The organism is Streptomyces sp. GS7, from assembly GCF_009834125.1.
Taxonomy (GTDB): Bacteria; Actinomycetota; Actinomycetes; order Streptomycetales; family Streptomycetaceae; genus Streptomyces.
Genome location: NZ_CP047146.1, coordinates 6,233,879 through 6,291,549, shown reverse-complemented (window position 1 = coordinate 6,291,549; position 57,671 = coordinate 6,233,879). Strand labels below are relative to the sequence as shown.

41 protein-coding genes and 1 pseudogene (2 of these 42 running past the window's edge) are annotated in these 57,671 nt (G+C 69.9%); 21 read left to right on the top strand and 21 right to left on the bottom strand.

What is annotated here, in order from left to right; translation table 11 throughout:
- A protein-coding gene (locus tag GR130_RS27380) for an SAM-dependent methyltransferase (RefSeq protein WP_159510255.1) crosses the window boundary here: on the top strand, window positions 1-250 show its 3' portion. It extends 206 nt beyond the left edge of the window; the window shows 250 of its 456 coding nt (coding positions 207-456); the start codon falls outside the window, past its left edge; the stop codon is at window positions 248-250.
- A 447-nt stretch (window positions 251-697) separates the two neighbouring features.
- On the opposite strand, the gene GR130_RS27375 is transcribed toward GR130_RS27380, so the two are convergent.
- Together GR130_RS27375 and GR130_RS27370 are read right to left on the bottom strand one after the other, a co-directional pair.
- Complete coding sequence (locus tag GR130_RS27375; protein ID WP_159507180.1) at window positions 698-2,464, bottom strand: amino acid adenylation domain-containing protein; 1,767 nt, start codon at window positions 2,462-2,464, stop codon at window positions 698-700.
- A 295-nt stretch (window positions 2,465-2,759) separates the two neighbouring features.
- On the bottom strand, window positions 2,760-2,996 hold the full coding sequence (locus GR130_RS27370) for a hypothetical protein (RefSeq protein WP_159507179.1): 237 nt from the start codon (window positions 2,994-2,996) through the stop codon (window positions 2,760-2,762).
- A gap of 1,088 nt (window positions 2,997-4,084) precedes the next feature.
- Here GR130_RS27370 and GR130_RS27365 point away from each other — a divergent pair.
- The 4 genes from GR130_RS27365 to GR130_RS27350 all read left to right on the top strand — a co-directional run bounded on the left by GR130_RS27365 (window position 4,085) and on the right by GR130_RS27350 (window position 8,152).
- A complete protein-coding gene (locus GR130_RS27365) occupies window positions 4,085-5,644 on the top strand; it encodes an RHS repeat-associated core domain-containing protein (RefSeq protein WP_443043675.1) in 1,560 nt (519 codons plus the stop codon).
- A gap of 47 nt (window positions 5,645-5,691) precedes the next feature.
- A complete protein-coding gene (locus GR130_RS27360) occupies window positions 5,692-6,264 on the top strand; it encodes a hypothetical protein (protein ID WP_159507178.1) in 573 nt (190 codons plus the stop codon).
- Between the two features lie 754 nt (window positions 6,265-7,018).
- The gene (locus tag GR130_RS42055; protein WP_443043674.1) at window positions 7,019-7,789 is read left to right on the top strand and encodes an alcohol dehydrogenase catalytic domain-containing protein; all 771 of its coding nucleotides are present in this window, start codon (window positions 7,019-7,021) and stop codon (window positions 7,787-7,789) included.
- 108 nt (window positions 7,790-7,897) lie between these two features.
- Window positions 7,898-8,152 (top strand): hypothetical protein, encoded by a 255-nt coding sequence (locus tag GR130_RS27350; protein ID WP_159507176.1) that lies wholly within the window; start codon window positions 7,898-7,900, stop codon window positions 8,150-8,152.
- 34 nt (window positions 8,153-8,186) lie between these two features.
- Here the strand turns inward: GR130_RS27350 and GR130_RS27345 are convergent, their stop codons facing one another.
- Window positions 8,187-8,876 (bottom strand): TetR/AcrR family transcriptional regulator C-terminal domain-containing protein, encoded by a 690-nt coding sequence (locus tag GR130_RS27345; RefSeq protein WP_236573535.1) that lies wholly within the window; start codon window positions 8,874-8,876, stop codon window positions 8,187-8,189.
- Window positions 8,877-8,993: 117 nt separating this feature from the next.
- Here GR130_RS27345 and GR130_RS27340 point away from each other — a divergent pair, with 117 nt between their 5' ends.
- Window positions 8,994-10,466 carry an FAD-dependent monooxygenase gene (locus GR130_RS27340; RefSeq protein WP_159507175.1) on the top strand — a complete coding sequence of 491 codons (1,473 nt, stop codon included), beginning with the start codon at window positions 8,994-8,996 and terminating at the stop codon, window positions 10,464-10,466.
- Between the two features lie 301 nt (window positions 10,467-10,767).
- Here GR130_RS27340 and GR130_RS27335 read toward each other — a convergent pair whose 3' ends face one another.
- Window positions 10,768-11,211 (bottom strand): MarR family winged helix-turn-helix transcriptional regulator, encoded by a 444-nt coding sequence (locus GR130_RS27335; RefSeq protein ID WP_159507174.1) that lies wholly within the window; start codon window positions 11,209-11,211, stop codon window positions 10,768-10,770.
- Window positions 11,212-11,315: 104 nt separating this feature from the next.
- Here GR130_RS27335 and GR130_RS27330 point away from each other — a divergent pair, with 104 nt between their 5' ends.
- The 3 genes from GR130_RS27330 (at window position 11,316) to GR130_RS27320 (ending at window position 14,014) form a co-directional block, all read left to right on the top strand.
- Window positions 11,316-11,708 carry a nuclear transport factor 2 family protein gene (locus GR130_RS27330; RefSeq protein ID WP_159507173.1) on the top strand — a complete coding sequence of 131 codons (393 nt, stop codon included), beginning with the start codon at window positions 11,316-11,318 and terminating at the stop codon, window positions 11,706-11,708.
- A gap of 514 nt (window positions 11,709-12,222) precedes the next feature.
- Complete coding sequence (locus GR130_RS27325) at window positions 12,223-12,882, top strand: MSMEG_1061 family FMN-dependent PPOX-type flavoprotein (protein WP_159507172.1); 660 nt, start codon at window positions 12,223-12,225, stop codon at window positions 12,880-12,882.
- Window positions 12,883-13,363: 481 nt separating this feature from the next.
- The gene (locus GR130_RS27320) at window positions 13,364-14,014 is read left to right on the top strand and encodes a hypothetical protein (RefSeq protein ID WP_159507171.1); all 651 of its coding nucleotides are present in this window, start codon (window positions 13,364-13,366) and stop codon (window positions 14,012-14,014) included.
- Between the two features lie 591 nt (window positions 14,015-14,605).
- On the opposite strand, the gene GR130_RS27315 is transcribed toward GR130_RS27320, so the two are convergent.
- The 6 genes from GR130_RS27315 to GR130_RS27290 form a co-directional block, all read right to left on the bottom strand.
- Window positions 14,606-18,097, bottom strand: coding sequence for a M48 family metalloprotease (locus GR130_RS27315; RefSeq protein WP_159507170.1), 3,492 nt, complete (start codon window positions 18,095-18,097; stop codon window positions 14,606-14,608).
- Entirely contained in the window at window positions 18,094-18,597 is a 504-nt protein-coding gene (locus GR130_RS27310; protein ID WP_159507169.1) for a hypothetical protein, read from the bottom strand. Before GR130_RS27310 ends, GR130_RS27315 begins: the two co-directional genes overlap by 4 nt.
- A gap of 288 nt (window positions 18,598-18,885) precedes the next feature.
- Window positions 18,886-19,545 (bottom strand): response regulator, encoded by a 660-nt coding sequence (locus tag GR130_RS27305; RefSeq protein WP_159507168.1) that lies wholly within the window; start codon window positions 19,543-19,545, stop codon window positions 18,886-18,888.
- 941 nt (window positions 19,546-20,486) lie between these two features.
- Window positions 20,487-21,359: an isocitrate lyase/PEP mutase family protein gene (locus GR130_RS27300; RefSeq protein WP_159507167.1), complete on the bottom strand. Its 873-nt coding sequence runs from the start codon at window positions 21,357-21,359 to the stop codon at window positions 20,487-20,489.
- A gap of 548 nt (window positions 21,360-21,907) precedes the next feature.
- Window positions 21,908-23,059 carry a bile acid:sodium symporter family protein gene (locus GR130_RS27295; RefSeq protein ID WP_236573533.1) on the bottom strand — a complete coding sequence of 384 codons (1,152 nt, stop codon included), beginning with the start codon at window positions 23,057-23,059 and terminating at the stop codon, window positions 21,908-21,910.
- 337 nt (window positions 23,060-23,396) lie between these two features.
- The gene (locus GR130_RS27290) at window positions 23,397-31,019 is read right to left on the bottom strand and encodes a LamG-like jellyroll fold domain-containing protein (protein ID WP_159507166.1); all 7,623 of its coding nucleotides are present in this window, start codon (window positions 31,017-31,019) and stop codon (window positions 23,397-23,399) included.
- 196 nt (window positions 31,020-31,215) lie between these two features.
- On the opposite strand from GR130_RS27290, the pseudogene GR130_RS27285 reads away from it, so the two are divergent.
- Both GR130_RS27285 and GR130_RS27280 read left to right on the top strand, forming a co-directional pair.
- Window positions 31,216-31,500, top strand: a pseudogene (locus tag GR130_RS27285) (agmatine deiminase family protein); the annotation flags it as partial.
- 72 nt (window positions 31,501-31,572) lie between these two features.
- Window positions 31,573-32,097: a MepB family protein gene (locus GR130_RS27280; RefSeq protein WP_159507165.1), complete on the top strand. Its 525-nt coding sequence runs from the start codon at window positions 31,573-31,575 to the stop codon at window positions 32,095-32,097.
- A gap of 186 nt (window positions 32,098-32,283) precedes the next feature.
- On the opposite strand, the gene GR130_RS27275 is transcribed toward GR130_RS27280, so the two are convergent.
- Entirely contained in the window at window positions 32,284-33,888 is a 1,605-nt protein-coding gene (locus GR130_RS27275) for a multicopper oxidase family protein (protein ID WP_159507164.1), read from the bottom strand.
- A gap of 1,192 nt (window positions 33,889-35,080) precedes the next feature.
- Between GR130_RS27275 and GR130_RS27270 the strand changes: the two genes are divergently transcribed.
- From GR130_RS27270 to GR130_RS27250, 5 genes are read left to right on the top strand one after another with little or no spacing between them, the layout of a single operon-like run.
- The gene (locus GR130_RS27270) at window positions 35,081-36,571 is read left to right on the top strand and encodes a sensor histidine kinase (RefSeq protein WP_201305014.1); all 1,491 of its coding nucleotides are present in this window, start codon (window positions 35,081-35,083) and stop codon (window positions 36,569-36,571) included.
- A gap of 25 nt (window positions 36,572-36,596) precedes the next feature.
- Window positions 36,597-36,983: a roadblock/LC7 domain-containing protein gene (locus tag GR130_RS27265; protein WP_159510254.1), complete on the top strand. Its 387-nt coding sequence runs from the start codon at window positions 36,597-36,599 to the stop codon at window positions 36,981-36,983.
- The gene (locus tag GR130_RS27260) at window positions 36,980-37,354 is read left to right on the top strand and encodes a DUF742 domain-containing protein (RefSeq protein ID WP_159507162.1); all 375 of its coding nucleotides are present in this window, start codon (window positions 36,980-36,982) and stop codon (window positions 37,352-37,354) included. The genes GR130_RS27265 and GR130_RS27260 overlap by 4 nt, the downstream gene beginning before the upstream one ends.
- Entirely contained in the window at window positions 37,335-37,958 is a 624-nt protein-coding gene (locus GR130_RS27255; RefSeq protein ID WP_159507161.1) for a GTP-binding protein, read from the top strand. Before GR130_RS27260 ends, GR130_RS27255 begins: the two co-directional genes overlap by 20 nt.
- The gene (locus tag GR130_RS27250) at window positions 37,955-39,400 is read left to right on the top strand and encodes a cytochrome P450 (RefSeq protein WP_159507160.1); all 1,446 of its coding nucleotides are present in this window, start codon (window positions 37,955-37,957) and stop codon (window positions 39,398-39,400) included. The genes GR130_RS27255 and GR130_RS27250 overlap by 4 nt, the downstream gene beginning before the upstream one ends.
- A gap of 466 nt (window positions 39,401-39,866) precedes the next feature.
- Here GR130_RS27250 and GR130_RS27245 read toward each other — a convergent pair whose 3' ends face one another.
- The 7 genes from GR130_RS27245 to GR130_RS27215 all read right to left on the bottom strand — a co-directional run bounded on the left by GR130_RS27245 (window position 39,867) and on the right by GR130_RS27215 (window position 48,261).
- Window positions 39,867-40,844 carry a terpene synthase family protein gene (locus GR130_RS27245; RefSeq protein ID WP_159507159.1) on the bottom strand — a complete coding sequence of 326 codons (978 nt, stop codon included), beginning with the start codon at window positions 40,842-40,844 and terminating at the stop codon, window positions 39,867-39,869.
- Between the two features lie 76 nt (window positions 40,845-40,920).
- Window positions 40,921-41,229, bottom strand: a complete 309-nt coding sequence (locus GR130_RS27240) for a hypothetical protein (protein WP_159507158.1) — start codon at window positions 41,227-41,229, stop codon at window positions 40,921-40,923.
- A gap of 323 nt (window positions 41,230-41,552) precedes the next feature.
- Window positions 41,553-42,482, bottom strand: a complete 930-nt coding sequence (locus GR130_RS27235) for a phytoene/squalene synthase family protein (RefSeq protein ID WP_159507157.1) — start codon at window positions 42,480-42,482, stop codon at window positions 41,553-41,555.
- A 98-nt stretch (window positions 42,483-42,580) separates the two neighbouring features.
- Window positions 42,581-43,873, bottom strand: a complete 1,293-nt coding sequence (locus GR130_RS27230; RefSeq protein WP_159507156.1) for a sugar ABC transporter permease — start codon at window positions 43,871-43,873, stop codon at window positions 42,581-42,583.
- Window positions 43,870-44,649, bottom strand: coding sequence for an ATP-binding cassette domain-containing protein (locus tag GR130_RS27225; RefSeq protein WP_159507155.1), 780 nt, complete (start codon window positions 44,647-44,649; stop codon window positions 43,870-43,872). The genes GR130_RS27230 and GR130_RS27225 overlap by 4 nt, the downstream gene beginning before the upstream one ends.
- A gap of 11 nt (window positions 44,650-44,660) precedes the next feature.
- Window positions 44,661-45,761 carry a sugar ABC transporter substrate-binding protein gene (locus GR130_RS27220; RefSeq protein WP_159507154.1) on the bottom strand — a complete coding sequence of 367 codons (1,101 nt, stop codon included), beginning with the start codon at window positions 45,759-45,761 and terminating at the stop codon, window positions 44,661-44,663.
- A 10-nt stretch (window positions 45,762-45,771) separates the two neighbouring features.
- Window positions 45,772-48,261: a SpoIIE family protein phosphatase gene (locus GR130_RS27215; RefSeq protein WP_201305013.1), complete on the bottom strand. Its 2,490-nt coding sequence runs from the start codon at window positions 48,259-48,261 to the stop codon at window positions 45,772-45,774.
- A 527-nt stretch (window positions 48,262-48,788) separates the two neighbouring features.
- Between GR130_RS27215 and GR130_RS27210 the strand changes: the two genes are divergently transcribed.
- Complete coding sequence (locus tag GR130_RS27210) at window positions 48,789-50,201, top strand: amino acid permease (protein WP_159507153.1); 1,413 nt, start codon at window positions 48,789-48,791, stop codon at window positions 50,199-50,201.
- A gap of 327 nt (window positions 50,202-50,528) precedes the next feature.
- Here the strand turns inward: GR130_RS27210 and GR130_RS27205 are convergent, their stop codons facing one another.
- Window positions 50,529-51,470, bottom strand: a complete 942-nt coding sequence (locus GR130_RS27205; protein WP_159507152.1) for an NAD-dependent epimerase/dehydratase family protein — start codon at window positions 51,468-51,470, stop codon at window positions 50,529-50,531.
- A 195-nt stretch (window positions 51,471-51,665) separates the two neighbouring features.
- On the bottom strand, window positions 51,666-51,905 hold the full coding sequence (locus GR130_RS27200; protein ID WP_159507151.1) for a hypothetical protein: 240 nt from the start codon (window positions 51,903-51,905) through the stop codon (window positions 51,666-51,668).
- A 1,514-nt stretch (window positions 51,906-53,419) separates the two neighbouring features.
- Between GR130_RS27200 and GR130_RS27195 the strand changes: the two genes are divergently transcribed.
- From GR130_RS27195 to GR130_RS27180, 4 genes are all read left to right on the top strand, one after another.
- Window positions 53,420-53,923 (top strand): hypothetical protein, encoded by a 504-nt coding sequence (locus tag GR130_RS27195; RefSeq protein WP_159507150.1) that lies wholly within the window; start codon window positions 53,420-53,422, stop codon window positions 53,921-53,923.
- Window positions 53,924-54,246: 323 nt separating this feature from the next.
- Entirely contained in the window at window positions 54,247-54,528 is a 282-nt protein-coding gene (locus GR130_RS27190) for a hypothetical protein (protein ID WP_159507149.1), read from the top strand.
- Window positions 54,529-55,357: 829 nt separating this feature from the next.
- A complete protein-coding gene (locus GR130_RS27185) occupies window positions 55,358-56,230 on the top strand; it encodes a hypothetical protein (RefSeq protein ID WP_159507148.1) in 873 nt (290 codons plus the stop codon).
- Between the two features lie 393 nt (window positions 56,231-56,623).
- Entirely contained in the window at window positions 56,624-56,899 is a 276-nt protein-coding gene (locus GR130_RS27180) for a hypothetical protein (RefSeq protein WP_159507147.1), read from the top strand.
- Window positions 56,900-57,338: 439 nt separating this feature from the next.
- Here GR130_RS27180 and GR130_RS27175 read toward each other — a convergent pair whose 3' ends face one another.
- On the bottom strand, window positions 57,339-57,671 hold the 3' portion of the coding sequence (locus GR130_RS27175) for a hypothetical protein (RefSeq protein WP_159507146.1). The gene runs 18 nt beyond the window's last position; 333 of the gene's 351 nt are visible here — the last part of the coding sequence; the start codon falls outside the window, past its right edge — the gene reads right to left on this strand; it ends in the stop codon at window positions 57,339-57,341.

Sequence of the window (57,671 nt, the reverse complement as noted above, 5' to 3'; positions counted from 1 at the left end):
CCCCCGCGGCAACACCGACTGGCCCCTGGCCGGCATCTTCGCCCAGCGCGGCAAGAACCGCCCCAACCGCCTTGGCGTCTCCCGCTGCCGCCTGCTCGACATCGACGGACTCGACCTCCACGTCCAGGGCCTGGACGCCATCGACGACACCCCCGTCCTCGACATCAAGCCCTACATGACCGAATTCAGCCCCCAAGGAACCGTCACCCAACCCGCCTGGGCCACCGAGATCATGCGCCACTACTACTGACCTACCGCAGCACGGCAGCCATGGGCAATCGCCTGTACGTGGGCGAAGAGCCGTGCCCGGAACCGCGGTGTCGCGCTGCGACCACCTGAGGGGCAGAGTGCTCGTCTTCGACAGCTGCCCGCCCCTCACCGGGATGCTGTCGGCGAATCCGACGGGCTTGCGTGACGGTGGCCTTGTGACCCCGATGGGGTTGTGCAGGTCGTGGTGTTCAGGAAGGTTCGGGGCCCCGCCTTCTGCAGCTGGGCCCCGAACCACTTCCCACTCGTTCATTCACGCACGCTGCGGAGCGAAGCCCATGCCCCGGCCGCTTCGGCCATCGCTCTGATCCATGGTGCGTCGGGATGGCGTTGAGCGAACGTCCGGTGCATACATGCGGTGGACGCCGAGAAGGCGTCGATCGCCCGAGTGTCCGCCTCGGCCCATGCTGTGCAGCGGGCAGCCCAGGATTCAGCGGCCTCGGCGGTATGCCCGGCCGCGATGAGTTGGACGACGAGGCATGCGGGGTCGATGAACGCCGCACCGCGGCGGATAGCCAGCTCGTGCCTTCCGTTGGCGGCAGCCGCAGTCCGCCAACTCGACGTCGGTGTTTGTGATGCTTGCGGCAAGCGGGCGCAGTCGTCGCCCCGTGAGAGTGACGGGCTGGGCCCAACACCCGGCAATATCCTTCAAGTTGGAGGGCTGGGTGTAACGGACGTTGGGGATGTCGAGTTTCGCCCGGTCCAACTCCAAGCATTCTGGGGCTGCTTGCAATTGCGTGGAAAGTTGTAATGTTGTGCGACAATTGGTACTGGGCTCTCGACCTCGGGCACTGTAGAGGTCTGGACCACGGCCGCCGCATGACCTCCGGGAGTCGACCTGTTCCCCGGCGTGGCGCCGCCGATGCTGACTTTGTGCTGACTTGTTGACCTTGAAATGCCCTCTGACCTGCGACGATACCTTGCCGTGCCTCTTCGGATTCAACTGGTCGTCCTGGCGGCCGAGATAGAGCAGCGTCCCCTCAGGAAGCACTTCGACCAGGTCCCCGGTCCGGTAGGCCCTGCCGCTGCCTCCCCCCAGATCGCGTTCGTCCATGAACCGCCCTGCGCCAGCAGGCTGTCCCAGATATCCCGCGGCCACCGAGCGGCCCGCGATCACCAGTTCCCCCGGCGTCCCGGCCGGCACGGGACGCAGTTGGTCGTCCACCACATATGCCCGGCTGTTCCAGGCCGGAGTCCCGATGGGCACGGTGGGCGTACGCAGCGGCTTCGTACTGTCGAACCGGTAGGCGCAACAGCCCACCGCCGTCTCCGTCGGACCGTAGTGATTGATCAGTCGTACGCCGTCGATGCGAGATCCCAACGAGCGGATGAGGGGCACGTCGAGGCCCTCGCCCCCGAACATCAGCGCCTGCGTGATCGAGGCATAGTCAGGTGGCTCTTCGAGCGCTTCGAAGAAGCGCGCGTGGGACGGGGTCAGTTTGATGAACGTGTGCCTGGTCCGCCGCGGGCCGAACAGGGTCTCCTGGTCCCACAGACCCTCGACCGTGACGACGCGGTGGCCATGAGCCAGCGGCACCCACATGGAGGTCATCGCAAGGTCGTAGCCGAGACTGGCGAACAACGGACTGCCGCTGCCCGACCGGCCGACGAGCCAACCGCACCAGGCCGGATAGTTGGCCAGCGACGCGTGCTCGACCTGAACTCCCTTGGGGGAACCTGTCGATCCCGAGGTGAAGATGACATAGGCGATGTCATCCGGCCGCGGCGGCTCGCGGTCTGGCGGCCCGGCGATGTCCTTCAGCTCGCTCACGTCCACGACAGGCACACCCACGTCGAGCAGGCCCGCCGTGGCGGACGCGTTGTCGTGCACCAGGGCGGCAGGGGACGCGCCGGAGAGGACGGCCGACACCCGCTCCTTGGGATGCGTCGGGTCGATCGGCACGTAGGACGCCCGCAACATCATGACGGCGAGCGCTGCCGCCAGCACCTCACCGGTGCGGTCGGCCCACAGGGCGACGCGATCGCCCGGCCCGACACCGGCCTCGTCCAACCCGGCCGCTATCACCAGGCTCCGATGCCATAACTGGCCATACGTCCGGAGCCGATCCGCCGACTCGACGGCGATGGCATGTGGCCGTGTCCTCGCGTGGTGCCGCACCATCCGTACCAGCGAATCCGCGGCGACTTCACGGACGGCACCGACAACCGGACCGGGATGTTCTCTGGGCACGGTCATTGAGGCTCCCGCTCGATTCCACGCGGTCCTCACGTACGAGGCAGCAGTAGTCCAGGGCGTCAAGCCGAACGGCTCGCCGCGCATGAAGCCGAGAGACGCGCCCTGGGGAATGCGCCCCGCTGGAGTTCCGCCGACATGCACAACTGCCGTACGGTTACCGTCGCGTACCGCCTCTGCGATCCCGGACCGCCCCCGACTCCGAGGCGACGGACAGGAGTCCAGGTTCGCCTCCCTGCCGGAACCACGTTCTTCAGCGACAGGCTAAATTCGCAGGCCCGCACCGAGCCCGTGGAAGTCAGCCGATATCCTGCAGCAGGCCCTCAATCGCCTTCATACGGTCGCTCAGCTCGGTGAGCCGGCCTTGGACGGCCTCCTGGTGGGCATGGACCTCCTCGGCCAGCTTCCGATATTCGGCCATGTCCTGCGCATCGGCACGATGCGTCTGCAGCCTGAAGTGCGAGACCACAACCGTGGTAATGCTTGCGGCAATGATGAAGATCACGAGGATGGGGATTAATGTGCCACCATTCATTCGGCATGCCTTTCCAATTGTGTGAGCCAGATTTCGGGTCGGCGTATGCGAGAGCGACCCCGCATCACCTCGGCGAAGGACGTTCGCCCGATCCTACGGATCAGTTGCCGCTCAGATCCGCCGTCACCAACAGTTCCGCCCGCGCCGGCCCATCGATCGTCCATCAACCGTGGCGCATGTAACGGAGTTGGTCACGGAGAGAAGTGCGGGAAGGCCGGCTCCCCATGGCGTCGAGTGCGGCATGGCGAGTGCCGAGTGGCGTGGGGAGCGTGGTCCAGCAGCGACGCGTCCAGAAGGAAGGCGGGTTCAGGTCTGTTCAGGTAGACCGGGCGGGCACCGCTCGCGGCGACGCGGCGGGGCTGTGCTGTCGGCGACCGGCACGGCGGCTCCGGCAACATCCGCCGGCCGACGACCCGGCACGGGGGGTCGAGGGGACGCGCAAGAGTCCTGGACCGGCACATCGGCCGTCGGCCCGGAGGGTCTCAGGGCGCGCCGCGGCGGAGCATCTGCGCCGTCAGATAAGCCAAGGGTGAGCGCGAGCATGACACCGACCCAGAGCATCACGTAGATCAGCACGGCGATCAGCCCGAAGCCGCCCAACGTGCTGGTGGTCGTCTTCCAGGGGACGTGGGCCGAGGGACTGCTCGATTTCCGACCCGCTGGGCCAAGTCACCACCTTCGAATACGGCCACTTCGACCAGCTCAAGGCACGCACCAACCCGGACGGCGCACGTCACGAGTTCGAGTACGACACCGAACTCAGGCTCACGCAGGTCACCAACCCACAGGGGCTGACCTGGCGATACGAATACGACGCGGCCGGGCGTCTGATCTCCGAGACGGATTTCGACAACCGCACCCAGGCCTACGCCCTCGACGCGGCGGGCCGTCTGACCTCACGCACCACACCACTCGGCCACACCATCCGCTTCACCCACGACGCACTGGGCCGTACCACCACGAAGCACGTCGACGGCGCGCTCACCACCTTCACCTACGACAACTCCGGGCGCCCGGCCCAGATCACCGGACCGCACTGCGAACTCACCTACACCCGCGATGAGCTCGGCCGAGTCGTCGCCGAAACGGTGAACGGCCGTACCACCACGTACACCTATGACACCCTGGGCCGCCGAATATCGCGCACCACTCCGACCGGCGCGGTGAGCACCTGGACCCGCAACGCGGCAGGACGCCGCACCGCACTTGACATCTCCGGCCGCACCCTGGCCTTTGCCCACGACGCACTCGGTCAGGAACTCTCCCGCACCCTCGGCGACCTCACCTTCGCCCACACCTACGACGCCCTCGGCCGCCTCACCGAGCAGCACGTCACCTCACCAACCGAATCCCTCCAGCGCCGCGCCTATACCTACCGCGCGGACGGTTACCTCACCGGCATCGACGACCACCTCAACGGCCCCCGCCGCTTCGAACTCGACGCCACCGGCCGGGTCACCACCCTCTCCGCCCGAAACTGGACTGAGACCTACGCCTACGACACCGCCGGCAACCAGACCCACGCCGCCTGGCCTGACCACCACCCCGTCTCCGAGGCGCGAGGTGAGCGCACCTACACAGGCACCCGCATCAACCGCGCCGGAGGCATCCGCTACGAATACGACGCAGCCGGCCGCACCATCCTCCGCCACAAGACGCGCCTCTCTCGCAAGCCCGACACCTGGCGCTACACCTGGGACGTCGAAGACCGCCTGATCGCCTGCACCACCCCGGACGGCACTACTTGGCGCTACACCTACGACCCCCTCGGCCGCCGCACCGCCAAACTACGTTTGACCGAAGACGGGCAAAACGTCACCGAACAGGTGGACTTCACCTGGGACGGCACCACACTCTGCGAGCAGACCACCCTCATCCACGGCCACTCCACTCAAGTCACCCTCACCTGGGACCACCAAGGCCTAGCGCCTCTGACGCAGCGCGAACGCCGCACCGCAGCCCAGGCCCCGCAACACGAGATCGATGAGCGCTTCTTCGCCATCGTCACCGACCTCGTCGGCACCCCCACCGAACTCCTCGACGAACAAGGCGCCATCGTCGCCCGAACGCGCACCACCCTGTGGGGCACCACCGCCTGGAACGCCAGCGCCACTGCCCACACCCCTTTCCGATTCCCCGGCCAATACTTCGACCCCGAAACCGAACTCCACTACAACTACTTCCGCACCTACGACCCCGAAACCGCCCGCTACCTCACCCCCGACCCCCTCGGGCTCGGCCCCGCCCCCAACCCGTCTGCCTACGTCCACAATCCCCAGACCTGGGCCGACCCCCTCGGACTCGCGCCATACAAATGGGATCCCGCGAAGGTTGACGAGCATTACGACAAACATGCGTACGGCGAGGGCGCGAGGGACGGAAAGCCGGACATGCCGGAGTACCAAGATCAGCACGATAGCGATGACGGGTTCGCTCGTTATGTAGCAGACTCCGAGGCTTTGTTCCGCGACCCGAAGCCCCCTGAGGGGGTTCGCGAAGTTGTACGCTCTCATGATCAAGCCGTGCTGCGTATGGACCCGGAGGGCAGATTGGCTATCGCGCACAATGGGAAGATCACGAGTTACTTCCGGCCCGGCAGTAGCATTGCGGAGGCGCATGAGTATATGGACAACGAGAGTCAGCGTTAATGTAAACTTCATCTGGCAAGTCTTTTGAGTTCTCGGAGGGTGTACCCATGGATCTATCGGAAAGACTCGCGCGCTGGCGCACCTTTGCGGAGGACTGCCTGGACGGCTATCCATGGGAGGTCGAGGAATTTCTCGTGGACGTGAATTCGCGGAGCACCCTACAAGAATTGATGCCTGCCTCTCGTGAGGATCGTCCTGGCGACTATCACCTGATCGCAGCGGAACTCGATGCGGTCGACGCATCGCTGAGGTCAATTTTCGATATCGAGGCGTTTCCCAAGATGTCGCCATCGGAGTGGTGGCTCCGGTACGTACCGTCTTATGCGGCACGCGACTTCTGTCGTGAGTTCAAGAGTGCCTACGGGATTTCTATCGCCGCCCGGTCGAAGTTCGATCTGGACGTCGATGCGATGACGCAACTCTCTGCCAGCGGTGTCGCGCCTGCCGATATCTGCCTGAAGGTGGCAGAGGAACAGTGGTATGTGGCCAAAAAGCCCGCACTGCTCTTCCTCGCCTGCCGCCGCTCACTCTCGATGGACCGGAGCGCTCGGCGTGCACTCTGGTCCTGGGCGACCGGAAAGGGTTCTGAGTCTGGCCTGCGGGCGGCGCTGGGAAAGTAGGAACCGCGGTGCAGGCTGCGCAGCGGCCCCGCTGGTCATCTGCCACCACAACCCCGGCCCCGGCTCTGAAGGCATAGGAGCCGGACTGCACCTGCAAGCCGCTGGACGAGGCGGAGAAACGGCGACGCGACGCCGGATGCACCACCCCCAGGCGCACGACGCATCGGCGGAGGACCGGAGCAGCTTGCCCTCTCTCCGGCCAGGCCGGAACCGGTAGTGACGCACGCACGGCCTGCCATTCCGCATCCGTCGTGTCGAAGGCGGAATACGGCGTGCGGTCCGGCCAGTCGAACACGCTGTTGATCCTGTTGCGGGGTATTCACGCACTGATCCGCGAGACGAGGAGGATCGAACGCCGATCACCGGCGAGCTGGTGCGCTCCGCTGCCAGCAGGGCGGCCCACATCGTGACGTCGTCAACGACGTTGAACGCAGGGACTGCACGACCGTCCGCGCGGGCGCCACCGAGGAGTTCCGCAAGGGTCCCCACGTGCTGCCTCCCAGCTTGTCCTTCCTACCTCGCCGCACGGGGCTCGCACGGCCGCACCCACTGATAGCGAAGGCGGCCCATCCCGGCCAGGGGCACCTGATCGTGACCGGTGTTGTTCAGCCATCCGCGCGGATCGGCTGCACAAGCGGGTGGCACGCCACCCGCGGTAGCCGTCACCGCTTGGGTCCGACGGCAGCCGGTCGTCACGCTCTGCCCGGGGCCGTGCCTCGTCCGCATCTCATCGGCGTCTTCCTGACGCCCTTTCATGGCACCTACCTGGATGACACGGTGGCAGTACGACGTCCAAGTTCCATGCCGCACAGGGGAGTTCGCCATGGCTGTGGACACCGGCCCGTCCCCCACTCTGCGCGTACCGCCCCGGTGTCCCCATGCGGGCGTCGCTGTGGGAGGGGCCGGGCAAGCCACTGCGCATCGTGGAGCAGCTGACGCCCATGGTGCGCCGGACCCGGATGTGGTGGTGCGCATGGAACGCTCCGTGTTCTCCGCCGCGTTGGTGCGTGCGGCCACCGTCGGACATCCCAGGGTGGCGCCGCCCGCCACGCTCGGCATCCTGCTTACCGGTGAGGTCGTCGCCGCGGGAGAAGGCGTCCGGCAGGTGCGGCCCGGGGACCGCGTCGTACTGGATCCCCATCCACCCTGCGGTCACTGCGCCATGTGTGCCGCCGGCCGCGGCAGGCTCTGCGGCCGGGGGGACATGCATCACACCAGGCGCCCTCGCGGAGTTCGCGCTGGTGACCGAGGAGACCGGAAGGGCGGTGCGCCCCATCCCGGCTTCCCTGCCCTTCGACGCCGAGGTGTTCACCGAATAGCTCGTCTGAGCGCTCGCCGCGGTCCGGGACGGCGGCGTGGGGCCGAGCGACCACGTCCTGGTGGTCGGCAGCGGCCCGATGGTGTTCCTGATCGCCCAGGCAGCCCGGCAGAGCAGTGCCGCATCCGTCACCTGCACGGTGAAGCACCCCTCCAGGAGGGCACTGATGCACGCGGCGGGCGCACGTACCGTGGCTGCCCCCGATGAAGGGGAGGTGCCGCACGCAGACGCCGGACCGTACTCCGTGGTGATCGAGGCGGTCGGACGCAAGGGGACCTACCGTACGGCCCTGGCCTGCGTCGCCCCGGGGGAACCGTGGTGGCCTTCGGCGGCTGCCCGCCCGGAACCTGGGTCGACCTGGATCCCAACGCCGTCCACTACCGCTGCATCCGCCTGGTGGGCTCGTACCGCTATCCCACGGAGTGCTTCGACCAGGCACTGGACCTGCTCGTGAACGGCGCGGTGGACACAACACCCCTACTGGGCCACGAGCTGCCACTCAAAAACATCGCCGCCGCTCCGCGGGAAGCCGCCCGAACAGACGTGCCCGCACTCTTGATCTCTGCCTGAACCCGCCTGCCCCGCTCGTTTGGCAGCCCCCCCCTCAGCCGGTCCCGCCAGGTCCGGACTGCGCATCGCGAGTGTCGTCGTCCGGTACGCCTGCTGGCGTGGAAGCAGGGCTTCGGCCGGCTGGTCCCTCGGTTCGGGGAAGGCCGGTGATGATCAGGTCGAGGGCGAATTCGAAGCGTTGGTCGAAGTTGTCGGGGCCGACGTGGGGCAGGACCGCGGCCAGGGCCGGGTAGGTGTCGGCCGGGACTTGGTCCGGGGGGAGGGCCGGTGCGGTCTCTTGGGCGGCTTGCTGTTCCTGGGTGAGGCCCAGGGTCAGGTAGAAGATCGACCAGTGGGTCCATGCGGCTGTGCGTGGTGGGTGGCCGGCTGCCAGCAAGGTGGCGATCACGGTGTCGGCGTAGCGCAGCGTGTGGGGCTCGGCGGCGAAGACGCCCGCGACCATCCTGGCGGCGTCGCGGCGGGAGAGCAGCGCCGCGCGGCAGCGGCGGCCCAGCTCTTTGAGGCGGTCGGGGAACGCCTCGGGCAGCGGCTCGTCGAGACAGTGCGCGAGGAGTTCGTCGGAGGCCAGTTCGAGCAGGCGGCCCTTGCTGGAGGCGTGCCAGCGGACGGTGTTGTGCTGCACGCCGAGCCGGGCCGCGACGGCGCGCATGGTCACGCCGTCCAGCCCGTGCTCGTCGAGGACCGCCAGCGTGGCGGCGACGATCTCGTCCTGTGTCGTACCCATCCGATGCGCCTCTCCGGTCGGCTTCCGCACCCTGTTGTCCAACCCTGTTGTCCAATGGACAATTCTAGGGCATGCTCACTCTTGTCCAACGGATAAGAGTGAGAGGGAGTGGTTGTCATGCTCGACGTGCTCATCGCCGGGGCCGGCCCGGTGGGGCTCTGGCTCGCCGCGGAGTTGCGCCTGCGCGGGGTGGAGGTGACCGTCGTGGAACGCCGGGCGGCACCGGACGGACGGTCGCGCGCGGTCGGCATGCAGGCCGGCACGCTGGACACCTTCGCCACCCGCGGACTCGCGGAGCGGTTCATCGAACGGGGCACCCCCGTGCCGACCGGCCACTTCGGGGCGGCGACCACCCGGCTGGACTTCTCCACGGTCGGAGCGGTGCACCCGTACATGCTGGCGCTCGGTCAGTCCGTCACCGAACAGCTCCTGGAGGAGCACGCGGTTGCCGTGGGTGCCCGGGTGCTGCGCGGGGAGGAGGTCGTCTCGCTCACCCAGGGGCCGGACGCCGTCGAGGTGGTGATCCGGGCCGGCGGCACCCACCGGACCGTGCGGGCCCGCTGGGTGGTGGGCTGCGACGGCACCCGCAGCGCGGTGCGCCAGGCGGCCGGCATCGACTTCCCCGGTCAGGACACCACGCTGACCGGGTGGCTCGCCGACGTCGAACTCGACGATCCGCCCACCGCGCCGCTCGCCGCCACCGGGCCGGCCGGTTCGTTCCTGGCGGCCCCGATCGGCGACGGCGTCCACCGGCTGGCGGGCCTGTCCACGGCCACCATGCACCACGGCACCGGTGAACCGCTGACCCTGGAGGAGGTGCGCGAGCAGACCCGCACACTGCTCGGACGGGACCTGGGTATCCGCAACCCCCGGTGGCTGTCGCGCTACGGCAATGCCACCCGCCAGGCCGCACGGTACCGAGCCGGACGGGTGCTGCTGGCCGGGGACGCGGCGCACATGTTCTTCCCGGCCGGTGGCCAGGGCATGAACCTCGGCATCCAGGACGCCACCAACCTGGGCTGGAAGCTCGCCGCAACCCTCCAGAGCCGGGCGCCCGACGGACTGCTCGACAGCTACGACACGGAGCGTCGGCCGGCCGGCCGCGCCGTCATCGACAACACCCGCGCGCAGCTAGCCCTGTTCGCCGCTGCGGGCCCGGAGCAGATCGCGCTGCGCGAGGTGTGGTCCGCCGCGCTGGCCGAACCGGAGACCAACCGCCAGTGGGCCCGCCGGATCGCCGGCTTCGACGACCCGCTCCCCGCCGACACCCCACCCGGCGCGCACCCGCTGAACGGCACCCGCCTGGCCGGCCTCGCCCTGGACACGGCACAGGCACCCACCGCCCACTCCTTGATGCACCACGGCCGGCCATTGCTGCTGGACCTCGGCGGGACGCGGACGCCGTGCCCCGCGAGTGATCTCGAACAGCGGGCGGCCACCGTCAACACCGAAGCTGCGGCCCCGATCTGGCGGGACGTCACCGCCGTCCTGATCCGGCCCGACGCCCGGATCGCCTGGGCCAGCACCGACGCCGACCCGCAGCGCCGGGCCGCGGACTGCCTCACCGCCCTGCGCACCCTGTGCCGCTAGTCGCAAGTCCTACGCCATTCGACGCTGGCGGGGAAGCCCGCCTGTGCTCCCAGGAGACGGTGAGTGGGCGGACGCGGGGAAGCCACTCCTGGCCGACCGCCGGCACCGCGGCCGCGCGCGGTGCGAAGGCCCACTTGTGCAGGCTTCCGAGCCGGAAGTCGGCACCGCCGATGTCGGCCGCCGGCATGCCGGGAGCGTGCGCGGCGCCCACGACGGTGACCACGCCGCGGGCGTTGAGCTGCGACGCCGGAATCGAGCCGGCGCCTCAACTGGACGGCGACCGCCCGGTGGTGTGAGGCGGCTATACGAAGGGGCCTTCGGTGATGAAGCGGCGGAGGTGACGGGCGAAGGTCCGGGCGTCCCCGGGGGGCCAGGAGTTGAGACTCGCCGCGATGTGGGCGGCCAGGCGCTCGCGCAGTTCGGCCACGGCGTGTTCTCCCTCGTCGGTGAGGACCAGCAGGGATGCGCGACGGTCGGTGGGGTCCGGTTCGCGGCGGATGAGTCCGGCAGCCTCCAGGCGGGAGGCGCGGCGGGTGACGCCGGAGCGGTCGAGTCCGGCGTCCGGAGCCAGGTCGGCGGCACTGCGGGGGCCGGTCCTGGCCAGTGCGCTGAGGATCGGGTAGGTCAGCTCGTCCACTGCCTCCCCCATGCCCTCGGTCAGGTGCTTGTGCAGCTGGGCGCGGGTGGTGCGTTTGAGCAGGATGCCCAGCGCATCGGCGATCTCATGTCCTACCTCGTTCTCCATACCCCCACAATAGCGTGCGCTGCGCACGCATCCGGTGCTACAGTCAAAGAGAAGCGTGCGCAGCGCACGCACTTACCCGGTGTTCACCGTGAAAGGAATCCCCCATGAACCCCACTGGCGTCGCCGCCGCCCTCACCGACCTGATCTTCAACACCGACATCACCGTCGAAGAAGCCGCCGACCGCCACTTCGCCCCCGGCTACCGGCAGCGCACGGACGGGCAGTGGGCCGACCGCGCGGGCTTCATCGAGCACATCGCCCACGTGCGTACGCTCGTCGCCGAAGGCTCTGTCGAGGTCCACGACGAGCTCTACGACGGCACCAAGTACGCCGACCGCCACACGGTCAACATCACGAAGAAGGACGGCTCGACCGTGCTCACCGAGGTCTACGTGTTCGCAGACCTGGCATCCGACGGCCGCTTCAGCCGCATAGAGGAGACCACCCTGATGCTCCAGGGCTCCGAAGCGGACCGCAACATCGGCAGCGCCCGCTGACCTCGCCGCTCACCGTCCGGTAGCGAACGCGGCCTGGACCTGGTCGGAGGTAGTCCCGGCCGACCAGGGCCAGGCCGCCGCGGCCGAACCGGTCACGGATGCCGACCGCGGCCGGCGACCTGCCCGAGGCGCTGTTTCCGTGCAGGAAGCCGGGTTTCTTCGGTTCCCACCATCACGGCTGCCGTGCTCCCGGCCGCCAGTGACACCCCCGCCGGGAGCACGGCAGCCGTGCAACACGGGGTGCCACATGCTCACCCCAGAGGCCCGGCCCCGGCCTCCCGCCGACCGTCGCCCCCACGTCGCTCATGGCGCCCGGACTCACGGCGTGCCACCCAACGCGGGGCGAGTTCTGCGACCAACTCGCCCAGACGTCGGCGCGACAGCCCGCAGAAGGCGGGACGGGACATGGCCGCGCGAGCCTGTTTGATCTTCACGCACCAGACAACTCGCGCGGGTGTCTCTATGTGCCCGCACTCACCGACCAAGATCAATCACAGGTCATTAGGGTCGGGGCATGACGACACCCCTTGCCGGCAGTGCCTTCGATTCGCTCCGCCTCGACGCCGTGCCCGACCAGGAGGCGCTGCGCCGGGCCTACGAACTCCCCAGCGACGCGGCCGTGCGCAAACAGATGACCGAACTCACCGTACAGACACGGCAGTTGATCGGCTGCTCATCGCTGGTCCTGGTCGCCAGCGCGGACGCTGAGGGCAACTGTGACGTTTCCCCGCGCGGCGGCCCCGCCGGGTTCGTCGCCGTCCTGGACGCACGGACGGTGGCGATACCGGACGCGACCGGAAACAAGCGTCTGGACACCCTGCAGAACGTCGTCTCCACCGGACGGGCCGGGCTGCTGTTCGTCATCCCGGGGCGCACCACGACGCTCAGGGTGAACGGCCGAGCCTGCGTCTCCACCCGCCCGGAACTGCTGTCACAGCTGACCGCCGTGGGCAAGCCGCCGGCCAGTGCGCTGGTGCTGGGGATCGAGGAGGTCTACCCGCACTGCCCCAAGTCGCTGCTGCGCAGCGGGTCCTGGAAGCCGGAGCAGTGGCTGCCGGCGGACGCCCAGCCGACCTCGGCCGAGGTGACGTTGGCCCAGCTGCGGATGCCGGAGCTGACGATCGCTGACATCGAGCAGGCGGAGGCGGATTCGCTGAAGTACCGGTACGAGTAACGGGCCGACCAGCGATTGCTGAACCACCAGCCCGCCGAACCCCCTGACCAGCACGCCCCGAGATCAATCGCGGGGCATCCCGTTGCCGTTCCCCGCGCATCACCGGCAGGTGCGTGCGGTTCCAGTCCCTCCACGGTCGGCCGCACGTGCCTGGCTGTGGCCGGTCCTTGTCCACCTCGCCGAGCGGGATCACGGTCGCGTTCGCCAGCTGAGCGGCGTCCGCATCGGGCGTCCTTCTCCCACCACCCCAGGCGGCTTGGCCGGTCGTCTTGAGTCGCTGCCCGACCTCGGCGCAGGAGGCTCCGCTCACCGGGCCTCAGCTTCGATCCACCGACGTGCCGTGCTCATACGCCCTGCGAGGAGGCGCACGAGCATCCCGGTGTCCGGAAACCCTTCCGCCCTCTGTTCGCCGGGACGGACTCCTTGGCAGCATCGCCTCTCCGGTCCCGCACCGCGGACGAGACGAGGAGCGCCGACGGCCATGCCTGCCTACAACCTTGCCCTGCAGGAGCTTTCCCACCCCTACCCGGCACCGGGGAACGGGACGGTCTCCGGCCATCAGGTCGAGCTCATGTACCACCACATCGTGCCCAAGAGCCCCCGAGTCGGGCTGATCTGGCTGTGGAACGCGGTCCTGGAAGACAAGGTCCTGACCGCCGCGACCCCGGTGCTCAACGCGATCATCCAGAACGTCGACAAGTACGGGACCACGCTCGTGCCCGCAGACCGTCAGCACGTCAAGGACCTCGCCACCGGCATCAAGAACAAGACCATCACCCACCAGGCCGGTGCCGCCCGGCCCGCCGGTTGGGACAACTTCGCCCAGGTCTACATCTGGCTGCCCGGCAACCTCTTCACCGGCCCCAAGAACCGCGCCGACGACCCCGGAGACAAGTTCGACGCCGCCATCCGCTTCATCATCGGCGCCGGCGGCGCCCAGTACACGACGCTCCAAACGGTGAACGGCAAGATCGACCAGTACGCCAAGGACCGCAAGAAGACCGGTTACGCCGAGGAGGCGTACGCGAGCCTCGGCACCGTTGCCCGCACCAACCTCCAGCGCACGCCGTTCTCCGGCACCCAATGGACCTGGGACTCCGGCAAGAACAAGCCGAAGGTCAAGGGCTCCTGACCCTGTCGCGCCGCACGCGCTCGCGGGGGCGGCCGGCGACTTCATCGAGTGGTACGACTTGGGCCCTTCCAGTGCTCTGAACGGGCATGACGCATTGTCGGGAGCCATGCCCTGGTCAGGTGCGCAGACACGGTCACGCGACCACGACGGGGCCGGCTCCCCTTCGGCGGTGAGTGGCGTGACCCGTGGGGTGTTGCTCCAACTCGCCCCGGACGCACGTCATATGTGCATGCTTGAGGGGGCTGTGACTCCACGGTCGCAGCCCCCTTCGGCATATCGAGGGTCAGCTTGAGGTCGAGGACAGTGCACGGCGGGCGGTTGCGCTGCGTTTGCGTTCGGGGCGCCGTCGAGCACGGCCCGGTACTGTGCGATGCGCCGACCGCAATTCGGTGACCATGTGCCGCGCTGCGGCAATGGCTGCCGTCACAGGGGACTTTGTGACCTGCTCATGTTCACGTGCGGGCAGGGTGACCTCCCGATGCTGCGAAACAAGCGGGCTGTACCACCGTGTGCGTGCAGCGGACTGCTGCGTGGCGGAGTTCTGCTGCCGGCACGCCCATCCCGCGGCGAGTGCCGCTCGCTCAACCACGCCTAATGGCTTCCCCCGTGCTCGTCTCCGGGTGGGGACGTCCAGGTCATGCGCCGGAGGAAGGGCGCCAGCAGGCGGTAGAAGGTATCGGTGTGGCGGACCTGCTGGACCATGTCGGCCAGGGCCGTGTGGAGGGCGTTCGTGTCGAGATGGTCGACGCTTCGGCGGCAGAGGGTTCCGCCGTCCCGGGCCGAACGGGCCGCTTGTTGCCAGGCGTTCGCCATCGGGGGATTCGGAGCGGGACGGGCGGAGAGCGCGCGGCGGGCGTCCGCGGCCCACCGGTCACAGGCGCTGCCCAGTGCCTTCAGCGAGGCCGGATCGACCCGCCGGCCGAACTCCCGCAGGGCGGCGACCACGCCCACGCGGCCGGCGTCGAGGGAATGGGGCAGCGGGCTGCCGACGGTCACCCACCACACAGCGACGTCCACGTCGTCGGGGCTGGGGCCGGCGGTGGAGAGCGCAGGGGGGAGGGGCGCTGGGGCCGTGGTGCTCTGGGACGTAGGTGGATCGGAGGCCGGGTAGATTCCGCCGAGCGCCGTCACCGAGACCGCGCAGAGCGCCGCGATCGCCGTGCGGTGACGCCACATCTGGCCAGAGGGCGGGGCGGGAGCCGGCCTTCCCGTGCGCCGCCGTCGCCACCCGACCAGGCAGGTGCGCAGCAGGCCGACGAGTGCCAGTGCCCAGGTGACCAGCGCTACGAGGGTGGGGAGCAGGACCGCGCTGGTGAGGAACCAGCTGGTGCCGGGCGACCATCGGCAGGTGCGGGTGAGGGTGTGGGGAATGCCGGCGCAGCCGTCCGCTGCCTGGAGGACGAAGGCCGCGGCGAGGCCGAGCAGCAGCCCACCGGCGGCAACGGCCAGGGCGGGTGCCGGGCGGTATCGGCGGGTGGCCGTCCACCACGCCAGGAGGAAGGGCACCAGCAGGCCGAGCGCGGCGGCTTCCTGGGTGTGCTGGATCCAGGAGAACGGCGGGTGGTCGGGGCGAGTGGCATGCAGGATGCCGCGTGCCACCAGCACACCCAGCAGGCACAGCACGCCACTTCCGAGAAGGTGAGCGGCAGCGCGGCCGACTGTTCGCGTCGGTGGGGGAGGGGCGGGCGGCGGAGTGGGGAAATGGGCAGCGGCGGCAGGCGGGTTGGGGAGGTGGGGAGTGGCGGCGGGCGGCCTTCCCGACGCCTTCCTGCGGGCCCGCCACGGCTCCAGCCACCGACGCCACGGTCCCGCGCCGGCCAACGCCGCGAACAGCGTGGGATAGAAGCCGATGCCCAGGACGAGCGGGGCGATGATCGAGTGGGCCAGCCCCCACGCCGGGGCCGTCGCCCAACCGCAGTTCTCGACGAACAGCGACCGCTGCCGTACGCACCCATCGGTACTGAGCAGCACGAACGCGCCGCACAGTCCGACCAGGGTGCTGATCCCCGCGGCGACCAGTGCGACGGGCAGACGGTGCGCGGGCGCGCCTCCGTACACCAGGGCGGCATTCAACGCGGCCGCGGCGCTGATGGTGAAGGCCGTCAACAGGGAGACGACCACGACCCACGTCGCCCCGCCGGACCGAGGATGGTCCGGGTGCAGCCACCAGGCCAGGACCGTCAGTGAGCACACGGTGAGTGCCCCGCCCACCACACCTCGGGACAACACCCGGTGCAGAGGGGGGAGTTCGGGGGCGGGACGCCAGGCGTCCACCGCCGCCGCGCCGCCCAGGGCCGAACGCACCCAGGCCGGGACGCCGGTGACAGGGCGGCGCGCCCAGGCAAGCAGGGGGTACAGCCACAACACGGCACCGCCGAGCGCCGCCAGGGGCGCGCTGGCGACGAACTGGAGGGCGACGTCGAAGACCGGGAAGATCGCATGGAGTTGCCCGATGCCGAGACTGTCCGGGGTGGTGCCCAGTGAGTGCTCCAGGCGTGCGGCGGTGTCGCCGAGCGTGGACAGGCCGAGCAGATACAGCGAACCGATCTGGTTCCACAACGTGAACCAGGCACCGAAGACCAGCAGGAACGCGGCAAGTCCGCCCAGCAGCGTCCAGCGCGGTGTCCGGCCCCGGCAGCGAACCAGCCACAACTCGGCACAGAGGCTCGCCCACCAGCACAGTACGGCGCCCGCCGCGACCAACAGCAACAGTAGCCAGGGCCGGGCCGGCAGCCAGCCGTCCGCCGACGAACGGAAGGTCAGCAACTCGCCCGCCACCAGCCCGGCGCCCAACCAACAACCGGCGCGCAGCCCCGACGGGCCGTGCCGCCCGGTCAGCACCGCGTGCGTCACCGACCGCCACAGGGCGACGCCGGTGATGCCGGTGATCACGGCCGCGACGAGCCAGGCAGGGGCGGAGCGCCATGTGCCCTGCCCCGTCGTGTCGTTGCTCAGCGGGTACAGCGCCGTCACGACCTCCATCGCGGCCAGCGCGTTGAGGAACAGCATGACGGGCTGGGCGCCGAACAACGGGGCGGGGTCGTGCAGCGCGCTCGCCCGCTGGGCCCACGTCGGGTGGGAGCGCCACAGCGACGCCGCACTCCGCAGTACGGCACGCGGGCCCCGCGCCGGCCGGCTCCCCGCTCCGGGGTGTGGCAGCTCCCCTCCCCAGCGGGCCGCGTCGAGGTCGGCGTACAGCTCGCGGGTCCGTAGCACATCGGCCCGCGCGAGCAGGACCAGCGCCAGGAGGACGGCCGGCCGCACCAGGCCGCGCAGCCCCACGTCCCACTCCTGCTGCCAGAGCGTCACCGCGCTGGCCGGCCTGCCCAGCAGTTGGGCCGGAACCAGGCACAGCACGGTGTACGGCACCAGTATCAGCACCGCGAAGGCGCGCCACAGCGCCTCGGTGGCGTAGGCGATGTCGACGTCGCGGTTGCGGACATGTGCCAATTCGTGGAGCACCACGGTGCGGAAGACGGCCGGATCCTGCCGGCGGAGGGCGATGAGTCCGGCGTTCAGGCAGACGGTCGAACGGCCCCAGCGTCCGAAGGCGACGCCGCTCGCCGTGACGGCCGCGGGCCGGATCACGAAGGCGACCCGTCCGGCCAGCCCCGCGCGCCGCGCCAACGCGGCCACGTCACCGGCCAGTTCGCTGCCGTCCCGAACCGGGACGAGGCGGCCGCGCCGGATCTTCCAGGCCGGGGTCCACCAGTGGACGAGCAGGGCCGCGGCGAACACCAGGACGGTGCCGCCGACCACCCACGGCCACGGCGAGGCGGAGAACCGCTGGACACAGGCGCTGTACGCCTGCCAGCGGGCCTCGTTCGCCACGATGCGGATGGAGGCGAAGTGGCCCGGGGGCGGATTCTCGCCGACGGCGTACAGGCAGGTGTACGTGGCGTTGGCCGCGCCGTGCACGGGGGGCTGGGGCGCCGCCAGCCAGAGGAGTTGGATGCTGCTGGTCGCCACCAGCAGGGCGAGCAGGCCGAAGCGGAGTGTGGTGCCCGATACGAGCACCCGGCGATCGGGACCGGCGACGGCGTGGCCGCCGACCACGGCACTGGCGTCGGCGGCGCCGCTCATCGCGCCGGATCCGGTTGCTCCGGCCCCCCGTCTTCCCGGCTGCTGCGCAGTTCGTCCATCGCCAGGCGCACCGCGACGGCATCGGCGACCGCCACCGCCCGGGCCCGGTTCACCCCCGCGGCCAGGCACCGTTCGCGGACCGTGTGCCGGATTTCCTCGATGCGCTCCGGCGGCATCGGCGGGAGCGTCAACCGAGCGGCGCCCGTCGGGTCGGCGCGACGCCGACGCAGCCGGTCCCGCAGCCGGTCCACGGCACCGTCGACGGCGAGTCCCACAGCGTGGCGACCGGCCTCCGACAGCACCGTCCACAGCACGGGAGTGACCAGCGCGACCGCGTCGGTGAGGCCGAACCCGAGCCGTTCACGCGCCCGGCTGCGGGTCGTCAGCGAGCGCTCCGCGTGGACGTCGTCGAGTTCGGCCAGACCGTCGAGCAGCGGCAGTTCCTCGGGTGCCGCGTGCTCAACGGCGTACCTGACAACGTCGCGTAATGCCGTCGGCACGGCATCGCCCCCTCCGAACTGCCTGCCGTTCCCCGTCCGTTGCCCGATATCGGGCCGTCCGATGGTAGCGGCCGGTGCGCGTGGGGAGGATGACGCAAGGGCTGCTTTGCGTCATGCGGTGGGTCCCTTGGCCGTGGCGCGGCTTCGGGAAGAGCGGGCGGAGAGGGCGAGGATGATTCCCGCGTCGGTTGCCGGCGCAGAGCCTCCGATGGGAGGCGGACGTCGTGTGGTCGTCACGGGTGTGGGGGCATGAGGTCACATCTCGACGGCTGGAGGACGGGACAGGGGTCACCTCATGCCGTTGGAGAGTCTGAGCTCAACTGCCAGAAGCGCGGCCTGGGTCCGGTTTTCCAGTTGGAGTTTGGTCAGTATGCGGGAGACGTACGTCTTAACGCTGGATTCGCTCATGTGGAGTTCTCTGGAAATTCTGAGGTTGCTCATTCCCTGCCCCAGCAGCGCCAGCACTTCCCGCTCGCGACGACCGAACTTCGACAGGGCGTTCCGCGAATCCTCGGACGGCATCCCTCGGCCCACGACCGACCTGGAGAAGACTCTCTTCGCGATGCCCGAGGACAGGACCGTGTCACCGACCGCTGTGGTGAAGACCGCTTGCACGAGTTGCGCCGGATTCAGATCCTTCAAGAGGAAACCGGAGGCTCCGGCTTCCATGGCCTGAAAAAGGTTCTCGTCCATGCCGAATGCCGTCAGGATGATGATGCGCGGCGGGTCCTGCTCCGCCATGAGGCGTCGGGTCGCGGCGAAACCGTCGCAGCCGGGCATGTGGGCGTCCAGGAGCGCGACGTGCGGACGCAATTGCTCGCACAGCGACACGGCTTCCCTGCCGTCCCGCGCCTCCCCGACCACCTTGATCCCATCGGATGCTTCCAGGATGGCGCGAATCCCGCTGCGTATCAGGTCTTCGTCGTCGGCAATCACTACTTCGATCATCTGTCCCCCTCGTGCTCGCTGCGCCTGTCGTTGAAGAAACGGTGTCCTGTCCTCGTTGGTCGTCACCACAGATGCTCACACCGCACATCTCTGCCTCATTTGTCCTCGCGGTTTCCGTCCGGAAAAGTGACGGTGAGGGTGAAGTCACCCTGGGTGTCAGGGCCGCCATGGATGTCCCCTCCCGTTTTCCTTGTTTTCCCGCCGCAGCCACCCGAGTCCGTGGCCGGTGCCGGACTGAGTGATGCCTGCTTCGGCTGGCGGGAACGTTGCGCACCGTAACGCTCAAGTCGCCGTCGCTGCCGGCGGTGCTGGATCGGGAAGCACCGACCCCGTGTTCGCGACAGCGTAATTCGGCACTGCTGATTGATCGCCCCCTGTGGGGCAGCCCAGCATGGCCGAGTGAGTCTCGCGGGATTCACGCGATTCAGTCACGATGACTTCGCTTTCACCGTACACCGAACCAATCCCCTGTAGAAGGGCGGAGATATGCCGGGCACTGCCGGTGGCGGGCGAAGCGCCGATTCGCCGGCACGGCGACTCCCGGCGGCTGCCGACGGTGCCGGCCACCGTGGCGTATCCGACGACGCGGGCGGTGGACGACGCGCCGGCCCTGCGAGCTCCTGGTGGCGACGAAGCCGCTGGCCTGCGCGGAGCGGGAGGGTGTGAAGGAGGAGTTGACGACGCTGCCGAGGGGGAGCATGGTGCGGCGCACCTGGCCTCGGCGTTCCAGGTGGTCTGCGACGCGACCTCGGAGCGGGGGCTGAGGGGGAGACGTTCGCCGCGATGGGGGCGGAGATCGAGCAGATGGTGGCCATCGAGGAGCTGGCGGCGCTCTCGGCGCGGTGGGCTCGTGGCCAGGTGTTGTCGACCGGGCCGCTCGTCGTGGTGATGACACAGGGGCCCCGGGCATGCCCGGAGCCCCTGCGCCGACGCCTCTGCCGTCAGCCGACGGTCAATTCGGCAGTGGTGCCTGCCGGTTTGTGGTGTCTGCTGATGTTCTTCTCCAGCAGGGCCAGGGACTCGGCCACCCCGACGCTCTCCGCGGTGAATTCCGGGAGTCGGCCGTCTGCTTTCCTCAGGTCCACCAGCGCCCGGTCGATCGCCGTCTGGGCGGCGAACAGGCACGGAGTGCTGTAGATCGCCACGTTCACCCCGAGTTCGCTCAGCTCCGGCAGCGACAGTCGCGGCGACTTGCCTCCCGCTATCTGGTTGAACAGCAGCGGTTTGTCCCCGATGACTTTACGGACCTTGCGTATCCAGTCCACGCTGCGAACCCCGTCGACGAGGATGACGTCAGCGTCCGAGGCCGCCAGTGCCTCGGCGCGGCGCAGGATCTCGGCCTCCTCTGTGGCGTCGGTCCGCGCGACGACGACCAGGTCGCGGCGGGCGGCGAGGACCATGTCGAGCTTTTCCAGATAGGTCTCCAGCGGCAGCACCTGTTTTCCGTCGACATGGCCGCAGCGTCGGGGTCTTTGCTGGTCTTCGAGGATGACCCCCGATGCGCCGATCGCCTCCAGCTGCTGGACGACATGGCAGGCTGTCTCAGGGTCGACATAGCCGTCGTCGATGTCGACGAGCAGATGCTGCTCGGGGAAAGCCAGCCGGAGCCGCTGTACGAAGGCGACGATGTCCGGCCAGGCGATGAATCCGATATCCGGCAGGCCGTAGTGTGAGGCGGCGAAGCCGAAGCCGGAGACGAACATTCCGTCGTAGTGCTGGGCCGCCACTGAGGCGGAGAACATGTCGAAGACGCCGATCAACGGAGTGGTGCCGTCCTGCGTGATTTCCTCGCGAAGTTGATGCCCGTACTTCATGAAACCTCCTTGTTGAGGAGTCCCCACCATGGCACACGTGCACGTCTGGAATCGTCGTCCATGAGTATTTCTCGGGTCGACTTTAGGACAGAATTAAGACAACTGAGGTGCCATGGTGCCGGAATTCATGAATTCCATGTTAATTCCGGGGGAACTGGAGGGAAGCGTGTGAAGGACATAGGCGCGAACCAGGGCGGCCGTACCGGAGATTGAGGGCTGCCATTGTCCTGGTGTCGAGGCAGTGATGCACGATAGCCGTCGACTTCGCCGATTGTCGAAAGGGTCGTGAGGGTTCTTGCCTGGGGTGATGCGTCGCGTATGCGTTCGTGACGTAGAGGCGTGAGGCCGGGTCGCCGACTGATGGTGTTCGGGGAGTTGAGTTCCCAGGTCGGCGACGCGTTTCTCGGCGAAGCGAAGGCTGGACGGCGACCACCGTGCTGCGACGGGAGGGCGCGGACCCGGTTCGCAAGGGTCGGTCGTGGAGCCTGGCAACCGCAACGACTGCACGGCGCGGGAGTAGGGGGAGCGGCGAACCGGGCTGAGCGGGCTTACCGGAAGTGGGGGGCGACGTCCGCCTCGTTCGCCGTTCCGCCGCCCGTGCCGTTTCCGTCCTCGCTTCCCGCTTCGACGCTTTCTGCTTCTATGCCGTTCCCCGGCTCGGTCCACGTCCCTTTCGCGGTCCTGTTGGCCGTCACGTCCTGCGCGTCCTTCGTGTGCTCCTCGGCGTTCACCTGTGCCGCGTACCGCTTCGCGAGGACCGCGCAGACCATCAACTGCATCTGGTGGAACAGCATCAGCGGCAGCACCGCCAGCCCGGCCTGGGCGCCGAAGAGGACGCCGGCCATCGGGAGCCCGGCGGCCAGGCTCTTCTTCGAACCGGCGAAGGTGATCGCGATCCGGTCCGCCCGCGGGAAGCCCAGCAACCTCGAACCGTACGAGGTGACGGTCAGCATGGCCGCCAGCAGGACCGCCTCCACGCCCAGGAGGCACAGCAGCCGCAGCGGGGAGACCTGGTGCCAGATGCCCTGGACCATCCCGGCGCTGAACGCGGCGTAGACGACCAGCAGGATCGAACCGCGGTCCACGCGGCCGAGGACCTTCCGGTGCCGCGCGAGGAACCCCGCAATCCATCGCCGCAGCAACTGCCCGGCCACGAAGGGGAGAAGGAGCTGGCAGGCGACCGAGATCAGGGAGTGCGCGGAGAAGCCGGCACCGGCGCCGTGCAGCACCAGTCCGGCCAGCAGCGGTGTGAGGACGATGCCCACGAGGCTGGAGAACGACCCGGCGCAGATCGCCGCCGCCACATTGCCGCGCGCTATGGAGGTGAAGGCGATGGAGGACTGGACCGTCGACGGCACCAGGCACAGGAACAGCAGACCGGTGTACAAGGCGGGCGGCAGGACCTGCGGAACCAGGGCGCCGGCGGCCAGGCCGAGCACCGGGAAGGCGACGAACGTGCAGGCCAGGGTGGTCAGATGGAGGCGCCAGTGGCGCAGCCCGTCCATCGCCTCCCGGGTGGAGAGCCGGGCGCCGTAGAGGAAGAAGAGCAGCGCGACGGCGCCGGTGGAGGCCCCGTCCGCGACGGTGGCGGCTCGTCCGGCGGCCGGCAGCAGCGCGGCCAGGCCGACCGTACCGACCAGCGCGAGCAGGAAACCGTCCACGGGGAGCCAGGAGGGGAGGCGGAAAACGGGGCGGCGCATGGTCTCTCCTCGCGGTCGGCGGCTCACGGCGGTGGCCCGGACGTGACCCTCACCAGGGTGCCGGGCCCGGGAGAGATCGGGAACCCCGATTACTACGCTGACTGTCATCATGATGCGCGATAGGCGGATCGCGATAGGCGTCCTCCTCGGACACCAACCAAATACCCCACGGCTTCCTTGAAGCCGTGGGGTATTTGTCGTTGTCCGGCAGCCGCGGCCCGAGTGAGCCGAGTGAGCCGAGTGATCTGGGGAACGTCCGCCGTGCCGGCCCGCGTCCGGCCGGTGCCGGGGGAGGGGCAACGGCCTCTGCCCCGGCACCGTACGGACCCCTCCGGCGTCAGTCCTCCACGCCGTAGTACTGGGCGAGGAAGCCGGTCACCTCCTCCGCGTGCGGCAGCAGTTCCGGCAGGTGTGCGGTGAGGGCGGTGCGCACGGCGTCGGCGAGCGCGTCGTGGCCGGTGGCCGCGGCCTTGACGTAGGGGTCGAGACGGCGGACGAGCTCGTAGTTGCTCTCCACGTCGAGCTGCCGCATGGTGCGCTCCAGCGGCGGGGCGCCGGCGGGCGGCACGGGCGGCAGCAGCCGGCTGACGAAGGTGACGCGGTGCATCACCCGCCAGCACGGCGGCTTGCGGTCCGACTGACGGGCCTGGCGCAGGGCCGTGGCGTTGGGGTCGGCGGCGCTCTCCAGCCACTTCGGGTCGACGACCTTGTGGAAGAAGGTGTCGAAGTGCTCGGTGTCCTCGCCGAGGTAGAAGCTGAGGAACCGGTACGCGTCGACCTTGCCGGGGGCGTTGACCGGGTTGCCGTCGCCGTCGTAGACGGGCTTGCGTCCGGCGTCGTACTTCTGGAGGTTGCCCGACGGCGCGCAGGTCACGTCCAGTCCGAAGGAGCGGGTGGCCTGCCTGCCGCGGGCCCGGGTGGCGGTCATGCCGCCCCCGAGCGACGCGTCGAGCTGGGCGCTGATCCCGACGCCCATGATGTCGAAGGACGTGCCGACGGAGGCGCCCACCGAGCCGGACAGCGAGTACGAGCCGGAGGTCGTCTCACTGACGGCGTCGGTGGTCTCGGTGGTCTCGGCGAAGAAGCCGCCGTCGGCCGTCCACACGTAGGTGTTGATCAGGTCGCGGCGGGAGAAACCCTCGCCGGTGCGGCTGTTGGCCGCGTCCTGCGCGGTGGCGGGTGAGGCGTCGCCGCCGATCGCCCCGCCGAGCACCCGGCCGGCCCGTTCGGCGGTGGGGTCGGGGGTGTGGGGGTCGGTGGAGACGGTTTCGTAGTAGCTCCGCAGCCGCTGCTGCTCGCGCTGGATGCGGCGCTTGATCGCGTATGCCTCGCGCGGTTTGTAGTAGCTGTACTCGCCGTGCTCCCGGGCGTTGGTGTAGTCCGGGTCGAGGACCTTGCCGCGTTCGTCGTAGCCGACGGTGCCGTCCAGGGTGCCCTGCTTGGTGTAGCGCGGGTTGAGGGGGAACGGGATGACGTTCCAGTCCTTGGGGATGTCGGGGTTGGGCTGCATGCGGTAGGCGACCAGGGCGCCGCTGTGCGCGAGGCGCAGTGCGAAGACGTCGGCCGTCTGGGACTGGACGACGGCGAAGCCGGTGTTGACGGGGACGTAGCGCCGGCCCAGTGCCGCGTTGAGCGGCTTGAGCGGATCCTCCCAGCTGCCCGCCAGCTCGACCTGCATGGCGCGGGTGGTGTTGTGCCCCTGCGAGACCGACGTCTCGTCGGCCCAGGTGTTGGAGAACTCCAGGCTTCCGCGCACACCCGCCGACACCTTGGCCTTCGCCATGGACTTGGCGACACCGAAACCGAGCGGGGCGGTGATCATCCACATGTCGACGTCGACCTCGTTGGACAGGGCGAAGGAGAAGGCGGCGTCGACGCTGCGCCCCTTGGCCGACGACAGCGAGTGGACGACCTCCTCGGCCTCGGTGAACTTCACCGAGGCGACGCCGTCGTACGTCGCGCGCTCGGGATCGATCGTGTTGGGGGTGAGGTTCTCCGACGGCACGGGCGGAGCGCCCTCGACGTAGCCGATCAGCTGCGGGTCGAACTGCACCTGGCTGACCCACTCGCTGACCAGGTCGCCCACCTTGTAGCCGGTGACCAGATGCCAGCGGCCGTCGCGCAGGTAGCCGTAGGCGCGCTTGAGCACGCCGAACGCCTCGCCCTTGGCCGAGTACTGCATGTCGGCGTACTCACCGACGGCCGGAGCGCCGGAGATCGTCTCGTGGAAGGGCGTGCGCATCGCGGCGAGGGCCGAACGGACCTGTGCCGTGTCGCTGGAGACGGGCGCGGTGGACAGCACGGCCGCCGGACGGCGCGGGGCGTCGGGCAGCGTCAGGTGGTTGCCGCGCAGCCCCTCGTCCTGGACGAGCCCGGCGCCCTCGTCGGTGGAGGCGCGGTCGAAGGAGTAGCAGGCCAGCAGGTCCTCCTTCTCGCCCCTGAGCCGGGTGAAGAGGTTGTCCAGGACCTGTTCCTGGGTGCGGGCGGTGCGCCAGACGCGGACCTCCTCCAGGACACCGTGGAACGGCTCGGTCACCCGGCCGTCCGCGAGCCGTGCGCCCAGCGTGAACGCGCGGTCTCCGTAGCCGGCGAAGTCCGCGTTCTCCAGCGGGTCGCAGGCCACCGAGACGCCGTTGCGGTACAGGCGGAAGAGGCTGCCGCGCGGGTCGGGGTTGCGGGTCCAGCGGGCGCCGCGCAGCCGGGCGGTGTGCGAACCGGTGGCGTCGGCGGCGGTGTTGCCCGCGTTCTCCTCGAAGCGCCAGTGCGCGGTCAGGCCGCGGTCGCGCGCCGAGACCGGCGTGCCGAGCCGGGCCGCGTCCCGCGCGGTGCCCCACAGCCGGACCTCGGAGACGATGCCGGTCAGCGGGTGCGTCTCCAGGCCGTCGAGGGCCCGGCCGATGTCGAGGGTGCCGGAGTTGCCCCTGGCGCCGGGGCCCTCGTACCGGGCGTCGCCGGCCTCGCGGCCGTCGACGAAGAAGCGGATGTCCTGCCACTCCTGGACGTCGACCGACTCCACCAGCTCGACGTTCTGCCTGACCGGCCGCCCGTCGGGGCCCGCCGCGGTGATCTCCTTGGCGCCCTTGCGTTCCTGCATCGACCGCCCGCTCTTGCGGACGACGGCGAGCCGGTGGAACGCCCCGGCCCGGACGGCCTCGGAGGAGGTGAACCGCACCAGCCGGCCGTCGGGCTCCTCGAAGCCGAACTCCAGCCTGCCGTCGGGCAGTACCAGCAGCCGGTACGGAACGCTGCCGCCGGCGCCGTCGGCCGCGCGGCCCTTGGACAGCAGGCCCTGCGTCGCACCGAGGGAGTCGACACGGCAGAAGACCTCCAGGGTGAGGTCGTCGGCGATGTCGAGCGCGTCGTTGTCGGGCGCCTCCACGTAGCCGCCGTCGGTCAACTCGACTGCCCAGGACTGCTCGTGGGCGGCGGCGAGGTGGGTCCACTCGTGCGGCGGGAAAGAGGCACGGGTGGCCACCAGCCGGTTGCCTACCCCGGCGACGATGCGATACGTCGTGTCGGCGGACCGCTCGACCGCGGCGGGCGCGGTCGCGGTGGTGACGCCACCGCGCAGATAGACGTGCCGGCCGTGCCCGGAGCGGTCCAGGACGCCCGGTTTGCCGCCCACTTGGGCGAGCGGGTTGCCGCAGGGCCAGTAGCCGGCGAGCCCGGCCTCGTCGCCGGCCAGCCGCCGGTTCTTCAGCTCCCGGACCTCTGCCAAGGTGCGGGCGGTGCCCCAGAGCCTGACCTCGTCCATTTCGACCGCGGCGTAGTCGGGCACCCAGCCGGCGAAGGAGCTGCCGAAGCTGAAGAGGCCGTCTCCCTGGTAGGTGCCCGACGCGATGCGCCTGGCTTCCTCGACGCCGTCCTTGAAGACCACCTGTTCCCGGGTGGTCGCGTCGAAGGCACAGGCCCAGTGGTGCCAGTCGGTGTCGTCGTTGCCGTAGTTGGTGGTGACGTCGTCGCCGTAGAACCCGAACCTGAAGGCGCTGGTCTCGGTGAGACCGATGTGCAGGGCGTTCCTCGTGCTGCCCTGTGACGTCCCGTGGCCGATGACGTATTGGGCCTTGCCGTCCCACTTCGTCGTGCGGCGCGCCCAGAACTCCACTGTGAAGCTCTGGCCGGCGAGGCTGAAGCCGTTCTCGGTCATGGCCACACCGCTCTTGCCGTCGAAGGCCAGGGCGGGCACCGCGGTGGCGGCCGGGGCGAGCAGGCCCAGCGTGTACGGGTCCTCGCCGGCGCCGGCGTGCACGATCCTGGCCGCGCCGGACACCTGCTCGGGGTTGACCCACGCCTCCAGGGTCAGGTCACCGGTCGCCGTGGTCCGCTCCAGATGTTCCTGCGGAAGGGTGAGGACGTTCTCCCGGCCGTCGAAGGAGTATGCCCGGCCGGGCTTGTCCGCGCGCCAGCGGCAGCCGTGTCCGGCGACGAGGTCCGAGACCTCGCCGAGCGGGACCTCCCGCGCCGTGCCCGGCTCGGCCAGCACCAGCCGGGAACCCGCGGAGAGCGGCACGCCGGGGCGGCTGGCGGAGGCGCCGCGGTGGTCGTAGCGCAGCCGCTGGACGGTCTCGCCCGGCTGCGGCTCGGGACCGCCCTCACCGGCGTCCAGTCGGAGCGACGTGGCGCCGGTCGGGAAGTCGGCCTCCGTGAGGTAGAGGTGGCCGCCGACCGTGACGGGCGTACGGGCGGGCACGGTGACGGAGAGGGGTTCGGCGAGCCGGAGGACACCACCGGCGACGTCGCCGGCCCGGCCGCCCGACAGGAGTCTCGTGGTCGCGTCGAACGACTTCACCGCGCCGACCGTGACCGGCTCCTCCGGTGTCCCGTTGACGATCGCGGCGAAGTCGGCGGCCCGGCGCGGCAGCCCCTGCCAGGTCTCGCGCTCCGCACCCCGCTCGATGGTCATGTCGCACAGGCCGGGACCGCCACCTGCCGTGACCCGGATCGTCACCGAGTCCAGACCGGTGCCGGAGTCGCGGGCGGTGAAGGTGACCCCCTGGCCGTCGCCCGCCGTCAGCCGGCGGGAGGAGCGTACTGCCGTGGTGTCGTAATAGGTGGCGAAGAACTGCCCGTTGGCGCCGCGGAAGTACAGCACGACGTTGCCGGTGGCGCTGTCCAGCAGATACGGCCGGTCGGCCGAGCGGGCGAAGGCCAGCAGGGCGCCGGAGGTGCTCAGGCCGGTGCGGTCGAGGGAGAGTTGGGGCATGGGCAGCGCGATGTCGTCGTCGCCCTTGAGGCCGCCGGTGAGCCGGGCGAGCTCGTCGCGCGCGGCCGCCAGCTCGGCCTGGTGGGCCTCGATCTCGCGGCGGCGCCGCTCCAGCAGTTCGCGCTGGGGGCGCAGCTCGGCGAGCTGGGCGTCGAGCGCCTCCACCCGCTTGCCCGCGTCGCGGATGTCGGCATGCCCGAAGTCGTGGAGGGCGACCCGCTCGAAGGCGATCAGCCCCTCGCCGGACTCGGTGACCGGGGCGGGGTCGTACTGGACGACGCGGTCGCCGAGCCGGTCGGGCGCGCAGACCGCCTTCTCGCTGTATCGGTTGACGACGGTGCTGTAGCCGTCGCTCTGTTCAAGGATATGGAAGTGGGTGTTCCAGGCGCCGGTGTTCCGTGGCCACACGATCAGGGGCGCGTCGTTGTCCCGGCGCTCACCGGAGACGTTCATGTCCTTGCCGGTGTGTGGATTGTGCAGGTGGTAGGGCGTGCGGCCGCTCCAGGAGGCCCCCGGGGGAATCAAGACGTCCCACAGCGCCGACTTCGCGTCCTTGTCGGAAGTCCTGATGAGCGGCGGTTCGCTCCCGGCGCCGTCGTCCTGGACGGCGAGGTACTGCGGCTCGCCGTCCCGGGTGTTCTTCAAGCGGAGCCGGCACGTCCAGCCGGAGATGTCCTGCGACCACTGGTGGAACGCCTCGCGCAGGCGCTCCAGCTCCGGCACGTCGGAGGTCCGCCGTGCGAGGTCGGCGACCTCGCTCTCCTTGGCCGCGATCTCCTGGACCAACTGCCGGACCCTGCCGTCCAGTTCGCTGATGGTCTCGACGTCGGCGCTGCCGTCCGGCGCGGCGAGCACCGGCAGCGCCAGCTCGTCGGGGATCTCGGCGAGTCGCCCGTCGCGCCCCACGCCGAGGTCGACCGTCGCCAGGTACGACTCGGCGGTCTCCTCGCCGGTCCTCGGGTCGGGTCCGGAGGTGGCGTACGACAGCAGGACCCGGGCCTGGCGCTTGGCGGGCCTGGGCTCCCGGCCGTAGCCCGTGGAGGTCTCCTCCTGCTGGTGGTAGAGGACGGCGGAGAGCCCCGAGACGGTCTTCCGGCCGGCGACGGCGAAGCTGTCGCGGCGCACGCCGGGGTGGTCGCCGATGGGGGCCTGGGAGGTCACCCACCGGGGGCCGCCGAGGAGTTCGCCGTGGTGGGCGTGGTCGGTCTGGTCGTGCAGCCGGGTACCCGAGCCCTCGTCGAAGCGGTAGTACGCGACGAGGCCGGGGTCGTTGCCGATGAGGCGGACGCCCTTGTCGTGATCGAGCTCCTCCTGGGTGCGGACGCGGTCCCAGATCCGTACCTCGTCCAGCTCCGCGCGGGCGCTGCCGAACCACAGGGCCTTGCCCAGCAGCAGCGGGCCGGTGCCCGCGTAGGCGCCGTCCGCGGTACGGGAGCCCACCTCGGTGCCGTCGCGGTAGACGGTCTGGCGGCGTGTCGCGTGCTCGAAGACGCAGGCCCAGTGATGCCAGGCGGTGTCGTCGCCCCGGACGTCGGTGTTGAAGTCGTCGGCGTAGAAGGAGAAGGTGAAGCGGCCGTCGTCCCGGAAGCCGATGTGCAGGGAGTTGTGGGGGCTGCCGGCTGCGTCGCCGTGCCCCACCAGGTACTCCTCGCGGTCGGTCTCGGTACGCCGCTCCCAGAACTCGACCGTGAAGTCACGGCCGGCGAGTTCGGGCCCCTCGGCGACGCGCACATGGGCGTCGCCCTCGCCGAACGCGAGCGCGGTCTCGGCATGACCCTCGGTGCTGACGACGGGTACCAGGGGCGTACCGGTGAACGGACAGGTGCCGGGGGCCGGTTCGTAGACCGCGTCCCGGTGGGCCGGGTCCGGGCTGGTCCACGCCTGGGTGCCCTGGAGGTTGAACAGGCCGTCGTGGCCCTGCTCGACGTTGAAGGAGTCGATGCGGCCCGTGGCGTCGTTGTGCGCGAAGACCTGCCAGCGCTGCCGCCCGTGGACGGCGGTGGGCACGAGCAGGGCGGTGAAACGCCCGCCGCTCAGGTGGCGGACGAACGACAGCTCCTGCGTGGGCTCGTGGAAGGGGCGGCCTTCCATGTCGGTCGTGCCCAGGCTGTCCTTGGCCGAGTCCGGCCGGGTCCGGTGCCGGCTGCGGCGGTAGCGGGCCTCCAGAACGGGCTTGAGTTCCCCGCCGACGAGGAGGAACCGGTCGCACAGGAGAGTGTCCGCGACCAGCGGTACCTTGGCGCCCGCGCCGTCGGTGACGTAGTCGCCGCGCTCCGGATCGCCGGAGGATCCGCCCCCGGCCAGCTTGTGGACGGTGTCGGGGTGGTCAGCGCCGATGGACTGGCGCAGCACGACGATGTGCGTACCGTCCGACAGGGCGTGGAAGGGTGCCGCGGCCGTGAGCCGTGCCGTGGTGGACAGTAAGGGGTCCACCTCTTCCTCGTTCAGCCGCTCATCGGCCGCCGCCTCGATGCGCCCGCCGTTCTTCACCACCGGTAACGCGGTGGCCCCTGCGGCGGCGAAGCCGGTGCCCGTGATCTCGGAAGGGAAGCGCAGCGGCAGCGGGTTCTCCGACCAGTAGGCGGCGTCCAGTTCACCCTTGGCCTCGTCATGGTGCGCAAGGTCGAGAACGGTGTAGACCAGGCGCCGCCGGTCGTCCATGGCCAGGGCCACCGTGGTGCCCTGGTGGCGCACGGTGGTGGTGTGTACGTAGGTGCGATCGCTGTAGACCTTGAGCAGATGCTGTTCGCCGGACAAGGGCAAGACTCTCCTTGAGAAGAACCGTGTGGAGCCGCGAGAAACCCCGCTGACCTGCGCCGCTTCCCCTGGGCGCAGCGGTCACACGATTTACCGAAGCGACAGGTGCGTCAAGGAAGGTAAATGCGCCATCGTCCGGAAACAGCATCACCGGTGTGGGCAAAGCGGACGGGGTGGCCCGTGCCGTCGCGGAGTACGCGGCAAGTCCCTGGAGGTCGTCGACCTGCCCCAGCCCGACCTGGACAAGATCACCGGCCGGGGTGACGCCTTCGTCTCCACCTACGTGAACTTCTACGTCGCCAACGGCGCGGTGTTCATGCCCCGCTTCGGCGACGCCACGGCGGACGACCGCGCGAAGGGCATCCTGCAGGACCACTTCCCCCGGCGCGACATCGTGCAGGTGAAGATCGACACCATCGCCTCGGGTGGCGGCGGCATCCACTGCTCGACCCACGACCAGCCCGGCAAGCCGGCCAGATAGCGAGCGGCGGCTGCGCGGCCTGCGGCACGAGGGGCAGGACAACGCGCGCGGCCGCGATGGCAGGATGACGGCATGGTTGCGAATCAGACGTGGGCGGGCCTTCACGGGGACCTGCAGGCGGCCCAGGCGTTGGTGTACGAGCCGAGCGGGTTCGCCTGCTCGCCGCCGGTGCCCGAACCGGAGAGCGCGGAGTACGCGGCATGCGGTTTCACGCTCGACGGCTACTCTGTCCGGTTCCGCGTGGCCAAGACCACACCGACGAAGGTGGGCCAGTTCGTCACCGTGTGGCAGCGGTCCGAGGAGGGGCCGATCCGGCCCTTCGACGCCGACGACGGGGTGGACCTCTTCGTCGTCAGCATCCGCGACGACAACGGCTTCGGACAGTTCGTGTTCCCGCGCGAGGTGTTGTGCGAGCGCGACATCGTCTCGCGCAACGGCTCCGGCGGGAAACGCGGATTCCGCGTCTACCCGCCGTGGGTGACCACGACCAGTCGGCAGGCCCGCAGCACACAGGCATGGCAGGTGAACCACTTCCTCCACCTCGGCCAGAACGGACCCGCCGACCTGACCCGCGCCCACGCCCTCTACCACCCGTAGGCGCCCTCGGCGACCACGGAACCCGACCGCCGGGCGAACGCGGCGATCGCGTACGGGGCGGGCGTGCCGAACTCCCGCCTGCATGTGCCCATGGTCCACGTCCCCCTTCGGCCAGACACACCGAAATGCCTGGTCACTGCAGTGACCAGGCATTTCGGGGTATGGGCGACGGCAGCGCGGCCGACGTCACCTCCTCGACTTGTATCCCAGGACCGTCATCATCCCCGACTCCGAGTGGTAGACGTTGTGGCAGTGCAACATCCACAGGCCGGGGTTGTCGGCGTCGAAGTCGACGGAGACCTTCTTGTCCGGCAGGACGATCGTGGTGTCCTTGCGGGGGCCGCCGTCGGCGAGCGCGAAGGTGTGCCCGTGCAGATGCATCGGGTGCCACATCTCCGTCGTGTTGTGGAAGGTGAGCCGCACCCGCTCGCCCTCCCGTACGGGATAGCGCTGGGAATCCGTGTACGGCTTCCCGTTGATCGCCCAGTTCCAGTCGTCCATGGTCCCGGTGAGGTCCATCTTGATGGTGCGGTCGGGGGTGGTGTCCGAGAGCCGTACCGAGTCGTCGGCCTTGAACTTGTCCGCGCTCAGCCCGCCGCTCCTCAGCTCCGTCGGGCGCATCTTCGCGTCGGGCGCGTCGCCGTCGCCGGTCCGCAGCAGGGCCTGCGCGGTCTTGTTGTTCTTGCCCGCGGAGAGCGCGGTGAGCGGGAAGACGCCGTCCTTCGCGGTGACCAGGACGTCGAAGCGCTCGCCCATGGCGATCAGCAGGCTGTCGGTCTCCTTGTGCTTCACCGGGTAGCCGTCGATGTGCGTCACGGTCATGTTGTGACCGCCGAGCGCGACCCGGTAGGCGGTGTCGGCGGCCGCGTTGATGAGGCGGATCCGGATGCGGTCGCCGGGCTTGGCGCGGAAGGTCTCCCGGTCCCTGGCCACCCGGCCGTTCATCAGGTGGAACGGGTGCTCCACGCTGTCCGAGGGGTCGTCGTCGGCGGTCGGGTGCATGGCGTGTCTGCGCGCCCGGGACACGGCGGCAGCCGCCGACCGGCGGCCACGCATCTGCATCTCCATGGCGCCCATGGCCCCGCCGGGCTTGTTCTTGTTCAGCTCGGCCAGCACCGCGTCCGGAGTCATTCCGTCGACCCCGTCGAGCCAGTCGTCGATCATGACGACCCACTCGTGGTCGTACGAGAGGGGCTCGCGGGGGTCCTCGATGATCAGCGGTGCGTACAGCCCGCGGTCCAGCTGCACGCCCACATGCGGATGGATCCAGTGCGTACCGGGCGTGTTGGCCGTGAAGAGGTAGTCGTAGGTGGCGCCGGCCTTCACGGCGCGCTGGGTGATGTCGGGAGAGCCGTCCATGTCGTTGCGGATCTGCACCCCGTGCCAGTGGCAGGTGGTGGAGTGCGGAAGGCGATTGTGGAGGGTCACGGCGAGCTTGTCGCCGACGTGGGCACGGATTTCCTTGCCGGGCAGCAGGCCGCCGTACGCCCAAGTGTTGACGATCTGGCCGCCCATGTCGAACTTGCTCTCGGCGGCGGTCAGCTTGAAGCGGCGCACGGGGCCCGACCCCCGGTGGCTCTCCCTTTCCATGACCTCCGGACCGTCCGGGGCGACGTAACCGGACGGGGCCTTGTGGCCGTTCGAGCCGGGGTCGGGCGGGGGAGGCGTGCCGTAGGGGTGGGGCCTGCCGTTCTTGGCGTTCAGGGCGGTGGCCCCGGTGGCGGTCAGCAGCCCACTGCCGGCGGCGGCGATACCTGCGCCGAGCAGGGCGCGTCTGGAGTGCGTACGCATAGGAAAGACACCTCGTGGCGATCGTGTCGGTGTGATGTGGGGTCGGTGAGGGGCACTGCCGGGGGCGTCGGCGACGAGGCGTGCTCCGCCACGCGCGGCACCAACAGTCGGGCGAGGAGATTCCGGCGCGGCAGCGGACGTATCGACCGACGGCCGCACAGCCGGTAGGCGGGGCGGCCGTCCGCCGGACCGTACGTCCGGCCGACGGGGCGCAGGCCGGTACCGGGGAGGCAGCGGAGAGCCGGCGTACGGAAGGAAGGCACGGCCGTACGGACCGAGGCGGGGACCATGGCGCCGCTCTCGGTGTCCGCGGCCGACCGGCGGGCCTGCTGGTGCACCGTCATGTCGTCATGATCGGCCGTGTCTTGGCGCACCGTCATGCCGAGCTGCGCCATCTGGGCCGTCGTCCCGGGCGGGGGGCTGGGCCCGGCGGTCGGGCGGGTGCCGCCCGCCGGCTTCTCGTACCCGCCGTCCGGCTCGCGGCGGGCCGCTGCTCCCGGCCTTCGCATCGCCGCCGACACGCCGGGGCGGTTCCCGTTCGATGGCCAGTTCGACTGGGGTCCGCTTGTTGCCCACCGCGGCGACGGGCTCGGCTATCCGGGCGCGGTGGGGGAGTGTGGTGGGTTCGCTCGCGCCGCCCGGGAGCGACTGGGTCTCGGAAAGTGCGCCGGGGTGCCGGTCGCGACCGTGCGCCCGCGGTGGCGGTCCCTCTCGCCGCACCGGGACCGGGTCCGGGTCGCTGCAGGTGGGCCGGCGACTGTGTGCTTCCCGCCGGGTGCCGTGTGCCGGTGCGCAACACTCACCGGCACATCAGTTTGATTCAACTGCCCATAAGCGCAAGGAAGTTGAACGCTTGTGCAACTTCTGTTTTTCGTACACGAGTACATACCGATGGTATATGCAGTAGGGCTACCCGGCGGTCTTGAAAGGGCTATGCTCCCTGTTGCGCAGCGAGTTGTGGCGACTACAGCTAGTCGTCGCCTGCTGCTGCGGTGCCGCCGACTGCACGAAGGTTTGGGTGTCCTGGGACCCGGCTTCCATGTGGGCGGAACACCACCGCGACCGCGCCGCGGCACGTGCCGCGCGTGTGATCCGGTGGCTGTCGAGCCTGTTCACGCGGCCCCGCGCGATGGTGTGTACCCACACACACCGGACAGTCGCTCCGTCCCTTTATCACGCCCTTAGGATGCCGATGGCTCGTGCTGGCTCGTCACCCGGAGGCTGGCGGTCCACGTCAACCTCCTTGTGGATACTCCCTCCCGCCCTGGTTGCCGCGTGTACCGCCGCCGCCCTGTCCATGGCGCCGTCGAGCGCCATCGCACCGGTTGCCCTGTGCGGCGCGGCATCCGCCGCGACCGCGGCCGTCGTGGCAGGGGAGGCGGTGCGCAGGGGGCGCACGATCTCCGAACTGCACAGGCAGCATGCCGAACAAGAAGCGCAGCTACGTCAATATCTGGTCGACCAGGAGATCGAGACCGTACGGCTCGCCAAGGAGCTGCTGCCGGTCCTGGTCGCACGGCTCCAACGGGGCGAGTTCGGCGAGGAGGTGCTGCGCGACATCGACTACGACTCCCGGGTCAGCCCCGAGTTCGCCGCCGCCCACGAAGCCGTGCTGCGCTCGGTGGTCGAAGCGGTGGAGGCGGAGGAAGGACTGCGCGACTCGGCCCAGCGGGCCTTCGTCAACATCGCGCGCCGCGTCCAGGCCATCGTGCACCAACAGGCCCAGGATCTGCGGGAGATGGAGGACAAACACGGCAACATGCCGGATGTCTTCGGCGACCTGCTCCACCTCGACCACGCCACCGCGCTCGTCGGGCGCCTCGCCGACAGCATCGCCGTACTCGGCGGGGCCCGCCCGGGGCGCCAATGGCAGCAGACCGTACCGCTGTTCAACGTGCTGCGCGGCGCGATGTCGCGGATCATCGACTACCAACGCGTCGACCTCCACTCGGTGGCCGAGATCGCCATCGTCGGGCCCGCGGTCGAACCGCTGATCCACGCCCTGGCCGAGCTGCTCGACAACGCCACTCGTTACTCGCCGCCGCAGACGCGGGTCCACCTCACGGCGATCGAGGTGCAGTCCGGCGTCGCGGTCGAGATCGAGGACGCCGGGGTCGGCCTCACCGACGAGGCGCGCCACCGCGCCGAGCGGGTGCTGGCCCAGGCATCGGCCGGACTGGACCTCGACGACCTGGGGGAAACCCCGCGCCTCGGCCTGGCGGTCGTCGGCCGACTCGCCCAGGCCAACAACTTCTCCGTCTCACTGCGCCCTTCCGCGTACGGCGGGGTGCGGGCCGTCCTGACGGTTCCTCAGGAAGCGACCACCGCGACTCCCACGCCCGGCGGGCAGATCGCCCGCGCCGCCACCCTGCCACCGCCCAGGCCGCGGATCAGGCCGCTGGCCACGCCCAGGCCCCAGGAGGCCGAGGCGGCGGCACCCGTGACCGATGTCAACGGACTGCCGCAGCGCCGGCGGAGGCGTATCGCGGGTGCACCGGTGCCTCCCCGGCCCAGGTCGGCTCCCGCGGGCCCCGGGCCCGTGTCCGGAGCCCCGAAGTCGTCCGACACCCCAGCCCAGCCGGGGATGTGGCTGGCCGCCTTCCAACAGGCGGTTTCCGGAGAGGCACCTTCGGCCGGCCACGACCGACCGAACAGTGACGAGTCGCCAGGAAAGGATGAATGAGCACGTGACGCAGCAGCGGCTCAATATGGACTGGATGCTCAAAGACCTGGCGTCCAGCGTTCCGTTCACCCGCCACGTCGTGGTGTTGTCCTCGGACGGCCTGTGCATGGCCAAGTACGGCACCGACACGGACGCCGCCGACCGCCTGGCCGCGGCCTGCGCCGGACTGCAGAGCCTGTCGGGGGCCGTGGCAGCCGAGTTCCCGGACGGTGACGGGACAATGAGACTCGTCGTGATCGAGGTCAGCGGGGGCTTCTTCTACCTGATGGCGGCCGGTGCCAGAGCCTATCTCGCGGTACTGGCCGACGACGGGGTGGACCCCGGCCTCATGGGGCAGCGTATGCGGGACCTGGTGGCGAGGATCGGTCAGCACCTCACCAGTCCGCCGCGTGCCGACGGGCAGGTCACATGAGCGACGGTCACCAAGACGAAGGACGAAAAGACTGGGAGGAAGGCGGCCCCGAGCGGCTCTACGTCGTCACGGCGGGCCGGAGCCGCCCCGCCGAGCAGGCCGCCCTGGACCTGGTCACGCTGATCGTGTCCCGCGACGCGCCCGCCGCGGGCATGCAACCCGAGCACGCCGCGATCATACGCATGTGCAACTACCCGCTGTCCGTTGCCGAGATCTCCGCCTACCTGCACCTGCCGGCCAGCACGGTGACGGTGCTCCTCGCGGATCTCATCGACGGCGGACACGTCGAGGCCCGGGCCCCGATCCCGGCCGCAGCCCTGCCCGATGTCGAACTTCTGGAGGCGGTGATGCATGGACTGCAACGTCTCTGAGGCCCTCGTAGGGCCTCGGATCGAGGACCAGTTGCCCGCCTCGGCCGCTGCCGCGGTCAAGGTGGTGATCGTCGGAGGCTTCGGGGTCGGCAAGACCACGATGGTCGGCTCGGTGAGCGAGATCCGGCCGCTGACCACCGAGGAGATGATGACCAAGGCCGGCGCCGATGTGGACGACATCGCCGGCGTGGAACGCAAGACCGCGACCACCGTGGCGATGGACTTCGGCCGGATCAGCCTCAACGAACAACTGGTGCTGTACCTGTTCGGCACGCCCGGCCAGGAGCGCTTCTGGTTCCTGTGGGACGGCCTCTTCGAAGGCGCACTCGGCGCCGTCGTCCTGGTCGACACCCGCCGACTGGAAGTCAGCTTCGATGTCATCGGCCGCCTTGAAGACCGCGGGGTGCCCTTCGTCGTCGCGATGAACGCGTTCCCCGACGCTCCGGCCTACCCCATCTCGGACCTCCGCGCGGCGCTGGACCTCCCCGAGACCGTTCCCATCTTCGACTGCGACGCCCGCAACCGCACCTCGTCCCGTGACGCCCTGCTGACGCTCATGCGCTACCTGCACTCCCTCACCACCGCAACCCCGGAGCCACAGTGACGCCCCCTTCCCCCAATTCCGCCCACCACGACTCGACGCTTGCCCCGCCCCCGGGCTGCCCCGCCCACGCCTACCCGGCTCCCGGTGGCAAGGTGCGGTTGTACGGCCCCGAGTACGAAGCCGATCCGATGCGCGTCTTCGAGCAGTTGCGCGCCACGCACGGAGCGGTGGCCCCGGTCCTGCTCACCGGAGATCTGCCCGGCTGGCTGGTCCTCGGCTACCGCGAGATCCTGGAGGTGCTGCGGACGCCGAGCCGGTTCTCCCACGACTCCCGGATCTGGAACCAGTTGAGGGAAAACCGCGTTCCGCAGGACTCCCCCATGCTGCCGGTGATCGCCTGGCGCCCCGACTGCCGGTTCGCCGACGGCGAGGAACACCAGCGGCTGCGCGGCGCGATCAACGAGAGCATGGGGCGATTCGACCGGCGCGGCATCCGCCGCTACGTCACCCGCTTCACCCACCAGCTGATCGACAACTTCGCCGCCGACGGCCGCGCAGAGCTGGTGACGCAGTTCGCGCAGCAACTCCCCATGATCGTCCTCACGCAGATGCTGGGGATGCCGGAGGAGTACGGGCCGCGCATCGTGGAGGCAGCCACTGAACTGGTAAAGGGCTCCGTGAAGGCGGTCGCCAGCAACCAGTACATCATGGAGGTGCTGGCGGAACTCGTGGCGCGCAAGCACACCGCGCCCGGCCCCGACCTCGCGTCGTGGCTCATCGACCACCCCGCCAAGCTGAACGACGAGGAGATCGTCAATCACCTGTGGCTGGTCCTCATCGCCGCCAACGAGAACACCACCAGCCTGATGGCGAGCACGCTGCGGATGGTGCTCACCGATCAGCGTTTCCGCGCCTCGCTGACGGGTGGTCATATGACGCTGCCCGATGCCGTGGAACAGGTGCTGTGGGACGAGCCCCCGACCACCGTGGTCCCCGCCCGCTGGGCCACGGATGACACCGAGCTCGCCGAGCATTCCATCCGGGCCGGAGACATGCTGGTGCTCGGCGTGGCTGCCGGGAACCTCGACTCGGCGGTCCGTCCCGATCTCAACACGCCGATGCACGGCAACCGTTCCCACCTCGCCTTCGGAGGCGGGCCGCACGAGTGCCCTGGCCGCGACGTGGCACGTGCCATCGCCGACACGGCCATCGACACCCTGTTGATGCGGCTGCCCGATGTCCAACTGTTGGTCCTTGAGGACGAGTTGAGCTGGCGATCCACCAGTTGGACCCGCCATCTGGTGGCGCTTCCCGTGCAGTTCGCTCCGCGCCGGGTCGACCCCACCCCGGTTGCCCGTAGCTCTCGGAGCACCGCGGCACGGCCCACTCCGGATTCGGCCTCCGTAGCGGCCGCCGGAACCGAGCAGTCGCCGTCCGTCCACACGCGGCAGCCCCGGCGGTCTTGGTGGCAGGCGGTGAAGCGGCGGTTGCTGCGCTCGTAGTGTGACGGTCGTGCGGCCGTACCCGGTGAGAGGCGCCGGTTCAGGGAGCGGTGTGGCGCCCTGAACCGGCGAGCCGGCAACGGCAATCGCCTGTCAGAACACGGAAACCCGGTCTCCTACGGGCGGGGACCTCGCGACGTACTGGACGCCGGTCCGGTCGTAACGGCCGGTGCCCGGCCCCAGTCGTAGTTGCCGCGGATGCAGGCGTGGTTGGCCTCCACGAAGCGGGCCACGATCCTTTCAGGGGATCGAGCCTCCATCAGACCCGGAGCGGTTCAATGAAGTGGAGAAGGCTGTGCGGGGGGCTTCGGCTTGCCTTCGGCGTCGACCAGTCCGGCCTCCTTGCACGCCTCCTGAAGTGGTAGCTGTACGTGTTTGCGGTGGTCCCTTTCCCGCGCACTTCCTCACCTTCACCGCAAGTAGCCCCCTGGTCTGCTAACGCAGACTCCCCGAATGCAGTGGCCTGTTACTGCGCTAGCTCGTAACGGGTCGTGAAACGGGCGCTGGCGTAGTGGTAGTCGAAGTTGCCGCGGACCACGTGCCGGTATCCTTCGACGATTCGCATGACGTCGTCCACGACGGGCGAATCGTCATTGACGACTGCACGGACCTGTCCCGGGATCGTTCGGCAGGCTGCATCGAACTGGGCCAAGAGCCCGCTGAGTACACCGTTGACGACGTCGACAGCGTCCTGGGTGCCGAGGCCACGCTGTTGACGGACCAGGAGGACCGCGTTGTGCGGATAACTGACGGCTTCTTCTTTCTCCAGGGAGAAGACGTCGTTAAGTAGGCCGATCCACTCGCTGGCCCGATTCCTCGCGTAGACCAGGGCAGGAAGGTTCCGGACTCGAGCTGGCAGGTCGACGTCCTGCACATACTCGTGCATGTGCAGGAAGGGAATCTCACCCACACCGTGCCGGCGGTGTGCCACGTACTGGTGCAGGGGCATGCTTTTCCCGGCGCGGGCTAAACGGACCTGCACCGGATAGGTCCTCAGCCATTGGGCAACCGAATGCATCACCGCCTCGCACCAAGCCAATGAGCGGCCCTGCGACAAAGTTCCGATCACATCTGCCATGGCTCGCCCGGCACCATTGCTGGGAGGGCGAGTCCCGCAGGCGACGGCGACCAGATCTTCGCAATACTCCGAGACCGAGGCGTCATCCTGGGCACTGATTTCTTCATCGAAATCATCCACGAGGAATGCCAGCGCCATGTAACGGTTCACCACCGTCAGCCGGTCTGCGCCGGCGTGGGGGTAGTAGAGGGCCGTCGTGTAGTGCGGTCCCGTACGGACCAGGCGTTCCCGCCGGACCGCATCGTCGAGCAGACGGTGGCTTTCTAGCCAGTTCCACATGTCCGTTTCTGCCGCGTCCACGGCAGCAGCGACCCCGTACTCGGGAAGCGGCATTTCCAAGGCAGGTAGTTCATAGGAGCGAGGCATTTCTCCTCCTCGTAGCAGCCGCCCGGTGAGCCCAGGCGGATCATGGATGGGTCGCTGGGATACGCGCGCGGCCGTGTCAAGTTTCGGTAGTACCGGCGGGCGGCGAGTGTCCGTCCCGGTCGCAGTGACGACGCCGACTGCCGCCCTGCGGGCGTGGGTGGCACAACACGTGGTCGAGCCAGACGTGGGCGAGCGGGAAGGTCGGCTGCACCAGAGTGGAGTCGGGACTGCGGTGGGCCAGGTTCCAGCCGAGGCACCTGGCCTGGTTCTCGGTGCTGGTGAGCGCGCCGGTGGAGGTCAGCCATTCGAGGTTGCGGATCCGGGCCGTCTCCAGGTCCGGGCTGATGCGCGGAGTGAAGGGGGTACGGAGTTCGATGTCCCGCATGGGCGTCCTCCGAAGCTGTCCTGCGTGGTCAGGGTCTTCATGCCAGAAACACGCGAACGCCTGGGCGGATCGCCAAGTCCCCTACGCGCACGGCGCGTTCGTTGGTGCCGACATGACAGAGCTTCTTGCTGGCGTGGCAGAGCATCTGGCGCATGCGCCCCCTGCTTTGGGCGTGCGGGGGCGCGTATCGGCTGAGGGTTCCAGCCACTTACCTCGTGGGAACAAAAGCTGTTTTGACTGTACCGGCGAGCCGGGGGTGTGGCCAGGCCCCATCCGGGGCCTGACCAGGCCCTCGGCATATGACCCGTGCCCTCGCGTCGGCCCTAGAGGCACCCGGTGGGGGAGTGGCGAAATCGGCGCGCGTGGCGGTATTCGCGCAGGAGGGTCTTGAGCGCCGTGGTGACGGGAGGGCGGGCCGAGGCGGTCAGGAGGGCGGGGCCCTTGGCCAAGGCTGCGTCCGCGGTGGCCACTTCGAGGGCGGTCAGGGCCCTGACGAACGGGCGGTGGGCGGGTGGCAGGAGTGTGGCCACCTGGCGGCTGTCGGCCAGTGAGGCGCGGGCCTGCTGGAGGAGGTCGCGCAACAGGGCGCGGACTTCGGGGGTGTCCTGGGCGCGTTCGAGGTCGGTGCGGGTCACGCCGTGCCGCAGCAAGGTGTCCTGAGGGATCGTCAGGCGTTCGTCGGCCAGGTCCTCGGCGAGGTCGTTGACGAAGTCGAGGCGCTGGCTGCCGTCGATGTAGACGCGGCAGGCGGCACGGTAGTCGGCCGATTCCTCGCCAGGGGCGAGCAGGCAGGCGACCATCAGGAAAGCGGGCAGGGAGTACTCGTCGAGATAGCGCTGGTAGTCCGACTCCGTGGCGAAGCCGGTGAATTCGAGGTCGGTGGTGGCTGCGGCGAGGAAGTCTTCGACGTGGCCGGTGAGTTGGGGGTGCTGGGCGGCGGTGTGCAGGAGGGGGCGGATCACGGGGTGGTCGCCGGTGCCGGTGGCGAGGGCCTTGCGTACCGACTCTTCCCACGCCGTGTAGGCGTCGCGGCGCTCGGCCGCGGGGCCGTGGTCGAGGAGGTTGTCGGTGTGGTGCATGAAGGCCACGGCGGCTATCACGTGGGGGACCAGTGGGCGCGGGAGGAGCAGCCGGACCGCGACATACGAGGCGCGGCGGTAGCGGGCCACCAGCGAGCGCTGTTGGGTGAAGTCGTCGCGCAGCTGCGGGTCCTGGACGCCTGCGGCGTCCAGCATGGTGGTCCACGTACTCATCGGGTCGCTCCTTCTGATCTCGTGCCCTGGGCCAAGCGGGAGCGTACAGGCGCCGCTGATCCCATCCGCGGGCCTCCCGGTGCGTTGCCACCGGCCCCTCACACCCGCCCATGGGCCCGTTGTGCCCGGCGGGAGAGGGAGTCGATGACCACCGCGACCAGCAGTACACCGCCGGTGATCATGAACTGCACGGCGGGCTGGACGCCCAGCAGTGCGACGCCGGAGGCGATCGACTGGATGACCAGCACGCCCAGCAGCGCCGACCAGGTCCGGCCGCGGCCGCCGAAGAGGCTGGTGCCGCCGATGACCGCGGCGGCGATGGCGTCCATGAGCAGATTGCCGGCGCCGGACGTCTGGGTGGCCGAGGTGACGCGGGAGGCCAGGAACAGGCCGCCGATCGCGGCCATCGTGCCCGAGACCATGAAGACGGAGATCCGTACCCGGTCCACGTTGAGTCCGGTACGGCGGGCGGCCTCGACGCTGCCGCCGAGCGCGAAGATCATCCGTCCGTAGCGCGTGCGGAGCAGGACGTGGTCGAGCCCCACGAGGAAGACGAGGAAGATCAGCAGGGCCAGGGGTAGGCCCAGGAACTGGTTGAGGACATAGGCCGCGGCCAGTGAGATCACCGCGATGACGCCGGTGCGCAGGATGATCTCGCGCAGCGAACGGGTCGGCACCCCGGCGTCTCGCCGGCGCCGTACGTCGCGGTAGGACGCGAGGAAGTAGCCGGCGGTGCCGAGGGCCGCCACGCCGTACGCGACGGCGACATGGGTGAAGTAGTAGCCGGTCAGCATGGCGACCAGGCCCTTGTCGTCGAGGTTGATGGTGCCGCTCGAGCCCAGCAGGTAGAGCATCAGCCCGTTCCAGCCGAGCAGGCCGGCGAGGGTGACCACGAAGGCGGGCACGCCGACCTTGACGAAGAAGAACCCGTGGATCGCTCCGATCGCGGTGCCGGCGAGCACCGTGAGCAGCAGCGCCGGACCTTCCGGCACGCCCTCGTTCACGTTGAGCACCGCGAACGCCGCCGCGGCCAGGCCGCTCACCGAGCCGACCGACAGATCGATCTCACCGAGCAGCAGCACGAAGACGATGCCCGTCGAGATCATGCCGATGCCGACGATGTCCACGCTCAGGGCGGACAGGTTGCGCGGTGAGAGGAAGTTCCCGTTGAGGCTCTGGAAGATGACCCACACCACCACCAGGCCCAGGACGACGGGGACCGCGCCGAGTTCGCCGCTGTGGAACCTGCGCGAGAGCGCCTGGAGCGGGTTCTGCACGCCCGGCTCGGACGGGGGCCGGTGGTCCGGCCCGGACGGGGGCCGGTGGTCCGGGGCGGCCGCCCGGTTGCGGCGCAGCGGCAGGGGCAGTGTCAGTATCCGAGGGCGGCTCATCGCTCCACCTCCCAGCCGGGTGCCTTGCGCCGGGTCACCGCGTTGTCGGTGGCCCCGGTGATGGAGGAGATGATCTGTTCCTGGGACGTGGTCATGACGTTGAAGAAGCCGTTGTTGCGGCCCAGCCGCAGTACCGCGATCCAGTCCGCGACCGCCTTGACGTCCCCCAGGTTGTGGCTGATCAGCAGTACCCCCAGGCCGCGTTCGCGCAGCTGGTCCACGAGGTCGAGGACCTGGGCGGTCTGCTCGATGCCCAGGGACGCGGTGGGCTCGTCCAGCAGCACCATCCGGGGCTCGCCCAGCAGCGAGCGGGCGATCGCGACGGTCTGCCGCTGGCCGCCGGAGAGCGAGGCGACCGGGAGGCGCACACTGGGCATCCGGATGGCGAGGGTGTCGAGCAGTTCCAGGGTGCGGCGCTCCATCTCCACCTCGTCCAGCACGCCGGCCCGGCAGATCTCCCGGCCGAGGAAGAGGTTGCCGACCACATCGAGGTTGTCGCACAGCGCGAGGTCCTGGTAGACGGTGGCGATGCCCAGTTCCCGGGCGTCGTGCGGCCGGGTGATCTGGACCGGCCGGCCGTGCCACTCGATGACGCCCGCATCGGCCGCGTCGACCCCGGCGATCACCTTGATCAGTGTGGACTTGCCCGCGCCGTTGTCGCCCACGAGCGCGACGACCTCCCCGGCGCGGACCTCCAACTCGACGTCCGCGAGGGCCTGCACGGCGCCGAATCGCTTGAAGATCCCGCGCAGCGCCAGCAGTTGCGGTGCGACCATGGGTACCTGCCTTACGTGGTGAGACCCGCCTTCGCGCAGGCGGCCGCGTACTTGGGGGTGCAGATCTGGGCGACGGTGTACATACCGTCCTTGACCACGGTGTCCTTGATGTCGTGGACGGTCACCGCCACCGGGGTGAGCAGCACGGCCGGGATGCCGCGGGTGGTGGGACTGTCGACGCGGTGGGTGGCGATGCCGCCGAGGCTCCGGCCGCGGGCCAGCGCGACGGCCATGGCGGCGGCGGTGTCGGCCTCGGGCGCGAAGGGTTTCTGGACGGTCATGTACTGCTCGCCGGTGACGAGCCGCTGAATGGCGGGGAGTTCGGCGTCCTGGCCGGTGATCGGGGGCAGCGGACTGATCTTCGCGGCCTTGAGCGCGGCGATGATGCCCGCGGCGAGGCCGTCGTTGGCGGAGTAGACGCCGTCGATCTGCTGGGGGCCGAGGGCCGAGATGGCGGCGGCCATGTTGCTGTTGGCCGACTCCGGCCGCCAGCCGGCGGTGTTGTACGACTTCGCGATCCGCACCCTGCCCTGGAGCACGGACAGCGCGCCCCGTTTGAACCAGGCGGAGTTGGGGTCGGTGGCCGCGCCGTTCATCATGACGATCCGGTCGCCGCGCGCCCTGGCGCCGAGCGCCGTCAGCAGCGCCTCGCCCTGGAGCCGGCCGACCTGCGCGCCGTCGAAGGAGACGTAACCCGATATCGGGCCCTCCACGAGGCGGTCGTAGGCGACGATCCGGATGCCGGCCCGGTGTGCGTTCTCGACCGGTTCGCGCAGCGACTTGGTGTCGACGGCGTCGAGGATCAGCACGTTCACCTCCTTGGTGACCATCGCGTCCATCTGCTGCTGCTGGGTGGCCACCTCGTGCTGCGCGCTGACGGTCTCCACCCGGCACTCCCGGCACAGCTGGTGGATCCTCTTCTCGATCATGGGCTTGTCGAAGTGGTAGAAGCGCGAGGTGTTGTCGGGGAGCAGCACGCCGATCCGCAACGGCCCGCCGGAGGGCCCGACCGGCCCATGCGCCCCGGGGGCCTCGCCGCAGGCCACCGGGACCGCCACCAGGCACAGTCCGGCCAGGGCGGCGACGGCGGCGCGCCGGCGCGTTCGCTCCATGAGCACCTCCTCACGCTCCCGTCCCGCCGACCCGTTCGCCCGGGGGCAGGCAGATCTCGCTCCACACCTGCTTGCCGCCGCTCAGCGGCACCGAGCCCCAGGACTCCGACATCGCCTCGACCAGCAGCAGTCCCCGGCCACCGGTCGCCTCCCAGTCCACGCTGACCGGCTTGACCGGGGCCCGGGGAGAGGCGTCGTTGACGGCGATCCGCAGCCGGCCGGCGACCAGCGTCAGATCCAGCTGCACCTCGCCCTGGGTGTGCGCGATGGCATTGGTGACCAACTCGGAGACCACCAGCAGCGCCACGTCCAGCTCCTGCACGCCCCAGGTGCGCAGTGTGCGGCCGGTGAAGCGGCGGGCGTGCATGACGGCGTCGGGGAGCCGCCACACCGCCCAGCGGGCCCGGGTCGGGCGGACCCGCATCCCGTCGTAGCGCAGGACCAGCACCGCCACGTCGTCGTCGCGCCGCTTGCCGCTGCCGACGAGGTCGTCGGCCAGCCGCCCGGCATCGGCGGGGTCGGCCGCACCCAGCACCTCGCGCACCCGGCGCAGCCCTTCTTCCAGGGGGAGGCTGGCCGACTCGGCCAGGCCGTCGGTCAGCAGCACCAGTACCGCGCCGGGGGCCAGCCCCACCTCGGTCAGCGGGAATTCGGCCTCCTCGGACACCCCCAGCGGCGGCCCGCCCTCGACCGGCAACTCCTCCGTACTGCCGTCCGGGTACCGCAGCAGCGGCGGCAGGTGCCCGGCCCGGACGAACCAGGCGATGCCCTCCTCCATGTCCAGGTCGACATAGCAGCAGGTGGCGAAGAGGTCGGTCTCCATGCCGAGGAGGAGCCGGTTGGCGTGCGCGATCACCACGTCGGGCGGATGGCCCTCCACCGCGTAGGCCCTGATGGCCGTCCGCATCTGGCCCATGATCGTCGCGGCGCCCGCACTGTGCCCCTCCACATCGCCGATGACCAGCGCCACATGGCCGTCGGAGAGCGGAATCACGTCGTACCAGTCGCCGCCCAGCTCCAGCCCCATCGTGGCGGGGAGATAGCGGACCTCGGCCACCCCGCCGGCCAGCTTCGGCAACTTGCGGGGCAGCAGGCTGCGCTGGAGCATCGTGCCGAGTTCGTGCCAGGCGTCCTGCGCGTGGGCCCGCACCAGCGCCTGCCCCACCAGACCGGCGGTCGCCGTCAGCAGCGACCGCTCCTCCGGCCCGAACCGGTGCTCCGCGTCCCACCCGATCAGGCAGACGCCCACGATCCGGCCCTCGGCCGGCAGCGGCAGGACGGCAAGGCCGCCCGGCCCGATACCCCCCAGGCCCGTTTCGAGGCCCGCGCCCGGCGGCCACACGGCCACGTGCCCGCCCCGGAGCACGCCCTCCAGCGTCGGCAGCGCCTGCAACGAGGCGTCCGGCCACTCCGACCGCCACTCGGACTGCCATGACGCCGGCCACGCCTCGGGCGCCGGCGGGTCGAGAACGGTCACCACCAGCCGGTCCGCCTCCAGTTCCGCCACCGCGATCCGGTCCGCGGACAGCGGCGCGCGGAGCGTCGCGACCACGGCCCGGCTGACGTCCCGGATGGTGCCCGCGTTGGCCAGCGCGGCCGCCAGCCGCTGCACGACGGAGACCTCGTCGGCGCTGGGCCGCAGATACGAGGCGTCCGCGACGACTCCCAGCATCCGATCCGGCGCACCGCTCGCCCCGATCAGCACCCGGCAGCGCAGACTCAGCCAGCGCAGCTCACCGTTGGGCCGGCGGATACGGAACGACAGCTGCTGCCCGGCGACCGGCACCCCGCCCGGCTCCACGATCGCCAGCAGCGCCGGTACGTCGTCGGGGGCGGTCCGCTCCAGCAGGGTCTCCACCCGTCGGTCGAAGTCCTCGCGGGCTATGCCGAACAACTCCAGCACCTGGGCGTCCGCGTCCATCCGCCCGGTGCGCAGCGTCAGGCTGAACGCGCCGCCGCGCAGGGTGTCCAGGCCAGGACCCAGCAGCGAACGGCGCTCCGTCCGCGCCATGGTCCGCGCCGCGACCGCCTCCAGCCCCGCGGCCACCTGGTCGGCGTGCAGCTCCAGCAGATGGCGGCGGTCGGCGTCGAAGGCGTTCACCGCCTGGTCCACCACGACCAGGCAGCCCAGCCGTCTGGTGCCTCCGCCCAGGGGCAGCACGCCGGCCGAGCCGGTGGCCGGCAGCGTGCCGGCACGGCGCTCCTCGCCGCCGTGGTCCGGGGGAGGAGCGGCTTCCTTCCCGGCGAGGTCCGCCGGTGTCGGCCACTGGGGGAGTCCGGTGCGGAAGGCCCGGGTGACCGGGGAGTCGCCGGACAGCGGGTAGCTCGTCGGCAGACTGACCGGGACCCCGGAGCCGCCGACCATCTCGGCCAGCTGGAGGTCGTCGTGTCCTTCGGCCAGCACGTAGACGGCGGTCAGCTCAGCCCCGGAAGCCCCAAGGACCCGCGCGGTCACTTCCTGCACCGCCTCCGTACGGGGGAAGCCGTCGTCGTAAGCCACGGTCGCCGTATCCGCCCTCGGGGCCGGAGCCGCCGCCCGGCCACCGCCTCATCGGATATTTCGCCACTTACCGCCCTCACTCCATGGTGCGGCATGGACGGAGACCGCAGCCAGTCGGTGACCGGAACACGGCCCGTCACGGTGGGTGACCACGCCACCCCCGCCCGGTCGACCGCCGCGGGGCCCGCCCGTGGCGCCGGCCGGTCATCAGCGGTCAGGCCGGGGCCATTTCAGATCCGACCCGAAGGTGATCGCCCGGACCTCCGTCGAGGCGCCGGCCCTGACCGGCCGCCCGCGGCGAGCGCGAGGACGCGCGGTCGCACGTCCCGCCCCGGCCCGGCCACCGGCCCGGGGCGACGGCATCGTGTCGATCCCCGGCTCCGCGGCCCGGCGGGCCCCACCGTGTCCGCACCTTCACCGCGAGTGATGGCCGTGTCCGAATAGCGGGCGTTAACGCCACTCACGCAGCGTGCCCCCGCACACTCGGGTCGCTCATCGATCGTCTCAAGCAATGGACAGGCACGACCATGACTCGGAGTATCACCCGGTCACCCCAGGGCTCCCCGCAGGCCGTGCAGGATTCTGCGCCCGCCCTGTCGCACGGCCTCAAGCAGCGCCATCTGTCGATGATCGCGCTCGGCGGGGTCATCGGCGCCGGCCTCTTCGTGGGCTCCGGCGCCGGCATCGCCGCGGCGGGGCCGGCCATCGTCCTCCTCTTCGCGGGGACCGGCGCGCTGGTCATGCTGATCATGCGGATGCTCGGCGAGATGTCCGCGGCCCGGCCCTCCACCGGCTCCTTCTCGGTGCACTCCGAGCAGGAACTCGGTCTCTGGGCGGGGACCGTCTCGGGCTGGATGTACTGGCTGATGCTCTGCGCCGGCGTGGCCGCCGAGGCCACCGCCGCGGGCGGCATCATGCACACCTGGGCGCCGTTCCTCCCCGCCTACGGCTGGGTGGCGGTCTTCATGGTGTTCTTCTGCGCCAGCAACCTGACCGCGGTGAAGAACTTCGGCGAGTTCGAGTTCTGGTTCGCCGCCATCAAGGTCACCGTGATCGTCGCCTTCCTGGTGCTGGGCGTGCTCGGCATCCTGGGAGTGTTCGGGAAGGCACCCGGCACCCACCACCTCACCGGCCACGGCGGCTTCTTCCCGACCGGCGCGGCCGGGCTCGCCGCCGGGCTGCTGACCACCATCTCCGGATTCGCCGGCCTGGAGACCGTCACCATCGCGGCGGCGGAGTCCGACCAGCCGAGCCGCAACGTGGCCCGTGCCGTGCGTACCGCGGTCTGGCGCATCGCCGTCTTCTACATCGGCTCCATGGCCGTGGTCGTCACCCTGGTGCCGTGGAACGACCCGAAGGTCGCCACCGACGGCCCGTACGTCACCGTGCTCGACCGGCTCGGCATCCCGGCAGCCGGAACGATCATGCAGGTCGTCGTGCTGGTGGCACTGCTCTCGGCGATGAACGCCAACATCTACGGCTCGTCCCGCATGGCGTACTCCCTCGTCAGCCGGGGACTGGGCCCGCGCTTCCTGGGCAAGGTCACCAGGGGCACCCCGGCGGCGGCGGTGCTGGCATCCTGCGTGTTCGGCTTCGCGGCCGTGATCGCCGGGATCATCTGGCCGACCACCGTGTTCACCTGGCTGCTGAACATCGCCGGCTGCTCGGTGCTGGTCGTCTGGTCCATCGTCTGCCTCACCCAGCTGAAGATGCGCCGCCGCCTGGAGCGCGAGGCACCGGAACTGCTCTCGGTGCGGATGTGGGGCTTCCCCTATCTCACCTGGCTGGCACTGGCCGCGATCCTCGGCGTCTTCGCCGTCATGGCCGCCACCTCGGATGGCCTCCAACAGCTCGCCGGCACCGCCGTCGTGGTGGCGGCGCTGGCCGGCGCGGCCCACCTCAAGCGCCGCCGCGACCAGCGGACCGTGCCCACCCCGTAGCCGTCACCCGGCACCCGCCGTCGCGCTGACGGCGGGAGCCGGGGAAGGCCGGCGGGTGCGGCGCGCCCGCGGCAGCGACACCGCCTCCCGCAGCCGGCACATCGCCGAACTCGACGACGCGGACAGGCCGGTTCGCCTCGCCGCCGCCCCGGCGGACCCGACCCGCATCCTCCGCGGGCTGCGCCCCGCGCAAGCCCCCGCGAACAACGCGGAGCCCGCGATCACACCGCCCGCCGAGCCATGGCCACCCGCCACGGCCCACGACGGCAACCGCCGCTGTGCCCCCACCGCCCTCGCCCCACCCGGGAGCCCGGGCTCTCCCCGACGTCACCCGGCGGCGGCCAGGCGCCCCCGCCACCACTCCACCGTCGCCTTGACCTGTTCCTCGACGGGGGTGGCCCGTACGGAGAACGCGGCTTCGTACGCGCGTGAGTCAGCGACAAACGGTCGGTCGAACTGGTAGCGGATCTCCCGCAGTTCGCGCAGCAGCGGGGAGAAGACCGCGGCGATCCCCAGCACGACCGGTGACAGCCGGCGCACCGCGACCGGGCCCGTTTCGGCCTGCGCCGCAAGGAGGTCGACCATCTCCCGGGTGGACAGCGCCGGCCCCGTCGGAACGTGCCAGGCCCGTCCCCAGGCCCGCTCCGCACCCGCGACCTCGACCAGGGCCCTGGCCACATCGGGCAGATAACTCCAGCTGTGCGGAGCGTCCGGATCCCCGAGCGCGGAGACCGGCTTCCCTCGCAACAACCGCGGCACGACCCGGGCGGCCAGGTGCCCGCCATCGGTGACACCGGGTCCGAAGAAGTCCGAGGCCCGCACCTCGACCGCCTTGATACGGCCCTGCTCGTGCAGCTGCCGCGCCTGCTCCCAAACGGCGGCGCGCACCCGCCCCTTGGGGCCGGTCGCCGCGAGCGGCAACTCCTCGGTCAGGAGACCGTCCACCGGCCCGTAGCCGTAGAGGTTGCCCAGCATCACCAGGGTGGCCCCGGTCGCCTCGGCCGCCGCACAGACCGACGAGGCCAGGGGCGGCCAGTCACTCGCCCAGCGATGGTACGGCGGTGCGGCACAGCTGTGGATGGCGGTGGCGCCCTGCGCGACCTCGATCAGCCGCGCACCGTCCGTCGCGTCCAACGCCACATGCTCGATTCCCGGCTCCGGGCCCCGCCCCGACGTGGTGACCACCCGCACCGCATGACCCTCTTCGGCCAGCAGCCGGGCAGTGGCCGCCCCGGCGGGCCCGAACCCTATGACGACATGAAGACTCACGCGCGCACACTAGCGCGCGGGCAGAGCGCTCTTGTCGTCCCCGCGTCAGCCGGGCCGGGGACACGGACCGGGCCCGTCCCGGTCCCGCCCGTCGAGGGGTCGGGACCAGGAACGCCGAAACGGGCCCGGCGCCGGGTTTGCGGCCCGGCTACCGAGACCCGTTTCGGTGACAAGGGTGATGCCACTGCGCGATCGTCACATGCCGCAGTTGCCCATACCGGTGACCTGGCCGCCGGCGTTGCCCTCACCGTTGATCGCGTTGCCCAGCAGGCCGTTGAGAATCCCGACCTCGCCGAGGATGTCGACGTTGATCTCGTGGTTGTGACACCCGCCGCCGTGGCCCCCTGCGGGCTGCGCGGACGCCGTACCGGCGCCGAAGAATCCGACGCTGCCGATGACGGCGGCCACAGCAGCAGCCTTGTGAAGCTTGCGCATTTTTCTCCTCCTTGGGTCGTTCAGAGCTAGGCATCAAAAGATCCACTTCGCGCTGATATAGGACGTTAATCACATAATCTCCATATCGCTCATCGGTACCGCCATCCGAGGGCGCGGGCCCGGCCGTGCCCGCTGCCGCCGCGCACCCGTTCCGCCCTTCCGCACGTCAGATCGCCGCAGGTCACATCCACTGCAGCCGCGGCCTGCGGTGCCCGCCCATTGCCCCCCAATGGGCGATCCCCGTCTGCTGACGTGAGGTCATCCGACCGTCGTAACCGTCCCGATGGCACTGCGCACCCGTCAGCTGCGTCGCGCGAACGGCACCCCCGTCACACGTCGCATCCCCGCGGCGGGCGAACCGCCGCGGGGTCGGCGTCCACCTGTTCGAGAACCAGCCGGGCCGCCGCTCACGGGTGGCGGCAGGCGCCCCTCGGCGCCGCCACGCACGACCTGCGACCGGAGGGACTCCTCCAGACTCCGGGCGACCCGAGGCACCGTGTCGAGCGCTCCGAGCTGACCACGGTCCACGCACGGACGACCGCGCGAGCCGCTGGCGGATGCCTTCACTCGGGTTGGGGATTCAGGCGGTTGACCACAATCACTCTCGGCGCGGAAGGTTCCCGACCACGACGAACCGGCCCGCCCTCCAGGCGTCGATGCCGAAATCCGCAGCGAGTTGGGCGGAGCCGCCGTCGCGGGAGGGGCTGCCGGTGGCTTAGCATGGCGACGTTCTTTCCACTGGGAGAACATCGGCGGTCAGCGTGTTGTCAGCCCTTCCACGCTGGCCGTCATCCATTCCCGGCACGTGGACGCCGCTTCCCCGGGCGAGCGATCACCGACGCGATCCGGCACTCCTCCTGCGGAAAGCCCCCTTTTCCCAACGGAATTGACGCCAGCTCGCGTCATACCCATCACGCAGCCGTCGGCCACGACCGGGCCCCGCGCCGTGCCGGACCGCAGAGGGATTCCCCCGGGGGCGCCGAAGCCGCGACGGACGGCCTCATCGCGGCCGTCGTCCGCACAGGGGTCTACCCGTGCGTGCTCCGTGGCAACCACCCGGCAACTCCCCGGAACCCAGGCCGAGATCACGGCCGTCCGAACGAGAACGGCCGCCGGCACTCCAAATGATTCATGCTCTTGGGCAAATGGGTGACCGTTCATGGGTTCCCGTGACCGGGTCAGGGGAATTGCCGTTCCTCGCTGGGAGAGAACAGTGATGGGCCTGCGGGCCGCCGGCCGGGACCGTCGTCGTTCCTGGCTTCGGCCGGTCTTGCGGTGACGATACGGGCATGTTTTCCCACGCGAATCGGAGGAGGGACGATGGGGTGCGCCGTCGGCTTCGAAGGGCGTTGGAAAGCTGCGCCACGGGTGTTGTCGCGGATCTGCGGGAGGCTTCCGCCGTGAATGTGCATGGGGTGCGCAGGGTCTCAAGCTCAGGATTACCTCTGTTCGTGCACTCAAGACAGCGATAAATAATCAGTTTTCCATACAGGCAATGAAGGGCCGAAGGTTCCATGCGCAAGCTTCAGCAGATCGCGCTCGTCGTCGCAGCGGCCGGCGGTCTGTCCACCGTCGGCGCCGGCGTGAGTTCCGCCGACGCTCCTGTCGGTTACAACGGCGCCATCCCGCCCACTGCTCCGCAGAACGAAGGCCCCCAGGCCGCCTCCTGGACGGCCGCCGGGGCCACGTCGCACGCCTACGGTTCGCACGGCGGTCCGCAGCAGGCCGCTCCCCAGGCCGCCGCCCCGCAATCCGTCGCTCCGCCGCAGTCCGCCCCGCAGGTCAACCCGCAGCTCAACCCGCAGTTCAACCCACAGCTCTCCCCGCAGGTCTCGCAGGTCCTGCCGCACTCCGCTCCGCGGGAACAGAACAACCTCTTCCGTCCGTTCCAGGAGTGCAGCCCGCAGACGCTGCTCGACGCCAACGTCCCCATCGGCCTGCTGGCCACGCCTGAAACCCGGGGCTTCAGCTGCACCCAGGACAACACCCAGGCCAACGCCTTCGCCACGGCAAAGTAGCGCGACTCGCTTCGTTCGCCACGCTCACTGCGGGCCCTTCGAGGAGATTCCTCGAAGGGCCCGTTCGTGCGTCGTGAGCCGGCAACTCCTGCGCTACGAGTTGAGGACGGCAGGCCACCGCAGGGGACCGTGTCCGTTCGCGCCGGTTTATGCGTGAACTACTTGGCTTCCGGGGCAACTTCCCGCTTCTCGATCTCGCGATCCGGCGCGTCGCTCAAAATCATTGGATATTTCGTATTAGCCTCTCCGATAGTACGAAGTCGGTACATCAGAGACGCATCGGTGTATCGCACTTCACATCGGCTCAACCTTCCGGAGAAGAAATGCGCAAGCTTTACAAGGCTGCCGTCGTGGCCGCCGCCATCGGTAGCGTCGGCTTCCTCGGCGCCGGCACCGCCAATGCCCGCGGTGGTGGGCCGGGCGCCGGCGAGTTCAACATCAAACAGGGCTCCCAGTGCCGGTCGCACGACCTGAACGTCGATGTCCTCGGCGAGGTCGGGATCCTCAACGGCCTGGCGGGCAACTTGCTCAACGGTGAGGGTTCCCCGGGCGCTCAGTCCACCCACATGGGCTCGACCATGGGCTGCGACAACAGCGCATTCTGAGCGATCAGTCTCGCAGGTCACCCAAAGGGGTCCCGACGCCGAGCCGCAAGGCCGGTGCCGGGACCCCTTTTTGGCGTTCCGGCGTGCGATGTCCGAAGGGACGCGTAGTCAGTACGAGTGAGGCGCCGAGGCGCGGCGATGTCGAACCAGCGCCCATTGTTCACCTGTGAGTTCGCCCGATCTTCACACATGGCGCAGCCGCGCGAAGTGGAGCCTTCGCCGATGCGTAGACAACTTTCCTGTGTGGACCGGTACTTGAACGGTTCCCGCTCACCGGTGGCTACGGCTCCTTGACGCGCCCGCCAGGCGGATCAGATGTCCGGATGCCGACCATTCAACTGGCTGGTGATGGCAACCCCCAATAAATGTAGCGGGGTTGGGGGCGTGGGACGCGTGCACCGGTTCACCGCGCCTTGTGATGTCTGCTGCCGGCACTCCAAATGATTCATGCTGCTCGGCAAATGGGTGACCGTTCATGGGTTCCCGTGACCGGGTCGGGCGAATTGCCGTTCCTCGCTGGGAGAGGACAGTGAATGGGCCTGCGGGCCGGCCGCCGGGGTTGTTCCCTTCCTGGCGTCGGGTGGTCTGCGGCGATGATGTCGGCTTGTTGTCCGACGTGAATCGGAGGAGGGGCGATGGGGTGCGTCGTCGGCTTCGAGGAACGTCGGAGAGCTTTGCGGTGGGTGTTGTCGTGGCCCTGCGGGGGGCTTCCGTCGTGGTTTTGCGTGGGGTGCGCAGGGTGTGAAGCCCGGTACTACCTCTGTTTGCGCACTCAAGACAGCGATAAGTAATCAGTTTTCCATACAGGTAATGAAGGGCCGAAGGTTCCATGCGCAAGCTTCACAAGGCCGCTCTCGTCGTCGCAGCGGCCGGCGGTCTGTCCGCCATCGGCGCCGGCGTGAGCTTCGCCGATGCTCCAGCCGGGTACAACGGTGCCGCCGCGCCCACCACTCCGCAGGCGACGGGCCCTGCGCCGCAGCAGTACGCCCCGGCTCCCGCGCCGCAGCAGTACGCCCCGGCTCCTGCGCCGCAGCAGTACGCCCCGGCTCCCGCGCCGCAGCAGTACGCTCAGCAGCCGGCTCCACAGCCGGCTCCGCAGCCGCAGTACGTACCGCAGCCGGCCCCGCAGCAGGCGGCTCCACCTCCGCAGCCGCAGTACGCTCCGCAGCCGGCCCCTCCGGCTCCTCCGGCCCCTGCCCCGCAGCCGCAGTACGTTCCGGCTCCTGCGCCGCAGCAGGTGGCTCCTCCTCCGCAGCCGGCTCCGCAGCCGCAGCCGCAGTACGCTCCTCCGGCTCCCGCCCCGCAGCCGCAGTACGAGCCCCAGCATGAGGAAGGCCCCCACGCCAGCGCATGGGCCGGTTCGGGCGGCGCCGCGCGCGCTTCCGTCGGGTCGCCTTCGGGCCCGCAGTCCGCTCCGCAGGCGGCTGCCCCCGCACCGGCTCCGCAGTCCGCTCCGCAGGTCGCTCCCCAGGCGGCCCCGACGGTCACCCCCCAGGTCGCGCCGCAGGTCGCCGTGCCGCAGGTCTTCTCCCCGCAGCAGGCTCCCCAGGTAGGCCCGCAGGTCAACCCGCAGTTCAACCCGCAGGTCAACCCACTGGTCAACCCGCTGGTCTCCCCCGACGTGCCGCAGGTCAACCCGCTCGGGCTCGGGCGGCTCGCGGCGCCTCCGGTGGGCAACCTCGACCTGCCTCGCATGGCCTGATCGTTCAACGGCGGTCCGGAGCACCACCGTTGGGCTGTCCCGGCAGTGGCGGCCGGACAAGGGTGACTGCCGTCGCCCCCCTGGAGGGGACGACGCCTGACGCCGCATCGGGTTCGCCATGACCGGCGGCACCCGCAGATCCGTCCGCACCGCCAGAACCAGTTCGCTCCCCCCGTACAGAGGTGTATGCCGCGGACCTTGCGCGGCATCGTCCGGCCCGTCGTCCCGCCTGCCGTGCCCGATTCCCGGGTGCCTCCTGCGTTCGGCGCGCGGGAGGTCTCCCGCCCGTTCCGGTCTGCCGATGCCGCGCCGTGCGGCACGGCCCAGTCGGCTTCCGTAACGGCAACAAGCCGACCAACTCCACATCTCATCCGCTCAATCACCGGAGAAGAAATGCGCAAGTTCCACAAGGCTGTCGTCGTGGCTGCCGCCCTCGGCAGCGTCGGCGCAATCGGCGGAGGCACCGCCTACGCCCATGGCGAGCCTGGCCATGACGTCGACGTCAGGCAGGGCACCGAGTGCCGGTCGCACGACATGAACGTCGATGTGCTCGGGGCGGTCGGGGCGCTCAACGGCACTCTGGGCAACGCCCTCAACGGCGAGGGTTCGCCGGGTGCGCAGCCCACTCACCTGGGCTCGAACTTCCGCTGCGACAACGCGGCCTTCTGAGCGGCGAACCATCGCGCAGAAGCCGATCGGCCGGGGTCCCGGATCCGAGCCACGAGCCCGGAGCCGGGACCCTTTTCGGTGTCTCGATCGCAGGGCGGAGGACGCCTTGCGGACGTACCGATACCGCTTTCGCGATGGGATTCTGTTGCTGTGCAGGCAAGTTGGCGAGCAAGAGTGACGTGGCGTCAGGAAGTTCGCACCGGGCCGCGGTGGCAGTCGGCGGGGAAGTGGCGGCAGTGGACGTGCCGGGGCGGCCGATCCGGAAGCGGTCGGCGCCGGCGGGCCTCCGGAATCCTGTGCTGGTGCGGCAAGCGAACGGTGGATGGCCGGACCGAGTTCAACTCGGTCCGGCCATCCACTCTTTGAGGAGGTGCTATCAGCCTTCACCCATGTTCAAACGGAACGGGGGTAGCAGCCGGTGGTGGCTCGCCAGCGGGCCTCAGTCCATAGCGGGGAGCTGGTCGCCGGGCGCAGATGCCTGTTCGCCGGGTGCAGGTGCCACGTTGGAGCAGGTCACCGCGGGCCCGACCGTTGTGCTGCCCGGGTTGAGCACGCCCTGCGCGGGGATGGACACGGGCTTCGTCGGATTACAGCTCTGCGTCTGGTTGAGGGTGTAGCTCCCGTCCTGAGTCGGGCCGTTGCTTCTCTGGAGGCAGGTGACATTGCCCTGGACGTCGCGGCGGCACAGCCCCGTGGTGTCCGCGGCGTGCACCGGGGTGACGACGGCGCAGGTCGCGGCGAGGCCGCCCAGGAGTGCCGTGATGGCTGCGAT

Coding starts and splice junctions, on each gene's coding strand:
- GR130_RS27370 (WP_159507179.1), bottom strand. CDS start 2,996: ATGAATGGTGGCACATTAATCCCCATCCTCGTGATCTTCATCATTGCC.
- GR130_RS27320 (WP_159507171.1), top strand. CDS start 13,364: ATGCCTGCCTACAACCTTGCCCTGCAGGAGCTTTCCCACCCCTACCCG.
- GR130_RS42055 (WP_443043674.1), top strand. CDS start 7,019: ATGGCACCTACCTGGATGACACGGTGGCAGTACGACGTCCAAGTTCCA.
- GR130_RS27180 (WP_159507147.1), top strand. CDS start 56,624: ATGCGCAAGTTCCACAAGGCTGTCGTCGTGGCTGCCGCCCTCGGCAGC.
- GR130_RS27225 (WP_159507155.1), bottom strand. CDS start 44,649: ATGGTCGCACCGCAACTGCTGGCGCTGCGCGGGATCTTCAAGCGATTC.
- GR130_RS27265 (WP_159510254.1), top strand. CDS start 36,597: ATGGACTGGATGCTCAAAGACCTGGCGTCCAGCGTTCCGTTCACCCGC.
- GR130_RS27330 (WP_159507173.1), top strand. CDS start 11,316: ATGAACCCCACTGGCGTCGCCGCCGCCCTCACCGACCTGATCTTCAAC.
- GR130_RS27305 (WP_159507168.1), bottom strand. CDS start 19,545: ATGATCGAAGTAGTGATTGCCGACGACGAAGACCTGATACGCAGCGGG.
- GR130_RS27335 (WP_159507174.1), bottom strand. CDS start 11,211: ATGGAGAACGAGGTAGGACATGAGATCGCCGATGCGCTGGGCATCCTG.
- GR130_RS27280 (WP_159507165.1), top strand. CDS start 31,573: ATGGTTGCGAATCAGACGTGGGCGGGCCTTCACGGGGACCTGCAGGCG.
- GR130_RS27345 (WP_236573535.1), bottom strand. CDS start 8,876: ATGGGTACGACACAGGACGAGATCGTCGCCGCCACGCTGGCGGTCCTC.
- GR130_RS27240 (WP_159507158.1), bottom strand. CDS start 41,229: ATGCGGGACATCGAACTCCGTACCCCCTTCACTCCGCGCATCAGCCCG.
- GR130_RS27300 (WP_159507167.1), bottom strand. CDS start 21,359: ATGAAGTACGGGCATCAACTTCGCGAGGAAATCACGCAGGACGGCACC.
- GR130_RS27375 (WP_159507180.1), bottom strand. CDS start 2,464: ATGACCGTGCCCAGAGAACATCCCGGTCCGGTTGTCGGTGCCGTCCGT.
- GR130_RS27190 (WP_159507149.1), top strand. CDS start 54,247: ATGCGCAAGCTTTACAAGGCTGCCGTCGTGGCCGCCGCCATCGGTAGC.
- GR130_RS27325 (WP_159507172.1), top strand. CDS start 12,223: ATGACGACACCCCTTGCCGGCAGTGCCTTCGATTCGCTCCGCCTCGAC.
- GR130_RS27195 (WP_159507150.1), top strand. CDS start 53,420: ATGCGCAAGCTTCAGCAGATCGCGCTCGTCGTCGCAGCGGCCGGCGGT.
- GR130_RS27360 (WP_159507178.1), top strand. CDS start 5,692: ATGGATCTATCGGAAAGACTCGCGCGCTGGCGCACCTTTGCGGAGGAC.
- GR130_RS27270 (WP_201305014.1), top strand. CDS start 35,081: ATGGCTCGTGCTGGCTCGTCACCCGGAGGCTGGCGGTCCACGTCAACC.
- GR130_RS27315 (WP_159507170.1), bottom strand. CDS start 18,097: ATGAGCGGCGCCGCCGACGCCAGTGCCGTGGTCGGCGGCCACGCCGTC.
- GR130_RS27260 (WP_159507162.1), top strand. CDS start 36,980: ATGAGCGACGGTCACCAAGACGAAGGACGAAAAGACTGGGAGGAAGGC.
- GR130_RS27220 (WP_159507154.1), bottom strand. CDS start 45,761: ATGGAGCGAACGCGCCGGCGCGCCGCCGTCGCCGCCCTGGCCGGACTG.
- GR130_RS27255 (WP_159507161.1), top strand. CDS start 37,335: ATGGACTGCAACGTCTCTGAGGCCCTCGTAGGGCCTCGGATCGAGGAC.
- GR130_RS27200 (WP_159507151.1), bottom strand. CDS start 51,905: ATGCGCAAGCTTCACAAGGCTGCTGCTGTGGCCGCCGTCATCGGCAGC.
- GR130_RS27230 (WP_159507156.1), bottom strand. CDS start 43,873: ATGAGCCGCCCTCGGATACTGACACTGCCCCTGCCGCTGCGCCGCAAC.
- GR130_RS27295 (WP_236573533.1), bottom strand. CDS start 23,059: ATGCGCCGCCCCGTTTTCCGCCTCCCCTCCTGGCTCCCCGTGGACGGT.
- GR130_RS27235 (WP_159507157.1), bottom strand. CDS start 42,482: ATGAGTACGTGGACCACCATGCTGGACGCCGCAGGCGTCCAGGACCCG.
- GR130_RS27210 (WP_159507153.1), top strand. CDS start 48,789: ATGACTCGGAGTATCACCCGGTCACCCCAGGGCTCCCCGCAGGCCGTG.
- GR130_RS27185 (WP_159507148.1), top strand. CDS start 55,358: ATGCGCAAGCTTCACAAGGCCGCTCTCGTCGTCGCAGCGGCCGGCGGT.
- GR130_RS27340 (WP_159507175.1), top strand. CDS start 8,994: ATGCTCGACGTGCTCATCGCCGGGGCCGGCCCGGTGGGGCTCTGGCTC.
- GR130_RS27245 (WP_159507159.1), bottom strand. CDS start 40,844: ATGCCTCGCTCCTATGAACTACCTGCCTTGGAAATGCCGCTTCCCGAG.
- GR130_RS27275 (WP_159507164.1), bottom strand. CDS start 33,888: ATGCGTACGCACTCCAGACGCGCCCTGCTCGGCGCAGGTATCGCCGCC.